This is a genomic window from Acetatifactor aquisgranensis (genome assembly GCF_943193215.1).
Taxonomy (GTDB): domain Bacteria; phylum Bacillota; class Clostridia; order Lachnospirales; family Lachnospiraceae; genus Acetatifactor; species Acetatifactor aquisgranensis.
The window spans coordinates 1-57,671 of the sequence record NZ_CALPDH010000026.1 but is presented as its reverse complement, the minus strand read 5'-3'; the positions used below and the strand labels follow the sequence as shown (position 1 = coordinate 57,671).

Genomic DNA, 57,671 nt, shown 5'->3' with positions numbered 1-57,671 from the left:
CCGCCTCCTCTTCCTCGCCTTTCTGTACGCGCGCGGATTCTGTCTCCTTGTCACTCTCTGTCCTGTTCCAGGAAGCATGCGCCCTTCCATCCTCCGGCATGCCGGAAGAATCATCTGCTGCCTCCTGCCCTTTCCCATTTCCGCACGAAACGATCCGTATGTCCCCGCCCTCCGCTTCATCAGCCGCTTCAAGCCTGGGCGGCGCCTCCTGTACCGGAACATTCTGCCGCATCTGCTCCACCGTATCCCTGGCCCGGACCACCGCGCCCATCTCGCCGTCGATCAAGCCGGTGAACTCTCCCTCTATGACGCCGTTCACATAGCCCTTGATATGGCCGCTCATCCTGATTCTGCCCCCTGCCGGAAGCGGCTTGACCGTCTCACGCCTTAAGGTGAACGCAGTCTTTTCAATGATGATGTCGCCAATCAGGAGTGTCTGGGGCAGCGCCAGCAGCACCAGGCCGATGGACGTCAATGTGCCTCTGCCCAGAGCCAGGCCGATGGCGGCCACCACCGCGTTAGTGGACACATTGCTGATGATGAATCCTGCCGCCACCAGCATGGAACCGCTGGTCACAATGGTGGGGAACGCCTGGTTCAGGGTCTCCACGATGGCCTTTTTTATCGGCATATAGGTCTTCAGATCCATGTAGCGGCTTGTGATTACAATAGCATAGTCAATTGTCGCTCCCATCTGGATGGCCGATACCACCAGATATCCCAGGAAGTATACCACATCCCCGGTAAGGTACGGCATGGAGAAATTCAGCCAGGTGCTTCCCTGGATGGTCACTACCAGCAGCACCGGCAGGCCCGCCGACTGGAAAGTGAACAGCAGGATTACCATGACGAACAGCGCCGTCAGAATCGTGACGGTATTATTGTCCATGCTGAAAGAATCGCTCAAGTCCCTGTTGCTGGTGGAATTGCCCACCAGATAAATGTCATCATAATCGTAATACTTTGCCACCACGCCCCGTATCCTGTCCAGCGCGGCGTAGGTCTCATCCCCCTCCAGAGGCACGGACAGCTCCAGGACGAATCGGCTGCAGTCCTCCCCCAGCAGCTGATCTTTGGCGATGCTGATCTGGGAGTAGGCGTCCGCCATGGTCTCCTCCAGATCCTCCTCCAGCGTAATGTTCCCCCGCTCTTTCTGGTCATAGATGAACAGGAACATATCAATCAGCGGCACCTTGTATTCGTTCAAGCCTCCCAGAAGCGCCCCATAATTGCTGTCATCCACCGCGTAGGCGGAATAAAGGAGATCCGCCACCTCGATGTCCATGTCAATCAGCTCCGCGAACTCCCTGGGGGAGAGCAGCCGGGTCAGGACATAGCCGTCCATGGCCTCGATATTGGCCAGGCCCATGCAGGAATTCACCTCCGGCAGGCACTCCAGCTCCCGCAGCACCTGCCCCTCTTTCTCGTAATCCCCATCAGGCACGATGACCGCCAGCTGATTCACGGTTCCGAAATTCTGGTTCACCATTTCCACCGAAAATTTATTTTCACTCATGGTCTTGGACTTCAGGGTGTTGACATCGTACACATATTGGGCCCTGCCGGAAAGGATGGCCCCGGTAATCACCGCCGCCACCAGCAGGGGAGGCACGATGAATCTGGTATGTACGCAGAATTGTCCCACCGCCGTAATCTTCGGCACGAAGCTCTTGTGGTGGGAGCGGTCAATGGCACCCGCAAAGGTCAGGAGCAATCCCGGCATCAGGAAGAACACGGAAAACAGGCTCAGCAGGATGGCCTTTGCCAGCACGATGCCCATATCGTAGCCAATCCGAAACTGCATGAACATCATGGCCACCATGCCGGACACAGTGGTCAGGGAGCTGGAGGAAATCTCCGGGATGGCCTTGCTCAGGGCCACGATCACAGCCTCCCTGGCATCCTTGTCCTCGTGCTCCTCCATGAAACGGTGGCAGAGGATGATGGCATAGTCCACTGCCAGCGCCAGCTGCAGCACCACCGCGATGGAGTCCGTGACGAAGCTGATGGTGCCGAACCAGTAGTTGGTGCCCTTGTTCAGGATCGCCGCCACAATGAAAGTCATCAGGAATACGGGAATCTCCGCGTAGGTGGTGGAGGTGAACAGAAGCACCGCCACGATGACCACGCCCGCCAGCAGCAAAATGACAACCATGTCATGATTCAAATCTGCCGCGTCCCGCTCTTCCTGTCCGATATCGGAGGAGTAATAGACATCATACCCGTCCAGAGCCTCCAGGACGCCATTCAGATACTCCTGCGCGGCCTGATCCCCCGCCTCCCCGTCAAAGGTGACTTTGAACAGCGCATCCATGTCGTGGTAATACGCCTCGCTGTCCTCGAAATCCAGCATGCTGACCCCGTCCATCTCCCGGATGTCCTCCGCCAGCCGCTCCGCCTCCTCAAAGGTGATATTGCACACCATGATGCGGGCGGTGCCGTAAGTGATGAACTGCTCCCCCATCAGATCCAGTCCCTGGCGCGTCTCCGTGCTGTCCGGCAGATAGGAGGTAAGGTCATTATTGACTTTCACCTTATTCATGGAGAGGACGCTGTACACAATCAGCAGAATAAAAACCAGATAGAATCCTTTCCGCTTATCCACGATCAAAGTGGCCAGCTTCATCATAAAGGAATCGTCTTTTTTCTCTTTTTCCATAAAAGCCCCCACACTTTCCCTGCTGTCAGGCATCCGTGCATATGGACGACTTCTGTCCATAAACCATATTTTTGTCTTTTACTGAACAACAGTTGATTTTTCTTTCAAAAGTAATTATAATGAAAATATGGCAGATGGCAATAAACAGTTTTTTTCATAATGTGCGTTTTTAGACATTTCGCGCTTCATGTGCCGTTTATTTATAAAATGTTTAGAAATGGACACAAAAAGACACCCGCAGAAAATCCGGGGCGTCAGGAAAGGCAGAGGAACCATATGGCAGACAAAAAAACAGACCGCAGGGTCCGGAGGACAAAGGCCCTGCTGCTCCAGGGACTGATGGAATTGATGGAGACAAAGGATATTAAGGACATCTCCGTGAAGGAGCTGTCCGATTTAGCGGACATCAACAGGGGGACTTTCTATCTGCATTACGGCGATGTCTATGACATGCTGGCACAGACAGAGGATGAGCTGTTCGTGGAATTCTACGAAATCATCGACAGGACCCTGACCCCCGACGGGGCTGTCCATTCCCCGCGCACCACCCTGTTCGAGGTCTTCTCGTTCCTGGAACGGCACAGGGTGGTGGCGCGGGCCATGATGGGCCCCCATGGGGATCTGGCTTTCGTGAACCGCCTGAAAGACCTGGTGAAGGGACGCCTGAACAGCATCCTGGAGGCCAGGCGGGCCGGGCCGGACAGCCGTTACATGGAATCCTTCGCGGTCTCCGGCTGCATCGGGGTCATCGAATCCTGGCTGACCCAGCCGGAGCCGCCTGACCCAAAGACAATGGCGGACATCTGCGGCGGCATCCTGGAGAGCGGGTTCGGGCCCTACTGACAGACCCAAGGCAATCGCCTCCCCGGGAAAAACCGCCGCTCCGCCCTCCGGCAGGCTTCTTCCGGATATCCGGACAACCGGCATCCTTACTCAAAAAAGCCCTCTGCCATCAGCCTGTCCAGCAGCTCCGCGAACAGGGTGTTGGCCCAGGCGAACCAGGACCTGGTGAACTCCTCCGGCGCGGAGGGGTTGAAAGACTCGTGCATGTAGTTGGTTCCCGCATGGGTCTTCGCCAGCATGTCCAGACACTCCAATATCTCCTCTCTGCTGTCGGAAGTCAGGGCCTGCATGACGATGCCGATATGCCACACATAGCCAGCGGGAGTGTGGGGGCTTCCCATTCCTTTCGCCAGTTTTCCCTCATAATAGTAGGGATTGTCCGCGGACAGGAGGAACTTTCTGGTATTCCGGTATAGCGCATCTTCTTTATCGCAATATCCCAGATAGGGCATGGCCAGCAGGCTGGGGGAATTGGCATCGTCCATGAGGATATGGTTGCCGTAGCCGTCCGTCTCATAGGCGTATATCCTGCCGTACCCGGGATGCTCCACCACCGCGTAGGTCTCGATGCCGTCCCGAATCTCCTCCGCAAGCTCCCTGCACTGCCCGGCCAGCGCCTCATCCCCAAGGCAATCTCTGCAGATCTCTTCCGCATAGCCCAGGGCTTTCACCGCCATCATGTTCGAGGGAACCAGGTAGCCAAAGCAACAGCTGTCATCGGAGGGGCGGAAGCCCGACCAGGTCATGCCGGTAACGTTCACAGGACGGCCCTTTCCCTTGCAGGGCAATGTGTCCGTCTTCACGCAATGGTAGCGCCGGAACGTATAAGGAGAATTCCTGTGGTCCTGCTCCGTGGTGAAGACATGGACGATTTTCCGAATCATCTCGTGATATTCTGCCGTAAATATCTTGTCGATTCCTGTCTCTTTCCAGTAGCAGTATCCCAGATAGAGCGGCGCGCACAGGGAATCCACCTCGTATTTGCGCTCCCATACATGGTCATTTTGCCGGGTCTCGTCCTCATATCCCGCCCCCGCGCCGTTGGCGCTCTCGTTGAACGCGTTGGCGTAAGGATCCACGCAGACAAGCTGCGCCTGCTTGACGATGATGCTCTCCAGAATCTTCTGCAGGTCGGCGTCGTCTTTGGCGTACTTCACATAGGGCCTGACCTGAGCCGCGGAATCCCTAAGCCACATGGCCGGGATGTCCCCCGTTATGACGAAATGGGTGCCGTCCGCCAGCTCTTTCACTGTGGTCTCCATGGTGTTCAGGAAGCACCGGGCGGCCAGCGGCGCCAGGGCCTCGTAGTGGCTCTGATAGTACGCCTCCAACTTCGCAGCCCTTTCTTTCAATACTTTCGGTACGTTCATCTCTTTCTCCTTTCATCCGCTGCCTGTCTGCACAGGCGAATTCTTTCCCGGGAAACCTGTCCGGATTGTCCGGCAGCGCTGTCTTTCCCCATTATACCGGGCCGAAAATTATCTGTCAACATGCCGGATTGGGGAACCGGATGAAATCTGCCTGGCGGACGAAGCCAAAATCCCCGGCAGTCATATCCGTCCTCTGTCATAAAAACGGTCCCTCCGGGAAAAAATATTGGCAGCTTCTGATTTCATATGCGCCAGGACGCAAGGAATTGTGGTATAATCTTCATATCATGGTATAATGTTGACAGAAGATGCTGAAATATCCGGAAAGAGAGGAAATCAAAATGAAAATCCTGTTCTACGACACCAAAAGCTATGACAAAGAATCCTTTGAGGACACCCTGAAAGCCAAAGGCTTCACCGACATCACCATCGAGTACACGAAATCCGACCTGGATCCCCGCACAGCCGCCCTGGCGGAGGGCTTCGACGCCGTCTGCGCCTTTGTCAGCTCTGACATCGGCACCCAGACCCTGGATATCCTCCACGAAAAGGGAATCTCCCTGCTCCTGATGCGCTGCGCCGGGTTCAACAATATCGACCTGGACACTGCCGCAAAATACGGCATCCGCATCATGCGCGTCCCCGGCTACTCCCCGGAGGCCGTGGCAGAGCACGCCATGGCGCTGGCGCTGGCCAGCAACCGCCGTCTCTACAAGGCCTACAACAAGGTGCGGGAGAATGATTTCAGCTTAAGCGGCCTCATGGGCTTCAATTTCTATGAGAAGACCGCCGGCATCATCGGCACCGGGAAAATCGGCGCCGCCATGTGCCGCATCTGCCGGGGCTTCGGCATGAAAGTCATCGCCTATGATGTCTATCAGAACGAATCCCTGAAAGATTTCGTGGAGTATGTCCCGCTGGAAAAGCTGCTTTCCGACAGTGATGTCATTTCCCTCCACTGCCCGCTGATGGACTCCACCTACCATATCATCAATATCGACACCATCCGGCAGATGAAAGACGGCGTCATCCTGGTGAACACCTCAAGGGGCGCTCTGGTGAAGACCGACGACCTGATTGAGGGCATCCGCATGCACAAGTTCGCGGGGGTGGGCCTGGATGTGTACGAGGAGGAGACCAACAATGTCTTCGAGGACCGCTCCGACGAGATCCTGGAGCACTCCACCACGGCGAGATTGCTGTCTTTCCCCAATGTGATGATCACTTCCCACCAGGGGTTCTTCACCCGGGAGGCTCTGGGCGCCATCGCCGAGACTACGCTGCAGAATGCCCTGGATTATATGGCGGGGAAAGAAAGCCCTAATGATGTGAAAAACGGGTAGGGAAGACTTTCCTCCCTACCCGGCGCGCCGGGCATCTTTCTTTCGGATGCCCGGGCACAGCGCCGCCTTTGCGGCGCGCTTTCCTGCCATAATCGCTGCCGCGCAAGCAGCCCCGAAAGCTGCTTCACAGCCCGCAAAATGCCACCTTTCCAGAGCATGGGAGCATCCGATTATGAAACCGTAATAGAAAATCCCTCATAAATCCCCGCCGGGACGCTTTCCCCAAAGGCGTACTCCGTCATCCGGTCCTGCTCGAACTGGTATACCGTCACCGTCTTCCTGTGCGGATCCACCACCCAGTATTCCCGGATGCCTGCCGTCCGGTACTTGAACAGCTTGGTGAAATAGTCCATGGACCTGCTGCCCGGCGACACGATCTCTATGACCCAGTCCGGCGCCCCGTGGCAGCCTTTTTCGTCCAGCCTGGAGGTATCGCATATGACCGAGATGTCCGGCTCTACATAGTTGATGTCGTCGTCATTCAGGAATACCGCAAAGGGCGCTGGATAGACCTCGCAGCCTCCTTGCTTTCCCTGAATATAGTTTCCTATCGTCCGATCCAAAAAATGCACCAGCCTCTGATGCGTCCGGCCCGGAGGAGCCATATAATAAATCCGCCCGTCAATCAGCTCAGCCCGCTCCCCATCCGGCAAAGCGTAGATGTCTTCTGTCGTATAAATTTCTTCTTTCCTTAACGCTTCCATCCCGATTCCTCCTCTCTCCTTTTTACCATCTGTCCATCCGCCTCGGCACAGCCCTTACTTCTCCGCCACGATGGAAAAAGCAAAATGAACCTTTCCGTCATTCATTCTGTATCTGTCCATCAGCTGCGGCCCGCAGCTGGCCGATCCGATTCCGCTGACCTTATAGTCGATCCGCACATTCGTGAACTCGTCCTTTACCAGCTCATAGTCATGGGCTTTGGAGGCCAGTTCCTCTGTGGCATACTCCGAAACATTGGCGCTAAATCCCTGCCCGGACACGAAAGAGTACGCTCCCAGGCGCAGATACTTCGTATTATAATGGCTGCCGTGCTCCTGAGGCTTCTTATAAGGCACATACTCCTTTTCGGCGCTGCTTTCGAACATCCCCATCCAGGAGCCATGGCGCATGTCCGCATAGGCCTCACAGGGGCCATGGCCAAAATAGGTGAAGTCTTTCTGCGCCGTCCTGAACTCGAATCCAAGCCTGGGCAGGAAAGTCCTCTTCTGGTCGAAGTTTCCGTCAATCTCCACATCCACGCGGCCGTCCTCAAAGAACGTATAGGAGGCTTCATAGCGGAAGAACGGGCTTCTGGACACAGGCGCCAGGGAGGCTTTCAGGGTAATCTTGTTCCCCTCTATTTTATATTCGTACACTTTCGTGTGCACCTTATTATAATTCTCGTCGTACCACTGATTTTTCACATTTCTCTCATTGTCCGTGGGCGCTTTCCATACGGTCAGGCGCACAGGACTCTTCAGGTAATCGTTCATAGTCTCCAGCTGCCCATAGTGGAGGTTGAAACGGTAGGTGAAATCTTTCCCCTCAATCAGGGCATATTCCCCCTGCTCCGTGATCTTCGCGCTGCCCCGTCCCGCCTCCGGCGCTTTTGCCCCGGACAGTTCAATCTGTGAAAAAGCCGCTTCCCTGCCGTCTTTTTCCCGCATGGAAATCCGCAGATAGCTGCCGTAGCTGCTCTCAGGAACCGCAAGGGCCAGCGGCACAGTCACTTTTCCATGTCCCGGAGCTTCCAGGTTCAGGCTTCCGCTTGCGCTCACCTCTCCGTCTGCGGTCACTTCCCAGAAGAAATCGTACTCGTCCAGGTTCCTGAAATCATTTTTATTCTCCACAGTCAGCAGACCCTCTTCCCAGAAAGCCGCCATGGGCTGGTAGACCGCTTTGGCCTCCAGGGAACCCGCCTTAAGGCTCCTGTCGCTGAACACCAGACCGTCACAGCAGAAGTTGCCGTCGTGGGTCTCCTCCCCGAAATCTCCTCCGTAGCCCAGATTCCCGTTCTCGTCCGGGGCCACATGGTCCGCCCACTCCCAGATGCATCCGCCGATCATATAAGAATTCCGCTCCATGACCTCCCAGTAGTCCGCCAGGTCTCCGGGGCCGTTGCCCATGGCATGGCTGTACTCGCACAGGAACATGGGCCTCTTATCGCCGGTCTGGGCATGGTACTGCGCCATCTTGTCAGGCGTCCAGTACATCCTGCTGACCACATCCACGAAATCCGGGTCTTTCTCGCCGGCACGGTTGCAATAGGCATTCTCATAGTGCACCAGACGGCCCATGCCCTCTCTCTGTCCTTCCCTGTCCTTGATGTACCGGCTCATGGCCGCGAAATTGTCGCCGCAGTTGCTCTCATTTCCCAGGCTGAACATGACCACGCAGGTATTGTTCTTGTCCCGCTCGTAAAGCCGCGCCGCCCTGTCCACAAAGGCCTCCTCCCACTCTGCGTTCCGCGTGGGCCAGATGGTATCCGCGTCGTAGCCCCACTCCGGTGTCCTGTTCCCGAATCCATGGGTCTCGATATCCGCCTCGTCCACCACATAGAAGCCCAGCTCGTCGCACAGGGCGATGAATGCGGGCTGAGGGGGATAATGGGAGGTGCGGATGGCATTGATGTTCAGCTCTTTCATCACCAGAAGCTCTTTGCGCATCTCCTCCAAAGTCAGCACATAGCCGTTGCGCTCATGGGTGTCATGATGGTTGACGCCTTTCAGCTTCACGCTGACCCCGTTGATCAGCAGCTCTCCCTTTTCACTGACGCTCTGGTCCCGCAGGCCTACCCTGACGGGAATGAATTCCCCTGCCTGCTCCACCACCACCGTGTACAGGTAGGGCTGCTCCGCGTTCCACAGCACAGGGTTCTTCAGGTCAGTCTCCTTCCCCTGAGCATCGAACACCTGATAAGTCCCGTCATAATACACCCCTTTCGCGTCAAATCCGATATTCAAATCGAACACATGCCCCTTGGGTCTGCTCAGGAGATACACGTCCCGGAAGATGCCATTGTTCCTGAAAAAGTCCTGATCCTCCAGGTAACTTGACACGCACCATTTATAGACCTTTACCAGAATCTCATTCTCACCGGCTTTCAAGTCCACCCTGAACTCCGACGTGGAATGGGAGACCGTGGAATATCCCACATAGGCGCCGTTCACGAAAAGCTCCAGGCAGGGAGCGACGCCCTCAAAGACAAGATAGTTCTCCCGCCCGGCCTCGCCGTCCGTCACGGCAATCCGCTTTCTGTATACCCCCAGGGGATTGTCGTCCGGCACATAGGGCGGATCCACCGGGTAGGGATAATTCACATTTGTGTAATAAGGCCTTTCATATCCTGTGGTCTGCCAGCAGGAGGGCACCTGCACTTTCTCCCAGTCCGTGATCTCCGCCGGGCAATCAAGATCCCTGGCAAAATACCGGAAATCCCACTCCCCGTTCAGGAGCCTGTAGTACGCGGAATCCTCCCTCTCTCCCCGCAGCGCTTTCTCCAGCGTATCATAGGGGATATAATGCGCCCGCGGAGGCATAACGTTTTCATGAATCCGTTTCAGATCTTCATACTTTCTCATATCAGCCGACCTTTTGCCATTGCCAGCCGTCAGACCCGCGGAGCGGTCCGGGCTGCTCTGGCTCCTTTCTTTGAAGTTTGTCTATTGAGTCGCTATCGCAATGCCCATGCAGCGGCCGGATTACAGCTGCCGCGCTTATCCGGCACGGAATCCTTTGAGCATCTTCTTTAGTTATTCTCACCAATATTATCGAAAATGTCAATAGGCTATTCCACAAAAAATCATTCCGGATACACAAGCTTTATTTTCAAAAAAACTCTTGCAATGTCAGAATCAATATGATATCATTTTAATATCAATTTTAAACATCAACCGACAGAAGTGAAGAAAGCGAGGAATTTACTATGAATGAAAAGATTCTGCATGGGAAGAAAAATGGCATGGCCGTGCTGCTGGCCATATTTCTGGCCTATATCCTTGGGATTGCCGCTGTGGTTTTATGCGGCATCAGCCTGGATCAGGCCGCAACGCCCCTGAACGTGACGGGAATGGTCATCGGTATCGCAGTCCTCAGCCTTGGATGGATTTTCCTGCTGGGGCTTAAGGTGCTCAAGCCCCAGGAAGCCCTGGTGCTGACTCTGTTCGGCCAGTATATCGGCACTCTGAAAGAGCATGGCTTTTATTACGTGAACCCTTTCTGCGTAGGCGTAAATCCCGCGTCCAGGACGAAACTGAGCCAGAGCGGAGATGTGTCGGAGCCCGGCAGCGGCCTGCTGACCCTTGCGAGCAATGCCCAGAGCGTGAACGTGTCCGGCGACTATGGCAGCAAGAAGCTGTCCCTGAAAATCATGACCCTGAACAACAGCCGCCAGAAGATCAACGACTGCCTGGGCAATCCCGTGGAAATCGGCATCGCCGTGACCTGGCGGATTGTGGACACCGCCAAGGCCGTGTTCAATGTGGACAACTACAAGGAATTCCTCTCCCTCCAGTGCGACAGCGCCCTGCGCCAGGTAGTCCGCCTCTACCCTTACGACGTGGCCCCCAATGTGGACACCACCGGTGACGGCATCGCGGACGAGGGAAGCCTGCGGGGCTCCAGCGATGTGGTAGCCGCCAGAATACGGGATGAAATCCAGACCCGGGTGAAAGAGGCCGGCATCGAAATCGTTGAGGCGAGAATCACCTATCTGGCCTATGCCCCGGAAATCGCGGCAGTGATGCTGCAGCGCCAGCAGGCCTCCGCCATCATAGACGCCCGCAAGATGATCGTGGACGGCGCGGTAGGAATGGTGGAGATGGCATTGGACCGTCTGAATCAGAACGATGTGGTACAGCTGGACGAGGAGCGCAAGGCGGCGATGGTCTCCAATCTTCTGGTGGTACTGTGCGGGAACCGTGACGCGCAGCCCGTCGTGAACTCAGGGAGCCTGTACTGATATGGCCGACGCCAAGAAACAGGTGCCCCTGCGGCTGTCCCCCAAGCTCTACGACGCCATCGCCGCCTGGGCGGAAGACGACTTCCGCTCGGTCAACGGCCAGATAGAGTACCTGCTGACAGAATGCGTCCGCCAGCGGAAGAAGAACGGGAAATACGCCCCTGAGGAACTGGACGTGCCGCCGGAACTGGATATCTCATAGTCCGAAAACAGACACAGCCCTGGGGGAACCGGCCTTTACCATACCGGTTTCCTGCAGGGCTGTACCAAAAAAGGAGCGAAAATATGTCCCGGGAACTGTATGGACTCAATCCAGATGGAACACATTCTGCAGATCCACGCTCACCGGGCTGTTGTCCGGGTTGGTCTCCATAATGTCCGCCATGAAGTCCCACCATTTCCGGTTGATGGCAGTGTCCGCCCCTTTGGCCCAAAGCGCCTCGTCCTCGATCTCTATGCAGCCGAAGAGGGTCAAAGTCTCCCTGTCCAGGAAGATAGTGTAGTTCTTTCCGCCGTGCTCGTGAATCATGTCCTGCATCTCGGGCCAGAGCTCATTGTGCCGCTTCTCGTACTCCGCCTCCTGGCCGGGGTACAGCTTCATTTTGAATCCTTTGATCATTGGTTTGCGCCTCCTTTTGGATGTCATGGCCGTTTGGCCGTCTCCTGTCAATAAAGATATATTATCATATTCCAATCTCATAAGTAAAGCTGTTTTGTATGGTCATCAGATAACTCATATCCGCGTTCCGCAAGGGTGACGTCAATCTGCCGTCGGATGAAAACACGCTCAGACCGGATATCATGCTGCGTACATTTCTTTGCCCTGCCCATCCTTTTATACACAGGGCAGCGGAAAAGAAATTTCCGGCCCTCACAGGTAAAGCCGCACCGGCCCCAACAGCCCGGAAGGTTCCTGGGGCATGGCCCTGTCGAACACATTGCCCATCTTCTCTTTCGCGAAGGTATTGGTCACGATGATGCGCAGCTCATTCCTGCCGGGCCTGCATTCCAGCCTGTAGACATGGGGCGGACAGATTTTGTTCCCCACAGGTCTGCCGTTCAGCTCCACATCGCTGATTTCGCAGACCCGGCCCAAGTCCAGCACGGCCTCCCTGCCAGCCTCCTCCGGCCCCGCGCCCGGCTCCAGCTCAAAGGAAGTCTCGTAGCAGATTCTCCCCGAGTACTCCGGCAGGATGTCCGCTGCAGAGATGTTGGTGAGTTCTGTAAGCCCATTCAGGGCTTCGTACTCTCCGGTTTCCCGCAGGACGGATATCCTCCAGGCCCCCTCCAGGCGCTTTTCCCTCCGCGCGGCCACAAATGCCTCGTCCACAAGGGGAATCGGCCTCTCTCCCGACTTTCCGGACAGTTCTGCCCTGTTCAAGGCTCCCGTTTCCCCGGTGGCTCCCATCTCCGCAAAGCCTCCCGCTTCCCCGGCGGCTTCCGGCATCACGAAAACGGACTGGTATGGCTCCAATACCAGCCGAAATGTCACCGTGCCGTCCGCGCCGTCAATCCCAATCTCCTCCAGAAGAGGATACCGGACATCCTCCATGGCATCATAGAATACCAGCCCGCCGGACTCCCTTACCGTGACCACCGTGTCCACCGTATTCCACAGACTTTCATTCGTGAAGAAGTAAACGTTTCCCCATTCCCTCTCATAGTGCAGGAAACGGAGGTCAGGGCAGGCATCCCGCACCCGGATATCCGTAAAGCCACGGCCTTTCATCCAATCCGCCATCTGGTCCAGCCCGCATACTTCCACCAGAGGGTTATCATCTAAAGCTCCCTGCACGGCATGGAGCCCCGCCGCGTAGTACACATGCTCCGGATAGCCGTCCAGGAAGACCACGGGCACGCCTCCCTGTGCCGCCTGGTCCAAAGCCTCCAGCAGCTTCTCCGGCAGGCACTGGGCATAGGGGATGAGGATGACCCGATATGCCTCCTGGTTCACCCACAGTTGTCCGTCCCGGACTTTCACCTGACCGGTTCCGGCCTTCTCCCCCGCCGCCTCCGGATCCACAATCCGGTCTGACGCTTTCGCCGTTTCCGCGCCCACAATGCGCTCCAGACAGTCCACCGGCAGCACGTCGCAGTCAATCTGAGCCTCCGCCAGCGCCCTCACCACTTTCTCAAAAGGCTGGTAGCCGCCGCCCCACTCTGCTTCGGCGTGGTATAGCACCGCGGCCGTGGCGCGGTGAGTTCCGTCCCGGAGCAAAGTGCAGACCCTGTTGGCGTAGTCCGCCCATTTCCGAAAATAGTTCCACTGGGGATTCTTTCCCTTTGCATAGAAATGAGGCGGACAGTCAGAATCCGGATATTTCGGGGAAAAGGCATGGGGCACCAGCATATTGATGCCCCGGACGCAGACATGGTCCGTGAGCCATTTCATCAGCTTCAGCCCCTCCTGCCATCCGTAGGCCCCGAAAATCTCGCACATGGTGATGCCTTTCTTGGCAGGATCGATATGGGCGGCGGAAGAGGCCATCTTGGAAATCCCCCAGTAGAAGAACTCCGCGTCCAGATAGCCGAAAGGCGTGGTGAAGAAGCCGTCCTTATGCTCCGGCCAGACCTGGTACACCACGTCCAGACCGGCGGCGTCGAAGCCCTCCATGCTGCGGAAATAGTGGCCCGGCCCATAACCTATCCTGGCATGGACGCCATTGTCCTCCACCACATGGCCTATGACCTTCACCCCATGCTTCCCGCACCACTCCCTGATCTGCCCGGTGAAATCCCGGGCGAACAGCCTTGATACTACATTCATGTAGGTGAACTGTACGTCCCTGCACAGGGGATTCTCCCTGCTCCACAGAAGCGGGAGGAAGCAGGCCCACCTTTCTCCCAGCTCTTCCTCCAAAAGTTCCGGCACCTCCCCGCTCCAGGGATAGACATGGCCGTTTATCCCCAGCGTCCTCTCATAGGTGGCCGTGCTCCCGAACCGGGGCTCGTCCACGAAGAAGCCTTTGATGGTCTTCCCGAACTGATCCCCAAAGCGCCTGTAGTGCTCCCCATAGACAATATCGATGAAATGCCCCACCGCTTCATAGCTGATCGGGTTGACATAATCCCTTGTGTGCTCCTCGCCGCCGTCCCTGGTGATGACTAACAGGAAGACCCGCCACTGCCCGGCGGGCACGTCCCAGTACAGTCTCCCATCCCTGACATCTTCCGTCAGGTCTGCAAAGCTGTCTTCATCCAGTTCTTCCCTGCCGTTCGCCCTCCTGGCGGCAATCACCTTGTACAGTATCTCCTCTTCCTTAAGCCAGGGCGCTATCTGGAAAGAAGCCCCCGGCATGGGCCCTATGGCATCTATCTGCCGATTTGCGATATAGCGCTTGCAGGCCTCCGGGTACAGCTCCTTCACTTTGCCTCCCCCAAGCCCGCTGGGGTACGCGCCGTCATCGAAAATCCAGACTTCCATCTGCCTTTTCGACGCCTCCGACAGAATCACATCCAGATCCCGCCACCAGCCGTAGCTCAAAAAATCCGGGTGGGGACGAGATTCCACGATGAATCCCCCGATGCCTCCCTCCTGCATTTTGCCAATCTCCTCCCTGAGATCCTCTTCTTTCTCCCCATGCTGCCAGAACAGCGGGTACAGCGCGTTCTTTGCCTGCCTCATACTCTCTCCTTTTCCATCCACAGGAATCGTGAACCATTTCCCGGCCTTGACGTTTCAGAAATTAGCTATTATAGTATTTTTATAATAGAATCTCAGGAGAAAGTCAACTCTTTTTTCTAAATTGACTGTATTAAAAGCTTACCCGGAAAGGAGAGGGAAAACATGGCCACTGTCATGAGCATTCAGGAAAAATATATGAAAGAAGCCCTGAAGCAGGCTAAGAAAGCCCTGGCTCTGGGGGAGGTGCCCATCGGCTGCGTCATCGTCCATGAAGGAAAAATCATCGGGCGGGGCTATAACCGGCGCAACACGGACAAAAATACGCTCTCCCACGCAGAAATCACCGCCATCAAAAAGGCCAGCAAATATATCGGGGACTGGCGGCTGGAGGAGTGCGCCATCTACATCACCCTGGAGCCCTGTCAGATGTGCGCCGGGGCCATCATCCAGGCCCGGATTCCCGAGGTGGTCATGGGCTGCATGAACCCAAAGGCCGGCTGCGGGGGCTCTGTCCTGAATATCCTGGAGATGCCCCGGTTCAACCATCAGGCCGCTGTCACCAGGGGCGTGCTGGAGCAGGAGTGCAGCGCAATGCTGAAGACCTTTTTCGCGAATCTGCGGGCCCGGAATAAACTGGAAAAGGAAAAGCGCCGCGAGCTTCCGGAAAATGTCCAAAAGCCCTAGGCGCTCTCCGATGAAGCCCTGCCTCTCCTTTGCAGAGCACACTTCTTCCTCCGATAATGCTTTCCTGTCAATCCTTTCTTCTGGCCTGCTTTCCCATCTTGTAGAGTTCTTCCGCGGCCAGCCTGGTCTTGGCCACCACATCGCCGCCTTCTGTGGGGAAGCAGTAATACAGCACATCCCCATTGCCGATGCAGATCACATCCCCCACCTCGTACCAGTAATAGTCCGAATACAGACTATAAGAAGCCCCTGGCTTCTGCGCATAGTCCAGTTTCCCATCGCAGCCAATCAGGCGAAAGCCCTCCGCCGTGTGGCGCAGCCGCCCCTTCCCCACCCGATAGATGCTTTTCGTATCCACCATCATACAGATATCCACAGGCACGTCCAGCAGATAGGTGCCTTCCTCCAGCTCTTTCCGCACGCTATCCCGCTCCCAGCGGTACCAGTCGGGAATATGCGGAAACTCCGTCTCTCCCTCCACGGCCTGCAGGAAGCCATATTCCGTCAGCTCATAGGCTTTCCCACAGTTCCCGCAGCGGATTCTGCTCCCCTGGCCCAGCATCTGCCCCTCCGTGCCGCAGTGAGGGCATTTGTACAGGACCCGGTTCAGGCAGTCGGCCCGGAAAGCTTCCCCGATGCGGATTCCATTCTCCTGCTGCCAGCGGAAATTATCAAAGGAGAATTTCTCCTGTATCAGTGCATTCAGTTCTTTCGCGGATTTGCTCCGGATTTCCTCCGGGGACAGAAGATATTCCATGTCCGCGGACACGTCCACTTTCCGCAGCTTCAGGTTATTGTACAGGGGATCTCTGGCAAAAGCGCCGTAGGTGCGAATCATCACCACCGGGCCCCCCAGTATCTTCAGGCATTTCCCCAGGCTGTCCGGCAGGGGCGTGGCCATGCCGTCAAAGCTGTAGCTGGCCTCCGGGAACATCAGCACGCTGCTTTTCAGTTTTTTCAGCGCGAACAGCATATCCCGCACCAGTCCCATGTCCGTGACAAATTTCTTCGTGGGGATACAGCCGATGGCCCGCATGAGCCAGTTCTTCCCCACAAAGCCGTCGGAGGTGCACACAATATTGAACGGCCTGGGATAAAGGATGGCGGCCGCGATCTTCGGGTCGATGAAGCTGGAGTGGTTCATCAGGATCAGGCAGGGCTCCCCCTTTCCCAGCCGCTCCATGCCGATTTCCCTGTGGGTGAAATGTGTGGCCCGCAAATCCGGCAGGGACAGCAGCTTCAACAGCAGCCGGAAAATCCGCGCAGGCCTCACAGGGCTCCGGTGGAGCCCCACAGGGCGCGCCAGAACCTCCTCAATCGCCATATCCTTTATCTTTATCTTCATGTAACCCCCTCATCACATCCCGTACCTTTATGGGACGCCCCTTTTCATCCAGGAGAAGTTCAATTCAGCGCACGGCTGTCTCGGTTCCGCCGCCTACTCGGCTATATAAGTAGGCGCGTTCTTCGGGCTCTTCCCCTTGATTACATTATGATAGTACGAATAGGTCATAGGCGTGTCTTTCTTCAGGATGTCCGCATCCAGCACTTTTCCCAAAAATACGGTATGGGTGGAGGTCTCCATCTTGTCGATGACCTCGCAGGTAATATAGGCGCAGGCATCGGTCACTACCGGCAGAAACCCCTTTACGGCATAGTCCACTTCGTCAAATTTGTCGTTGTCCCTGCCGCTCTTGAAGCCGAAAGTGCCTATGATGCCGGGCTTTGAATTCTCGCCAAGGATGGAGATGGCGAACTTCCCGGTGTCCTGGATGCACTGGTTGGTGTAGTTGTCATGGTTGATGCTCACCGCGATCGTGGCGGGCTCGGAAGTAATCTGCATGGCGCTGTTGGCCGTGCAGCCGGTGGCCCTGCCCTTGTCCCAGGTGCTGACTACATAGACTCCGTAAGATAATTGATAAAATGCGCTTTTGTTCATGATTTCCTGTCTCCTCTCTTTTCCGCGTTCCTTACGATATTTTCTGTCTCTCCTCTGCTGCCTGTTCTCCCCGGATGAAATTCCCCTATCCCCACAGCCGGGATTTCAGTGAACCTCTCCGTTTCCATGATTATAGTCAAATTCGCATTTTTCCAGAAATGCCCTGGCCATCAGCGTGGCCCCTACCCGGTTGGGATGCACTCTGTCCCAGGCGATAAAAGTGGAATGGCGTATCTTGCAGTAGTCCTCATACATCTGCTGGAAATCTACGAATATACAGCCATGTTTCTGGGCAAGCCGGGCACAGACAGCCACATACTCGTCCATTCTGCTGCGCATGGCGTCTTCCCGGTTGGGCTCCATGTAATAGGGAGAGAGCAGAAAGATACCTTTCACCTTTCCCTTTACCTGCAGAATCATCTGCTCCACATTCTGCTCATACTCCTCCGGCATGACCTGTTCATCCGGTATGGCCGGGGAGTCGAACTGCCTCCACACGTCATTGATGCCGATGCAGATGGAGACCCAGTCAGGCTTCAGATCCACCACATCCCTCTGAAACCTTGCCAGCAGATCCCGGCTGGTGTTACCGGAGATTCCGGAATTCGTCACCCGGATTTTCCGCTCCGGATAGCAGGCCGCCAGTAAATTATCGATAATCCGCACATATCCCGTGCCCAGGTTTTCAAACAGCCCCTCTCCCACCGGCTGGGCGCTGCCCATATCCGTCACTGAATCGCCGGCGAACACGATTCTGTCCATATCCTCAAAAATCATTTCCGACTCCTCTTTTCTCATTTGGTAAATATTGTTTTCCAAATGCTATACTAACAGCTTACTTTATCGAACCCGAAAAGTCAACAGAAACCGGATGGAAAGATGAGCCGGGAGCAGGCTGGAAAACTTTCTGAAACAGCCCTGGCTGAAAAATTTTATCCTTGACAACCCTCTCAGCTTCGGCTATACTGAAAATGCCGTACCTCTTCAAGGTTCGGTACAGTGATGAAATTCGGTCTTGCGCAATGGGAATCCGTGAATCGTGTCAGGTTGGGAACAAAGCAGCACTAAACGGAACCTCTCATGTGCCGCAAGGCAGCCGGGTGGAGCTGTACCGGCCTTGAAGGGGTGCGGTTTTTGCGTACATGGCAGATTGGGAAAGTTATTCCCGGCAGAAAATAAGATATGACCCATAGACCTTTAGAGAAGATGAAGGAGATGCGCTTATGGAAATGGCCCTTAAGACAGTCAATCGGATAATGCAGGACTGCGCCCTCTGCCCCAGACGCTGCCATGCAGACCGGTTTTCGGGAAAAACAGGCTTCTGCGGCCAGGGTGCCGAAATCGCCGCGGCCAGGGCCGCCCTGCATTTCTGGGAGGAGCCCTGCATCTGCGGCAGCCGCGGATCCGGCGCGGTGTTCTTCTCCGGCTGCAGCCTGCAGTGTGTCTTCTGCCAGAATCATGATATCGCCCTGGGGAAAAGCGGACGCCCCCTGTCCCTGGAACGGCTGGCCCGGATTTTTCTGGAGCTTCAGGGCAAAGGGGCCGTCAATATCAATCTGGTCACAGCCGGCCATTTCCTGCCCCAAATCTCTCTGGCCCTTTCCATGGCCAAGAAAGAGGGGCTCTCCCTTCCTGTGGTATACAATAGTTCCGGCTATGAGGAAGTCTCTTCCCTGCGCATGCTGGAGGGGCTTGTGGACATCTATCTGCCGGATTTAAAGTACCATTCCCCCCGGATTTCCGCCCTTTATTCCCATGCCCCGGACTATTTTGAAAAGGCTGCGGCGGCGATTGCGGAGATGTTCCGGCAGGTGGGCAGACCTGTCCTGTCCCCGGACAGCGGGCTGATGAAAAAAGGCGTCATTGTACGCCATCTGCTGCTCCCCGGCTGCGCGGGGGATTCCAAGAGGGTGCTGCGCCATCTCCATGACACATACGGAAATGACATCTATGTCAGTATCATGAACCAGTATACCCCTCTGGAACATCTGAAGCAGATTCCGGAACTTGCCCACTCTCCGCTGCTTCGTCCGGTGACAGAGGAGGAGTATGCCCGGGTGCTGGATTTCGCGGACAGAATCGGCATCGAGACGGGCTACATGCAGGAGGGCGGCACGGCTGCGGAAAGCTTTATTCCGGCTTTCAACGGCGAGGGGCTTTAGTTTTTATGTCAGATTTCCGTCCGCATCATATAATATCCGAAATCCCCGGGCTGCGCAGGTTCCTCGGCGCATTCAAAGCTCTCGAAGCCGAACATGATGGCTACCTGCTTTTCCTTTTCGTAGAAATTTCCCGGCACCCCTATGTAATAGGCGTACTCTCCTTTTTGCTCTACTCTGGCCAGAAGAAGATGCTGATAATTGTAATAGCCGTGGAGCAGGAAGCTGTTGTTCACAGACTTATAGGAAGCCTCCGGGAACAGCACGAAATCAGAAGGGCCTAAGGAAATATACTCCCGCGCGTCCTGAAAGGGGCGGATGTGCGGATAGATTGCCCAGAGCTGTGACCACTTGTCCTCCATAAGCTTCACCGGCTTTTTCCGGGACTCTGCGGAATTTGCGCTTTGCCTCCTCTCGCGGTCTTCCCGTTCCGCAGCCCTTTTTCCGGAATTGTTGACACGGTCCACTATTTCCCTGGCTTCTCTCCCGGCGCTGCGACTTTTCCAGTCCGCGGATATTCCTCCGAGTTTGTCGTCCGCCCTCTTCTTGTCAGTCTCCTGACGGCCAGACAAAGTCGGCTCTCTGTAGCCGTTCCTTTTTGTACGTCGCATACCCTCTGCCATACCCTCGCTCTTCTCCCAGCCTCTTTCCATGCGGCCTGCTGCATTTCTCGTGCCGTATGCCGTATTTCCTATACTGCCTGCTGCATTTCCCATGCTGTATGCCGTATTTCCTATGCTGCCTGCTGCATTTCCCATGCTGTATGCCGTATTCCTGCCTGCCGTATCCTCCAAGCTGCTGCCCTGCAGTTCGGTTCCGTTTCGTCTTTGTGTGCCGTCTCTTGCAGAATTCTTCATCGGGCTCTTTTCCGCTCTGCGCAGGTCAGCCTTTGTTCTCTCCACGTCTGCCGGCACAGTATCCTCCTCAATCGCCTCCCCTATAGCCCGGCTTTTCCTGACTGCTGCATTTTCGACAAATTTTTCATGATTCGCCTCTTCCGCAAGGCTATCTTCCGCAGCTCTTCCATTTCCGATTACATCTCCAGAAAAAGCCGCCTCATCTCTTCCTGTCTCTGCTATCCCCCCAGTCACGCTGCCTCCGCCCATGTCCTCTGAAAATATAGCTTTCTCAGCATCATCTGCTGTTTGGCTAAGGCCGTCCTTTTCCAATCCGACGGCCTCCCGTTTCTGCCCGCTGCTTTCTTTTCTCTCCTGCTGCCCGGCCTCTCTCTCCTCCTGCCGCCTAATCTCCCTCTTCTCTTGCGGTCTCCCCTGCCATTTGCCGGAAATCTCTCTCCCTCCCCCCAGCGGAACGCGAATCCCGCTAAGTTCCTCATAGCCTATCCCCGTGCCGCCGATATCCTCCAGATTCCTCCACAAATGCCCAAACTTCCCTCTTCCTGCCGCAATCTCTATCTTTCCGGCAGCTTCCTCCCGCCCTGTGCCGCAGAGCACCACATCCCGGGCGAAAGTATCCGTATGGTGCAGCCCGGTCACCAACAGTTCCATCCGCAGCGTCCCGTCCCTCACTTCCAGCTTTGCAAAGCCGCCTCCTCTGACACGCATTCCCCCCTCATAGTAATCCAGATACTTCACTTTCTTCTCATACAACATAAAAAATCCCCCGAATCTATTGATGGTCTCTTCCATCCAAAGATGGCTTCTCCATTCAATATATTCGGAGGGTTGTCTCACTTATTCCTAATCGGGCAAATCTCGTCCCAAGATGTCATGGAATCCTGCGGATCCCAAAGAATCCTGCGGATCCCAAAGAATCCTACGGATTCTTAATAATCAATGCTGTCCAGATATTTCATGTAATTCACTACCATCAGCGCGATCTTGAACGTCAATGCATCATCGAAATTGCGTAAATCCAGCCCCATGCTCTTCTGAAGCTTCTCGATACGGTACACCAGCGTATTCCTGTGCACGAACAGCTGCCTGGAGGTCTCGGACACATTCAGGTTGTTCTCAAAAAACTTATTGATTGTGGTAAGGGTCTCATCGTCCAGATCATAGGGCACATTGTCGCCAAAGATCTCGTCGATGAAAATCCTGCACAGGTTCACCGGCAGCTGATATATCAACCGTCCGATGCCCAGCGTATTATACGCCACCACATTCTTCTCCGCGTAGAATATCTTGCCCACATCCAATGCCATCTTTGCCTCTTTGTAGGATTTGGACACATCTTTCAGCTCCTGAACCACCGTGCCGATAGCCACTTTCACGTTCAGCATAGCCTCAGCGTTCATCATATCCACGATGACATCCGCCACCTCAAGCAGTGTGTCATTGGTATAATCCGGCTCCAGCGCCTTAATCAGGATGACGCTGCTCTCGTCCACCGCCGTGATATAATCTCCGGCATGGCTGGAGAACATCCCCTTAAGAAGCTCCATCACCACGCCGTCCTTCTCCAGCTTGGTCTCCACCAGGAAGACCGCCCTGGGCACTGCCACTTCTATGTGAAGCTTCTTGGCCCTGTTGTAGATATCCACCAGAAGCAGGTTGTCCAGCAGGAGATTCTGAAAGAAATTGTTCCTGTCGAATCTCTCCTTATATGCGATGATAAGATTCTGCAGCTGGCACACTGCAATCTTCCCTACCATGTATACATCCTCGCCGGACCCTTTTGCAACCAAAATGTACAGAAGCTCTCCCTCGTCCATAATCTTCAGCAGATGATGGGCGCCAATCACCTGGCTGTCTGCAGGGGAATATGCAAATCCACTGACCAAATCCGCGGTAATGTCAAGCTGTGTCGTCGTGGATGCCACCGGCGTGCCCGAAAGGTCATAGACACATAAATCCACTTTCGTGATAGCTTTCAGTTCATCTATACTGGTCTGAATCGTCTGACTTGAAATCATGTTATCTCCCATCTGCCCCTTAGCGGTCACACCAATCAGGCTGGTATTTTCTGTCTTTTTTAAGAAAAAAGGGGTGCCGTTGCCGACACCCCCTTATGTTGCTCATACTAGTTCGTGATAACCTGCTCGGTCTCTTTATCGAATACATGAATCTTATCGATGTCGAATGCGAATCTAATCTTGTCGCCAGGTCTCGATGTGGTGCGGGGATCCACTCTAGCAGTGATGGGGAACTCCTCCAAATCAAAGTACAGGTAAACTTCTGCACCAAGCAGCTCGTAAACTCTGACGGATGATTCGAATATGGTCTTAGGATCGCATTTTGCAAGGAACTCCTCGCTGTCATAGATATCCTCAGGACGGATACCGAATGTAACAGTCTTTCCATCATAGCCGCCGGCGATAACTTTCTTGGACTTCGCCTCAGGAAGAGGAATGCTCTTGCCAGCGATTTCAAGGCTTGCAGTATTGCCGGAAACCTTAACCTTGGCATCCAGGAAGTTCATCTGAGGAGATCCCATGAATCCTGCAACGAACAGGTTCTGGGGCTTCTGATACAGATTCTGAGGGGTATCAACCTGCTGGATGACACCGTCCTTCATAACGACGATTCTGGTACCAAGCGTCATAGCCTCGGTCTGGTCATGTGTAACGTAGATGATGGTGGTGCCCAGTCTCTGATGCAGCTTGGAAATCTCAACACGCATCTGTACGCGCAGCTTAGCATCCAGGTTGGACAGAGGCTCATCCATCAGGAACACCTTAGGATTACGTACGATAGCACGGCCCATGGCAACACGCTGTCTCTGACCGCCGGACAGAGCCTTCGGCTTACGGTCAAGGAGAGGAGTCAGGTCAAGAATCTTGGCAGCTTCTTTAACCATCTTGTCGATCTGATCCTTGGGAACTTTCCTCAGCTTCAGACCGAATGCCATATTGTCGTACACGGACATATGAGGATACAGAGCGTAGTTCTGGAATACCATTGCGATATCACGGTCCTTAGGCTCTACATCATTTACAACCCTGTCACCAATCTTCAGCTCACCGGAGGAAATGTCTTCCAGACCAGCGATCATACGGAGGGTAGTAGACTTACCACATCCGGAAGGTCCTACGAAGATGATGAATTCCTTATCTGCGATTTCCAGATTGAAATCCTTAACCGCTTCGAAGCCGTTAGGATACACCTTACAGACATTCTTCAAAGATAAACTTGCCATAATAGAAAACTCCTTTCACGTTTGCATGGTTTCTTTATTCTAGTTTTAACGATGCCCCCGCATCGCTTCACCCTGTACTTAGTATAGCGAAAAATAGGTTTTTACGCCATACCACTATTCCACAAAGTTTTTTGGGCAAAACATCTAAAATGCTTATAAACATGCGGATTTTTTGTCACTTTTGTTATTTTGTACACTTTATTGCCATTGTCTTAGTCAAAATGCACAGCTTCAATCCTGTCCTTCTCCAATGCGCAGCGGCTCTTCCTGGATGCTCTCGTCCAGCTCGTCCTTGAATATCCTTTCGTCCTCCTCCGGATTCTCCAGGTTCTCCGCGCCCTCTTCCCCCTCGGCTTCATCCACTCCGTTCATCTTGTCCTCCAGCTTCTGGAAGAATTTGTTGTACAGCTTCGCGGAGGCCCAGGCAGGGGCCGAGAAGCCGAACAGGAACACCACCGGTATGATCTGGGGGGCCAGAATGAAAAGCGCCGCCGGTACCACGGACAGAATCATCATCAGAATCGTCTTGGGGAACTGCAGGATTCCGATGAAGAACGCATTCTTGATTGTGCGCATGACTGTGTTGTCGAACTTGGACAGCACGGGATAGACGAAAGTGAACGTGAACAGCACTATCACTGCCACCACTGCCAGGATAATCTTCATGGGCTGTCCGAAATCTATGGTGGAATTGCGGATGATGAAGAAATCTCCCACCAGGAGCATGACCACCACCAGCTCAATCAGCCAGATTATAATTCCCTGGCGGAGATTCAGTTTAAAGGATTTAAAATAGTCCTTCGTGATGTAGCACTCCTCGTCTCTCGCTATCTTCAGCGCCATATAGTGCAGGGCGGTCAGGGCCGGGCCCACGGTGATAATCGGGATACAGAAGAACAAAGTCAGGATATTCAGCCACATCAGATCGGCCACCTTATTCAGGAACTGCATCAACGGGCTATCCAGATTAAAGAGTTTCATAAACATTTTCCTCCTGTCTTAAAAGACTTTTTCCATGGGCGTCAACCGTATGCCTGAGATCTCCATCTCGGGCCGCACAGCGCGGAACCCCTGTTTTCTGTAGAAATTTACGGCTGCGGACGCCGCTTCCAATGACATGTACCGTTCCCCCGCCTCGTTTTTCAGATAATCACATAGCTTCTTAAGAATCGAGCTTCCGACGCCTCTGTAGTGATAGGCCGCGTCCACGAACAGCAGCGACAAGTGATTTTTGTCCCTGACAGTGCCCGCGCCGATTATCCTGTCGTCGTCCACTGCCACCATCAGCCGATACTTCCCCTCCAGGAAAGACTCATACAGTCCAAAACCCGTGATGAAGTCAAAAAAATGCTCTACGCCCTCCCGGGGATATTCTTTTCCTTCATATTGCAGAAACGTGCGCCAGATCATCTCCACGGCGGGCACCCATTCCTCTTTTTTCGCCCACCTGACCTGATACTGTCTCTGCAGACTCCTCATATCCATCGATTTCGCTGCTCCATAGATGCCTCGTCACGGCGCGGTCTGATTCGCGGCAACAGCCCGCCTTAAGCCGTGGATTCTATTGCTTCAGAACCTTACTTTGCACCCATTCCAGAATATCCTCCATGACTTCTGCCCGGTTGGTCTCATTCAGCAGTTCATGCCTCCCGCCCTCATACAGCTTCAGGCTGATATCCTCAAGCCCGGCCGCCGCCAGAGAGTCGCAGGCCTTGCGCACGCCCTTTCCATAGTCGCCCACCGGATCAGCATCCCCTGACACCATGAATACCGGCAGATTCTTTGGAACCGCTTTCAGATTCTCCTGGCTGTGGAGCCTGCTCACCAATGTGAACAGCGCGTCAAAGCCGTTCACCGTGAACGTAAAGCCGCACATGGGGTCAGCGATATATTGATCCACCCGCTTCTCGTCCCGGCTCAGCCAGTCCCATGGCGTCCGCGGATTCCCGATTTTCCTGCCGTAACCGCCGAAAGCCATCTTATCTATCAATTTGCTCACATGGCGGGAGCCGCAGAAGAGTTTCTGTATCCCCGCCAAAAGCCTTGCCGCCAGCAGCACTGCCATGGGCTGCATTCCTGTGCCCATGATGACCGCGGCATCTATCCCGGTTCCGTACCGGCAGATGTAATTGCGGGCGATGAAAGAGCCCATACTGTGTCCCATAATCACATAGGGCACGTGGGGATAAAGCTCCTGCGTCAGCTTCTTCAGCCGGTGCTCATCCCTCACCAGGACAGTGGCGGGATCCTGCTCGCAGAAATACCCCTGTTTCCCTTTCTCCCCCACTGATTTTCCATGGCCCAGGTGATCGTCCCCGGTCACCACGAAGCCCCGGGCTGTCAGATATTCCGCAAATTCCTCATACCGCTCCGCATACTCCGCCATGCCGTGCACTACCTGGAGGACGCAGCAGATTTTTTCCGTGTCCTCCGGCCGGTAGCGGACCGCGTGAATCCTGCTCTCCCCGTCCCGGGAGTCAAAATAGAATTCTTCTTTTACCATACTGACAGTATACCTCATTTTACAGGAAATGTTAACAGATTTCTGCGCCTGCGGGCATCTCTTTCTCAGGCGTCATCAGCGCCAGTTTCCCTGACGCGTCCTCCGCGCACAGAAGCATCCCCTCGGAAAGCACGCCGGCCAGCTTTGCAGGTTTTAAGTTCACCAGCACCATCACTTTCTTGCCCACCATCTCCTCGGGAGAATAATGCGCCTTGATGCCGGACACGATCTGCTTCACCTGGCTGCCGATTTTCACCTGGCTGCAGAGCAGTTTCTTGGACTTGGGCACTGCCTCGCAGGCGATGATCTCCCCTACCTGGAACTGCAATTTCTCAAAATCCTCAAAACCGATTTCCGCCTTGGGTTCTATGTCGATTACGTCAGCGGCCGTCTCGGGGCCGTCAGCCGCTCCGGTTCCGGCGGTTTCCGCGCTCTCCTGCGCCGCCATGGCTGCCGCCATCTCCTCGTCTTTCTTCTCCACTTCTTTCATATCCAGCCTTGCGAACAGAATCTCCGGCTTGTCCGTGACCTTGCTGCCGCTCTCATACAAACCGAAAGTCTCCAGCTGGTCGAATCCCCGCAGATTCGTGTTCAATTGAGCGGCAATTTTCCCAGCGGTCTCCGGCATATAGGGCTCCAGCAGGGAAGCGCCGATGCAGATTCCCTCCACCAGGTTGTAGAGCACCGTGGAAAGCCTGTCCGCTTTGGCCTCGTCCTTTGCCAGGATCCAGGGCTCCGTCTCGTCGATATATTTGTTGCAGCGCTTGAAGATGCCGAAGATCTCCGTCAGGGAGTCCGCCACCCGCAGCTGCGCCATTTTTTCCTTCACTTTCCCGTAGGTTGCGGTGACCACGGCCTTCAGGTCCCCATCCAGGGCCTGGTCCACGGCGCCCTTGTCCGCCACCACGCCGCCGAAATATTTATTGCTCATGGAGATGGTGCGGTTCACCAAGTTCCCCAAAGTATTGGCCAGGTCGGAATTGGTGCGCTCCGCAATCAGCTCCCAGGTAGCATTGCCGTCATTCTCAAAGGGCATCTCATGGAGCACATAGTAGCGCACCGCGTCCACGCCGAAAAAGTCCACCAGGTCGTCCGCGTAGAGCACATTCCCCCTGGACTTGCTCATCTTGCTGCTGTTCATCAGAAGCCATGGATGGCCGAAAATCTGCTTCGGCAGCGGCTCGTCCAGGGCCATCAGGAAAATGGGCCAGTAAATGGTATGGAAGCGGATGATATCCTTTCCGATCAGGTGCAGATCCGCAGGCCAGAGCTTTTTGTACTGCTCTGTGCTGTTCCCCTCCGCGTCATAACCGATGCCGGTGATATAGTTGGTCAGCGCGTCCAGCCACACATACACCACATGCCCCGGGTCGAAGTCCACGGGAATCCCCCATTTGAAAGAAGTCCTGGACACGCACAAATCCTGGAGCCCCGGCAGCAGGAAATTGTTCATCATCTCATTCTTGCGGGATACGGGCTGGATGAACTCAGGATGCTCGTTGATATGCTTTATCAGCCTGTCCGCGTATTTGCTCATACGGAAGAAGTAGGCCTCCTCCCTGGCGGGCTTCACCTCCCTGCCGCAGTCCGGGCACTTGCCGTCCACCAGCTGGGATTCCGTCCAGAAGGACTCGCAGGGGGTACAGTACATCCCCTCGTAGGCCCCCTTGTAGATGTCGCCCTGATTGTACATCCGCTTGAAGATCTTCTGCACCTGTCTCTCATGGTAATCGTCCGTGGTGCGGATGAATTTGTCATAGGAAATATTCAGCATATCGCACATGCCCTGGATGATGCCCGCCGCATTGTCCACGAATTCCTTGGGAGTCACGCCGGCCTCCTGGGCTTTCAGCTCGATTTTCTGTCCATGCTCGTCCGTGCCGGTCTGGAAAAAGACATCGCAGCCTTCCTTTCTCTTGAAACGCGCGATGCTGTCCGCCAGCACAATCTCATAGTTGTTGCCGATGTGCGGCTTGCCTGAAGTATAGGCGATGGCCGTCGTAAGATAGTATTTTTCCCTGTCTTCCATTTCCAATCTCCTCTCATTGATTCCCGAGGGCATCCTGCGCAATCCCGCCGCAGACAGCCTGTACGCCGAATCTGCCTGTTTTGGCAGGTCTGCTTTCCGCCGCGCCATTTATCCGGCCATTACCCGCAGAAGCCTGTCCGCGCTGCAGATTCAAAAAAGCCCGCCCCCCAGCCTTTCATGCACCAGAAGACGAGCTCATATGCCCGTGATGATACTTTCTCCGCCTGCCCCGCGCAGGAGACGGCGGAAAATCCCTGTCACCTCGTTTTTCTTCCTAATACATAACGGTAACACATAACAAGGATGACTGTCAATAACTATTTTTTTGTGGAAATCTTGCTGTATCCTCCCTTTCTGTCATAGGAATCCAGCAGGTAGCTCTCCTCCACATGGTAGGTGCTGATCTGCACTGCGTCCCTTCTGGATTTCACCTCCCTGCGGGGCTCCTCCCTGACATTTTTCTGCTTTGCCTGAAAAGGACGTCTTGCCTCATATTTGGAGGCATTCCCCCTTAGATGCCCGGCAAGCTGTCCTGTGATATCCTTGAAGCGGACACGCATCCTGCTCCACAGATTCCCTTTCTGGCCATCGTCTTCCTGCACTGCCGCCACATCGGCAGCCTCCTGTGTCCGGGGCTGTGCCGCCGGGGCAGCCGCCTGTGCGGCCCGGGATACATGCACTGCCTGGGAAGCTTCCATCTGCCGCCCGTCCGTCACTGCCGTGTCCACGCTCTGGCTGGCAGTATCGGAAGCCTCTTTGCTGTCGCTTATCTGTGCCAGCACCTGCTCCTGGCCCGTCCTGCCGCCTGCCTCCCCTGCCGCGCCGGTCTCGCTGCCGCTCCAGAAACGCCGCAGCATTCCCCTGCCCTTGCCCAGCTGATTGTCCAGCCAGGCCGACAGGGACAGCTGTCCCTCGCCCTGCTGCTCAGCCACCTGCTGATTCTGGGCTTTCGCCGCGGAGGCAGCTGCCTTTGACACGTCCGCCTCCATCTTGTAATGGGAGTGGTCATGCATACATTTGGTTATATGATGAGCCTGTGCGCTGTGCTCTCCCCCGCTGATTCCATGAAAATCCATCGCTGCCCCCCTAACACATTTTCTCCAGGAAACGAGTCACATTTTCCGTAATATTATTCTGAAACACTGCGGATCCCGACACTATCACATTGGCTCCCGCCTCCAGGGCCAGCCCCACATTGTCCGCCCGGATGCCGCCGTCCACTTCGATATCTGTCCTCAGTCCTCTCTCATCCACCATAGCGCGCACTTCCCGCACCTTGTCCAGGCATTCCGGCATCAGCTTCTGGCCGCCGAAACCCGGCTTCACTGTCATGACCAGCACCATGTCCACCAGCTTCAGATAAGGCTCCACCGCCTTTGCCGGGGTCTCGGGGCTGATTGTGATGCCTGCCTTTTTGCCCAGGAAACGAATCTTCTGTATGGTTCCCACCACGTCTTCCGTGGCCTCTATATGGAAATTAATCAGATTGGCCCCGCAGTCGGCGAATTCCTTGATATACCGCTCCGGCCTGTCAATCATCAGATGTACGTCAAAAAAAATGTCAGAGCACTTTCGGATGGACAATATGACCGGCATTCCGAAAGAAATGTCCGGCACAAAGACTCCATCCATCACATCAATGTGCAGATACCGTGCTCCCGCGTGCTCCACTTCCCGAATCTGCTCTCCAAGTCTGCTGAAATCCGCTGCTAAAATAGACGGCGATAGAATGTTCATCTTCTTTCTCCCCAACTCCTGCCCGAACAGGGCTCCGCATGCTTTTGCACGGTCTATTTTAGCAGAGATTCTACAGCTTGTCCACGTCCTTTTTCAATTGTTCCCAGGCATCCTCATGTTCCGTGTAATAAAGAGGACATTTTTTCCCGCCGCAGTCATAATGGCGCAGGATATCCTCGGAATCCAGGCCATAGATGTCCGTGAGCCAGGCCAGCAGGGAAATCAGGGAATCGTAGGTCTCCTGGGTGAACGATCCGTCCTCCGCCAGATAGCAGCACTCGATGGAGACGGAGTCATAGTTGCGGGTCATCACGGCATAGGCGATTTCGTCTAAGGGCACGCACTGAATGATCTCTCCCTCGTAGCCGATGACGAAGTGGGCGCTGACGCTGGCTTCATGGGTATCCTTCTGCCACTCGAAATAGCTGCGGTTCTGGGCGGCGCTGGTGCCGGGATTGGCTGTGTAGTGGACAAAGACGTTCTCCACGGACTCCAGGGGCTCGCCGGGGCGGGAATATTCGTTGGGCGTCAGGAAATCCTCTGTCCACTCGGGATGCTTCGCGAAATCATCCGCCGGGATTCCCTGCACAAAGGTTCCCGCAGGCTGCTCGGCCTGTCCGTCGGCCTCCGCACCGCCGGATACGGGCAGGGCATTTCTTTCCTCGGCATTTGCCAGATGATTTTTCAGGGCGAAGAATCCCGCGAATAAAAAGATGCAGAGCACCCATGCTCCCAAGAGGAGGCGCTGCATGAGGACGCGCTGCCTTCTGCTCTGCCTGGGGGCGGCGTGCAGGGCGGCGGCATTGCGCCGGCGCGGCATGCTCCTCCCACGCTCCCGGTCGGGCTGTCTTGTCATGGTTTTCCGGCACTCTTCCCTGTACTGCCGCGATATGTCCCCCTTCTGCCCTGCTGTCCCGCGTCCGGCTTCCCGGCGCATGCCGCGGTCTATGGGCACGAAAGCGCGGGAATCCGCCGTGCCCTTGGGCTTTTGGCTCAGGCGGGATTCCGGACGGCGATGCTCCTCCTGAGGCAAAAAGCCCCTGTCCCTCTCAGAAAATTCCCTCAGCCGGGCAGAGGTTTCCTGCTGCCGCTGTCTGGTGCGCCCCTCCGGCGGCCTGCGTTTCCGATCCCTGCTGTCAGGAATCGGCACCTGCACTATCTTCCCCTTTCTGACAGGCTCCCGGCCTCCATAGCCGCCAAACATGTCCGCCGTCACCTCACGCCCGGAGCCGCTCCCGGCCCTTCCCGCCGTACCAGCCGTCCTGACAGGCCGACTTGGCAGATATTCCTCTTCCGGCATCCATCCCTCATCGGGCATCTGCCTGTCAGGGGGCACGCGGACGTCCAAGGCAGATCCGCTGCCTGCGGCCACAGTGCCTTCATCGGAGACAGGCCTGCGCCCCTCCGCCATCCGGCTGCCATAGGCAATAGGCCTGCGGGCCTCATCCGCCCTGCCGCCATAGCCAGCCTCCCCGGGAGCCCTGCCATCCGCCCCCCGCACGGCCCTGCTCTGCCGTCTCTCATAATCCACCAGATAGGGGTTGCGCCTGGCCCCGGTCTCTTCATAATCCGCTCTCTTCTGTGCACTACCGCCCTGCCTTACCATCTCTCCACCTCGCCAAATCTGTTTCACTATGTCTTATGTGAAACCAATGATAAACCGGAGATGTATCATTTTTGTTTCGGTATCCTATCAATTCTACAAAATTTCCTCTCTTCCATCCTTGCTATATAAACGGCATCTAATTTCTGCCAGCCATCATACACAGCAAGTCATGCCGTTTATCCGGTTTGTGTGCAAGCTTTAATCACCGAATATATAGGCTCCGGCCTGCAGCTCCCACATCCGGCTGTATTCGCCGCCAAGGGCAAGGAGCTGCTCATGTGTCCCTTTCTCCACAATCCTCCCTTCCTTCATCATATATATGCAGTCAGCGTCCCGGGCAGTTGCAAGGCGGTGGGAGATAAATATCACAGTCTTGTCTTCAGAAATCCTGTGCAGCTCCTGGTTCAGACGATATTCGGAGGCTGGATCCAGGGCGCTGGATGGCTCGTCCATGATGATCAGCTCATGCCCTCTGTAAAGGGTCCTGGCAATAGCCACCTTTTGGCTCTCGCCGCCGGACAGGTTCACGCCGTCCTTTTCAAACTCCGTGGTAAGGGGCGTCTCAATCTGATATTTCAGTTTCCTTTCCGAAATGTCGAACTTCGCCCGGTCCAGCGCACGCTCCACTTCATAGGTCTCCCGTTTTTCTCCGGTGCACAAGTCCATCACCACATTCTCCCTGAGCGTCGCGGCATAAATCTTATAATCCTGGAAAACCGCGCCGATCCCCTTTCGGTAATCGGACAGCCTTAAATCCCGGATATCCTGTCCGTTGCGCAGAATCGCTCCGCTGTCGGGATCATAGAGCCGCATGAGGAGCTTCACCAGCGTAGTCTTCCCGGCGCCGTTATACCCTACCAGCGCGACCTTCTGCCCTTTCCGAATCTCCAAATCGATGTCGCGAAGCGTATCCCGTCCCCCGCCGTAGGAAAAGCTCACATGGGAAAGGGCCAGACTCCGAAAGCCTCCCTCCACCTCTTTCTCCCCGCTTACAATCTTCGGCTCAAAGAAAAGGAACCGCCGTATCTTTTCAATGAAAGCACCGTTGTAGGCAAAGCCGGGAATACATTTCACCAGGTCTCCCGAGCGTCCGATCATCCTGCGGACCGCGGCCAGCAGGATGACCACCAGGCTCAGCGAAATGCTCTGCCGGATCATGGCCCGATAGAGCAGGAAAGGCAGGTACACGGCGTAAAGCATGAAGTATTTGGGCAGGTATGCCTGTACAAATCCCAAAAAACACAGCCTGGGGCCATACTTCCTGTTCACGGCGTTCATCCTTGCATTGCATCGGTCGAAGTCCCCCAGGGCCAGCCGGCTCATCTCCGGATGGAGGCGCAGCTCCTTGGCATAGTCGTGGAGATAGAACAGCCGATGCTGGTAATCCCGTTCCCGCTCCAGGGGAAGCTTTTCCAGCCTGGCCTTCTCCTGGAGCCTGAAATAGGCCTTACCTGCCCAAAGTCTGAGCAGGCTGCAGGCGAGGGCCAGAATCAACCCTGCCGTATCCATGGACAGCAGATAGGAGAAATACAGAATGCAGACCGTGAGGGTGGAGACAAAATCCCTTCCGTCATTCATGAACCGCTCGATGCACTGGTCCGCCTGGGTGGTGGAAAGCACAAAGTCATTGTAGAATTCCGGATCGTCATAGCAGGACAGATCCATGGACTTGGCTTTTTCGTAAATCTGCCTGCGGAGCTGAAAGGTCAAAATGGGCTTCAGGCGCTCAAAGGCCCACTGATAATATACGCTGTCCACAAGCTGATGAACCAGATAGGCCAGGAAGACCCCCAGCGTGAGAAGCGCCACCTGGGAAAAAGGCGCGCCGTTTTCCACCGCATTTAAATTGTATCCGATCCAAATCGTGTATTCAAAGAAAACAAAGACGCTCTGTTCTACAGGTATGAACAGATTGAACACCATCAGCTTTGGCGATGTCTTCATGCAGAACGCAAGCAGCCAGAGCTGGTTGGAAAGCTGCTTTTTCATCGTGATGTCCCTCCTTCCATGGCCGAGGCGCTCTCTATCTTATACTGCCTCGCCTGCATCCGGTAAAGCGCCGCGTATTCCCCCTCTGCCGCCATCAGCTGCCCGTGGGTTCCCTGCTCCGAAATCCGCCCGTCCTTCAGGACGATAATCTTTTCCATGTCCTGCACACAGGACAACCTGTGGGAAATCAAAAGGAGCATTCTCCCGGCGCTGTCCCTCTTAATGTTTTCCATAAGCTCATGCTCCGCAATGGGATCCAAGGCGCTGGAGGGCTCATCGAAGATCCGGACAGGGGTGTCCTGGCAAAAAGCCCTGGCCGCCACCAGCTTTTGGGTCTGGCCGCCGGAAAAGACGGCTCCCTTTGCATCGAATTCCCTGGTCAGGACGGTATCCATGCCCTCAGGGCATTTCTCCACCACAGGCCATATCCCCGCCCTCAGGAGGGCGTCCTGCAGGCTGCTGCTCTCCTCCCGCCCCATGGTCAGGTTGTCCCGGATGCTGCGGGCAAAGATTTTCCCGTCCTGGAACGCCGCGGCGAACAGGCTCCGATAGGCTTTCAGGTTGTACTCTTTGATATTGATGCCATTGACCCGGATCTCCCCCGACGTGGGGTCGTAAAAGCGCAGGAGCAGCTTTATCAGGGTGGACTTGCCCGCCCCATTGTACCCCACCAGCGCGCAGGCCTCGTTTTCCTTTAAAGTGAAGCTGATGTTCTTCAGCGCCACCCTGCCGGACTTATAGGCAAAGCTCACATTGTCGAATTCCAGGCTGTGAACCTCCCTGTCCGGCATGATGCCCTGGGCGTCTTCCGGAATCGCGGGCTCATACGCCAGGAAATCCCGGAGATTCTGAATGAAAAGGCTGTTTTTCATGCTTTCCAGAAAAGCTTTCGTATAGCCGATCAGAATCCAGGAGACGGAAGTCATCAGTGTAGTAAGTATCGCAAATTCCGAAAAAGGCATGGTTTTCGACACCATCGTGCGGTATGCCCCATAGAAGATCACGCCCTCGAAAATAATCACAAAGGTAAAATAGAGATAACCCCACCCAAGCAGGACATTTTTCACCAGATATCTGTCCAGGGTCTTTGTGATGCCTTCCCGGGCATCCTCATGCTTTTTCTCCATCACCCGGAAGATGTCCGTCATGCGCAGCTCCTTGGCATAATCGGCCAAGTGGATGACGCGGTTCACATAGTCGGCAATCCGGCGGAAGACTACGGATTCCTCGTAAATCCGATAGGCAAGCTTATTTAAGGCATTGGCGAACACAAAGTTGCCGATGATGGGGGCCAGCACGAAAAATACCACAAAGCGGTCAATCCGGAACATCATCACCCAGGAAACCGCCACTGCCACCGTCCCCATCAGAATCTGCCACACATTGTCGATTGTCTGGATCAGCCGTTTATCGCTGTCGGCCATGGCCAGCATGTAGCGATTATAGAAGTCGCTGTCCTCAAAGCAGGAGAGATCGGCGTTGCCCGCCTTTTGGTACAGAGCATGATAAAGCCCCCGGTAAATCCTCACATCTGTCACCGGGACCAGATAGTTGTCATACCAGCTGTTGAACAGGAATATGACGCCGAACAGCCCTGCCGTGGCCAGCGCGAAAAAGAGCACCTCCAAAAAGCCGGCGCTGCCTTCTATAAGGGACAGCACCTTCTTCATGAAATATCCGGAAAAGAAGAGATATTCAAACCTGTCCAGCCCATGGTAAATCCCTGTGAAAAGCACCCGGCCGGGGCAGATGCGCCATGCGAATCCCATAATATAGCCATTGTTCTTCAGCGTCTGAGCCGCCGTCCCCTTAATTTCTTTTTTCATAGATGCACACCCCTTTCCAAGCTGTCTATCATTATAGCGCCCGGAGAGGGAAAAATCCAACTTGTCCTCCAATTCCCCGTTTTTGTCTCCGAAAAAAGATTGTAGCCACCGGGAATATTGTTTATAATAAGGACATAGAACACAGGCCGGAACGGGCGTAAAGCGCGGCGGGTGCACAGGCAGGGTAGATATGATCAGAGTGGGGCTATGCGACGATGAGCCGGTTTTGCTTGAAAAACTGAATCAATTTGTTTCGGATTGCTATGGAAAGCATCAGATTTTCGCCCAGGTACGGGGATTTGAAAAAGGCCGGTCCCTGCTTTACGAAGTGGAGGACGGCGCGCAGTTTGACCTGCTCCTTCTGGATATCGAAATGCCCGGGATGAACGGAATGGAGCTGGCGGCCCGGGTGCGGGAATTTCTGCCAAAGGTGCTGATCATTTTCATCACCTCCCATATGGAATATGTGCTGGATGCCTACGAGCTGTCGATATTTCGCTATATCCCCAAGGCGGATCCCGGCCCCAGGCTCACCCACGCCCTTCTGGACGCGGCGTCCATGGTGGGCGTCCAGCAAGGAGAAAGCTATGTGATCCACAACCAGAGCCTTTTGGAGCGGATTCCGCTGCAGAATCTTCTCTACATTACCCATGAGGGGAAAAATGCCGTGCTGGTCACTGACCTGCCTGCCGTTTCGGGGGAGCGGGATGTCTGCCGCCGGGTGCGCCGTTCCCTCCAGCAGGTATATGACGAGCTGGACGGGACACAATTCCTCTTTATCGACAGAGGGTGCATCGTGAACCTTTCCAAGGTCATGAGCATCCAGGGAGGCTGCGCAGTCCTCAGGGACGGCACCCGCCTGCCGGTGAGCCAGGCCAGGCTCCCTGTCCTCAAGGAAAAGCTCCTGAAATTCTGGAAACAGCATATATAAAGTGTCAGAGGATTGGTATGGGAACTCGCAGAAACCTGAAAAGAGAATCGGAAAAAGCCCAAATGCTCCGCAGCCAGTATGAGCTGCTGTTACAGGCATGGTCGGAGAACGCCATGCTGTTCCACGATATGGAAAACCATCTGCAGACCATTTACCAGCTGGCCCGGGAGGGCAGGCCGGAAGACATCATGCAGTATATCTCCCGGGTCAGCAGACCCATGGAGCATCTTTCGGGCATCCTGTGGACCGGCGTAGGGGTGGTGGATGCCGTGCTGAACGCGAAAGAAAGGCTTGCCACGGAAAAAGGCTATCGGATGGACATCAACGCCCAGCTCCCGGCAAACACCGGGATTTCGGAGGATGATTTCTGCACGGTGCTGACGAACCTTTTGGACAACGCCATCGAGTCCCTGGACAGGGAAAGGAGATCCGCAGGCAGGAAGAGGAACCGGGCGGATTCCGAAAGCGGCCGCACATGCCAGCCCGAAACGCCCCCGCCCGTCATTCAGGTCTCCCTGAGGAGCATCCATCACTTTTTGATTGTCCGCGTATCCAACCCCTGCGCCGGACAGCCAGGGCCGCGCCTTTTCCCCACCTCCAAGAGGGACGGGCTGCGGCATGGCTGGGGGCTGAAAAGCGTCCGGAGAACCGTGGAGAAATACAATGGCTCTCTGTCCCTGGAGATAGCGGAGGGGAGATTTATCGCGACGGCGCTGCTGTTTTTTGTTCCTCCGGGGTAAAACCGGGAACCGGCCGTCCCCTAAATATCCCGGAAGGCCCGGTAAGTCCTCTCCATCCCCTCTGCGATATCCACATAGCTCAGCCCCAGCTGCTCCTTGCCTTTTTCATTGGAATACAGCTCCGTCTCCGCCTCCGTCACCGGAAAGGGCAGGGGCAGCCCTTTGTCTTCGGCCTCCCTGGCGGTCAGGGAGATTTCCTGCGCCTCAGCGTCCGAAGCGCGCCCCAGCTCCCGGAAGAAAGCATCATATGTCAGGATTTCCTCCCCGCAGAGATTGTAGGCCTGTCCACAGGCCCTGGGATTTCGCAGGCATTTCAGCACGGCCCGGGCGGCATCCTTCACATAGACGAACTGGAAAGAGCCTGTGGCATCCGTGATGCGGGGCAGCACATGGTTCCGGGCCAGCAGCCGGATATAGACGGATTCCCTGGGGGCATAGTTCAGAGGGCCGTAGAGGATGGCCGGGCGCAGCACCGTTACGTCTATGCCCCTTCTGCCGCATTCCTCCCGCACCTCCCGCTCCAGGGCCACCTTTCCGGCGATGTACGCCCCGGCCTCCCCGGGCAGAATCCTGGTCTCCAGCGGGGTGTCCTCCCCTTTCAGGCCGCCCCTGCCCCGCTCATAGACATCCACGGTGCTGATGAAAATGTACTGTCCAATCTTTCCCGGCATATTCTCCAGCACCCTGGCGATGTCCCCCTTCTCATAGGCGCAGAAGTCCACTACGCAGTCGTAGTCATCTGTCACTGTCCTCCATACTGCCGCGTCCTTTCTGTCGCCGGTTATCTGCTTTGCACCCAGCTGCGCAACGGAATAGGTTCCCCGGTTCAGCACCGTGACATCGTGCTCCTTTGCCGCCAGCATCACGAAGACCCTGCCGAAAAAGTAGCTGCCTCCTATGACCAATATCTTCATTTCGCTCCTTTCCCATCCCCCTGGATGGCCTGTCCCTTATGTGTCCGTCTCCGGTTCCACTCCCGCCCCGGGCTGCTGCCGTTCTGCCGGCCTTGTTCGCCCCCTGAACTCGGGCGCAGGCTTGCAAGCCTATAGGCATCCTGGCCTGGCCGGTCTACATGAATCCCTTCACGGACTTGTACACGCCCTCCGCATCCAGTCCGTACTTCTGCACCAGCGCCGCGGCGGAGCCGGACTCGCCGAACACATCCTGCATGCCCAGCTTCTTCACTTTGGTGGGAAGATTCGCGCTCAGACAATCGCAGACCGCGCTGCCAAGTCCGCCGATGACGGAATGTTCTTCCACGGTGACTACTTTTCCCGTCTTCTTCGCGCTGTTTATGACAATCTCCTCGTCCAGAGGCTTGATGGTGCAGATGCTGACAACCTCCGCGCTGATGCCGTCTGCCTCCAGGAGCTTTGCCGCTCCCAGCGCGGAATCCACGCAGATGCCTGTCGCCACGATGGTCACATCCGTGCCCTCTCTGACCACAGAGCCCTTTCCAATCTCAAAATGGTAATCAGGCCTGTCGTTGATCACAGGCACAGCCGCGCGGCCGAAACGGATGTAGACAGGCCCCTCGTATTCCAGGGCCGCGCGGACAGCGGCTTTCGCCTCCACGTCGTCCGCGGGGCACATGACCACCATGCCGGGGATGGTCCGCATCAGAGCGATATCCTCGTTGCACTGATGGGTGGCTCCGTCCTCGCCCACGGTTATCCCTGCGTGGGTGGCGCCGATCTTCACGTTCAGATGGGGATAGCCGATGGAGTTGCGCACCTGTTCAAAGGCCCTTCCCGCGGCGAACATGGCGAATGAACTCACGAAAGGAATCTTGCCCACCAGAGAGAGGCCTGCCGCCACGCCCATCATGTTGGACTCGGCGATGCCGCAGTCGATATGCCTGTCGGGACAGGCTTTCCTGAAGATACTGGTCTTGGTGGCTGCCGCCAGATCCGCGTCCAGCACCACCAGATTGGGGAATTCCTCCGCCAGCTCTTTCAGCGCGTTGCCGTAGCTTTCACGGGTCGCGACTTTCCTGATTGTATTCTCTGCCATTACGCCTCACCTGCTTTCTCTAATTCTGCGCCGATTTTGTCCAGGTCGGCCATTGCTACTTCATATTCCGCATCATTGGGAGCCTTGCCGTGCCAGTCCACATTGCCCTCCATAAAAGAGACGCCCTTGCCTTTCAGGCTGTGCATGACGATACAGGCTGGCATGCCCTTTGTCTCCCTGGCCTCCTTGAAAGCGGCCCGGAGCGCGTCGAAGTCATGGGCATCCACATTGATTACATGGAAATTGAACGCCTCGAACTTCTTATCGATGGGGTAGGGGGAGCAGACCTTGTCCACGGGGCCGTCGATCTGCAGGCCGTTGTTGTCCACGATGACGCAGAGATTGTCCAGCTTGCGGAAACCGGCCAGCATAGCGGCCTCCCACACCTGTCCCTCCTGGATCTCGCCGTCGCCCAGCAGCGTGTAGACGCGGAAATCCTTTCCGTCCATCTTCCCGCCCAGAGCCATGCCCACAGCGGCGGAGATTCCCTGTCCGAGGGATCCGGAGGACATGTCCACGCCCGGGATGTGGATGCAGGGATGCCCTTGCAGATAGGAGCCCAGCTTGCGCAGAGTGGTCAGATCCTCCACCGGGAAGAATCCCCTGTTGGCCAGGGCCGAATACAGGCCCGGGGCGTTGTGCCCCTTTGACAGCACGAAGCGGTCCCTGTCCTCCTTGTCCGGATTTTTCGGGTCAATGTTCATTTCCTCAAAATAAAGATAGGTGAACACGTCCGCGGAAGAAAGAGAGCCCCCGGGATGTCCTGCTTTCGCGCTGTGGACTGCCGTGATGATGCCTTTCCGCACATCGTTGGCGCGCCTGCGCAGTTCTAAGTTATCCATTTTATCCTCCATTCCGCCGCATGCCCGCCAGACGGCACAGACTTGTGCTTACCTGCGGGCATGCGGACCGTATCTTTGTTTTTCCGTTTATTTATAGACGTCTTATCTATTCATGTTGTCCATAATAGGCATTCGCGCCATGCTTTCTATAATAATGCTTATCCATCAGCTCCTGGGGCGCGGACTGGACATGGTGATTGATGGATTCGGTGCGGTAAGCCATCTTCGCCACTTCCTCCAGGACCACCGCGTTGTGCACGGCTTCCTTTGCGTCTTTCCCCCATGTGAAAGGCCCATGGTTCTTGCACAGCACTGCAGGCACGGACAATGGATCCTTGCACATACGCAGGAACTCTCCCACGATCAGGCGACCCGTATTCTTCTCGTAATCCTCCGCGATCTCCTCCGCGTTCAGACATCTGACACAGGGTACCTCGCCGTAGATGTAATCCGCGTGGGTGGTGCCGTAGCAGGGAATGCTCCTCCCGGCCTGGGCCCAGCTGGTGGCGTAGGAGGAATGGGTATGGACGATGCCCCCTATCTCCGGGAACGCTTTGTAAAGCTCCGCGTGGGTGGCGGTGTCGGAGGACGGGTTGTAGCGTCCCTCTGCCTTTTTACAGTCCAAATCCACTACGACCATATCTTCCGGCGACAGTCTGTCGTATTCCACCCCGCTGGGCTTGATGACAAACAGACCGCTCTCTCTGTCAATGGCGCTGACATTGCCCCAGGTAAAGGTCACAAGGCCGTATCTGGGTAAATCCAGGTTGGCTTCACAGACTAATTTTTTCAATTCTTCCAACATAATAAGGCTCCTTTCCGCTTGTTTTATGCCAGTCCCTCCACTGCCGCTTTCTCAGCAGGCAGGGTGCTCTTGTATTTTTCAATGAACGCGTCAAATCCGGCCACATCTTCGGGCTTCGGCTCAATCGTGGTGCCGGTCTGTCCCGCGAAGATTTTACTGCTCAGATAATCCGGCAGGGTCTCCCCCGCCTCTTTTTCATACATATAGGCCGCCAGCACTGCCATGCCCCAGGCGCCGCCCTCGCTGGCGGTATCCATCACGGTCACGGGAGCGTTCATGGCCGCCGCCATCAGCTGCTGCCCTACCACAGGAGTCTTGAAGAGGCCGCCGTGGCCGGTGAGGGAGTCCACTTTCACCTGTTCCTCTTTCAAAAGGATGTCGTTCCCGATTTTCAGTGCGGCCATGGCGCTGTAGAGGTGGCTGCGCATGAAATTGGCCAGAGTGAACTTCGCGTCCGGCGTGCGTACGAACATAGGCCTGCCGGCGCTTAAGCCTGTCACAGGCTCCCCGGAGAAGTAATTGTATGCCATCAGGCCGCCGCAGTCGGCATCCGACTCCAGAGCCTCCCTGTACAGAAGACCGTAAAGCTCATTCTTGTCCAGCTTGCCTGCCAGGGGCAGCTTGCCCATGAATTCCTCGAACAGGTTCACCCACGCGTTCAGGTCCGAAGTACAGTTGTTGCAGTGCACCATGGCCACAGGGCTGCCGTCGGGCGTGGTGACCATGTCGATTTCCTCATGGACTTTGGCAAGGGGCTTTTCCGTCACCACCATGGAGAAGATGGAGGTTCCCGCGGAAATATTGCCGGTGCGCTTCCTGACGCTGTTGGTGGCCGTCATGCCGGTGCCCGCGTCCCCCTCGGGAGGGCACATGGGCGCGCCGGGCTGCAGGGTGCCCGTAGGATCCAGGAGCTTCGCGCCCTCGGCTGTCAGGGTGCCCGCGCCCTGTCCCGCGCACAGCACTCCCGGCAGGATATCCTTTAACTTCCAGCCCAACTTTTTGTCCGCCACCAGCTCGTCGAACCGGGCTATCATCCTTTCGTCAAAATCACATGTCTCGGAATCGATGGGGAACATGCCGGAGGCCTCGCCTACGCCCAGCACTTTTTCCCCTGACAGCTGCCAGTGTATGTATCCGGCCAGAGTGGTGAAGAACGCCACATCCTTCACATGCTCCTCCCCGTTCAGGATGGCCTGATAGAGGTGGGCGATGCTCCATCTCTGGGGAATGTTGAAACGGAACACGGGCAGCAGCTTTTTGCACGCCTCCTCGGTCATGGTGTTGCGCCATGTGCGGAACGGCACCAGCAGATTGCCTGCCGCGTCAAAGGGCATGTAGCCGTGCATCATGCCGGAGAAACCAAGAGCGGCCAGCTTCGTGAGGGGTACGCTGTATTTCGCCTGCACATCCTCTGCCAGGTTCCGATAGCAGCCCTGCAGCCCTTTCCAGATATCCTCCAGACTATATGTCCAGATATTGTCCTCCAGACGGTTCTCCCAGTCCCAGTTCCCCTGGGCGACGGGCTGATGGCTTTTATCCACCAGCACCGCCTTGATGCGGGTGGACCCGAATTCCAGACCCAGCACCGTCTGTCCCTCCTGAATCGCTTTCCTGATTTCCTCGCTCATAATTTACCTCTTTCCTGTCTCTATGCATGATTTTTTACTGAAATTGCCAAGTTCAACATCTCTACTTATCAGTATAAAAAAATTATGCAATAAAGTCAATAATGTCCCATATAATGTAGCAACATCTTTTCTCATCAGGTGATTTTTTGAAAAAGAATTCACGTCTTTCCAACAAACAGCTGCTTTTCGGTCTGGTCTTTTTGCTGGCTTTCATCGGCCTGACTGTCTTCCTTTTTACATATCAGAGAGACGAAAAGCGCTTTGAGAGCCTTACCACGAAACTTTTCGCGAACGAACTGGCGGGCAACACGCTGAACCTCCATTATACCCTGGCAAATCCGGCGGACTTTGGGCTGGGCGACTACAGGCCCTCCCTCTCCTGCTATGATTCCGGGAGCGTGTCCGGCAGCCGGGCCGCAGCCGAAAATATGCTGGCGGCGCTTAAAAGTCTGGATGCGGCAAAGCTCTCCGAGGAGGACGCCTGGTTCTGGCGGCTTCTGACCCGCACTCTGGAGAATTCCCTGGCTTTGAGCGGATTCGCCTATTACGACGAGCCTCTGTCGCCCTCCTCGGGCACCCAGACCCAGCTGCCTATCCTGCTGGCGGAATATGCTTTCCGCTCCAAAAGGGACGTGGAGGACTATCTCGCGCTCCTGGACCAGACCGACGAATATTTCGCCTCTCTGCTGGTCTATGAACAGGAAAAGGCCGCCGCAGGCTTCCCCATGCCCGCCTCCTCCCTGCAGTCTGTCCGGGAGCAATGTGACACTATTGTCACAAAAGAGGATCTGGAGGCCGGCACGCATTTCCTGCAGACCACCTTTCAGGAGCGCCTGGAGACTCTCTTTCAGGAAGGCCTTGTCACCGCCGATGAGGCCGGCCATTACATCGCCCAGAACGAAAGACTGTTAAAGACTGTGCTGCTGCCCGCTTACGCCGAGCTGGGGGACGGCCTCACGCTGCTGGAGGATTCTGACGCCCTGCCCGCGGGGCTGGCGGCGCTGCCCGAGGGGAAAGCCTATTACGAACAGCTGCTGATCTCCCAGACCGGCTCCTACCGTTCCATCGAGGAAATCCAGCGGATGCTGGCGGAAAAGTTCTCCCAGGAATACGAGGCCATCAAGAAAATGGCGGCGGATCATCCCGAAATCGCCCGGTACTATGTCCAGGAGGAGGCGCCGGAGTTCCCCTATCGCGAGGCCTCCCAGATGCTGCTGGATTTAAAAGAACGAATGGGGGCAGACTTTCCCCCTGTGCCGGGCGGGGCCGTGGATGTCCACGTGAAAGCCGTTTCCGACAATCTGACGGATTACTGCGCGCCGGCCTTTTATCTGACAGCCCCTCTGGACGACACGGATTCCAACGCTATCTATATCAATCGCCAGAAGACCCCTGACGGTCTGGACCTGTATACCACCCTGGCCCACGAGGGGTATCCGGGGCATCTCTACCAGACTGTGTACCACAACCGCTCCCTGTTGGCCGCAGGCGGGCGCCCGGCCAGGGAAATCCTCTGGTACGGGGGATATCAGGAGGGCTGGGCATTGTACGTGGAATTCCTCTCTTTCGGCTATGCGGCAGACCTTTTGCGGGAACATGGCCAGGAGACCGCGGCCCTGGCCACTGAGCTGGAGGCCCGCAACCGCTCCTTACAGCTGTGCCTCTATTCTGCCCTGGACGTGCTGATCCATTATGAGAACGCCTCCTACAGCCAGATAGCAAAGGTGCTGTCAGGTTTTGGAATCACCGACAGCACCTCCATGAAAGCAATCTATAATTACATCATACAGTCGCCCTGCAACTACCCGAAATATTATCTGGGCTATCTGGAAATCCTCTCCCTGCAGGAAGAGGCGAAACGGCTCTGGGGAAATGAATATACGGATTACCGTTTCCACAGTTTCTGTCTGGACTGGGGGCCTGCGGATTTTCTGTCCCTGGGCGAAAAGCTAAGGCAGACGCAATGACCCTGTCGCCCGCAGCCTGCCCTTATGGCGCGGCGCCGGGACGCTTCAGGAGTCTTCGGCCTCCTCCACCATGTCCTCCAGATACCCTCTGTCCCACAGCAGTATCTTCAGCTTCCCGGCGGCCTCCACCGCAGGCTGGGTAAAATACTGGTTGGTGAGCACCGCGCCCACCATCCTGTCATAATAATCCCGCCCGGCGTAGGCCTCCTGGACGGCTTTCACGCCCACGGGGGCCGTGTAGCATTTGCACTGGATGGCGTATGTGACGCCGTCCTTCTGGGCCAGGATATCGATGCCGTAATCGCCGCTGCCTTTGGTGACCTCCACTTCCTGAAAGCCGTTCTTCCTCAGAATCTCCGCGCAGTAGTACTCAAAATCATGGCCCTCCATCAAATCGAAGTCTTCCGGCCTGGCGCGCCTGGCCCGATGGCGCAGATAGAGGACAGCGCTGCCTGCCATGGCTGCCGCGCACGCGATCATTATGATGATTATCGTATTTGTATCCATATTTTGTTATCTTACCGTTCCTTTTTCCATATCGAAATGTAGTTTGTAATACATTATACTGCCTGCAGCCATTTTAGGCAATAATTTTGCGGAAAAAAGAAACGCAGGAAGAGAGATTCGCTCAGGTCACATCGTCCCGCAGCGCCTCTATGATGTTCTCCCTTTTTATCCTGCCCGCCGCGTACAATTCCGTGACGAATATCACGATAAATACACCGAGTATGCTGATTCCCAACCCTTTCCAGGGAATCGGGAAAGCAGCCTGCACACCCTCCCTGCCTGTCAGCCACCAGTGAATCAGCCAGGAGACAAGCAATGCGGCGGGCAGGCCGAAGCACAGGGTCCGCCATCCGTAGATAAGGCATTCAAACCACATCATCCGGCCGAATTCCCTGTCGGACATGCCCACGGAGCGCAGCATGGCAAGTTCCCGCCTGCGCAGCCTGATATTGGTGGAAATCGTGTTGAACACATTGGCCACTGCTATCAGGGAAATCATGGCCAGGAACACCGCCGAGAACAGATTGACGATAAACCGTATATTTCTGTTCTCCTCCAGAACCTCATAAATGTTGCTCAAAGTGCAGGCATGGCCTGCCGCGATTCCCATGACCTCCAGCATGGCCTGCATCTGCTCCGTGGACCGGGCAGGGGACTCTGACCAGAAAACCAGCATCCCCTCCGGGCGGCATTCACTTTTGTATACGCCGTCGGCGGTCTTCAGGTTCCCATAGACTTCCTGCAGCCTGCCTTCCTCCATGTCTTTTGCCTGAAACAGGATATCCCCGTCCAAATCCACCATCGTCATTTCCGTCAGCTGCTCCAGAGCCGTCTCAAAGGAGCCTGCTGCCACGAACAGTACCACGCTTAAGGTAAGGGAGAGGATGACGCTGCGGTAACGCCTTTTGTTTCTCTTGAAATTCTTCAGCGCAAGGATTCCGGGCAGGCCGCAAAGTCTGCCGAAAGATTGGGATGTCCGCAGAGCTTTCGGCTCCAGCTTCAGTTCACCTGTCTGGCGGATGCATTCCATCACGGGCATGCGGGCCGCCTTTTTCGCCGGAATCCATGCCGAAATCAGTATGGTCACCATGCCAATCAGCGCGGCGGCAGACAGAGCCGGCAGCGATATGGTCAGGGTCAGGGGCACACCCTCGTACAGCACATTCCTGAAGTTCTCCTCCACCAGCGCCAGCACCAGCCTGATGACAGGAATGCCGATCAGCACGCCCAGAGGGATGCCTGCCAGGCCGATGCAGAATCCCTCGAAAATGGCCATGCCGCGCAGCTGCCTCTCCGTGGCCCCTACCGACAGGAGAATGCCGGATTGGTGCACCCTGTCGTTTAGGGAGATTGTGAAAGAATTATATATAAGGAAGACAGAGCCCAGCATGATCAGCAACACCAAAATGATTCCTATCGCGTACAGATATCCATTGATTGCCTCGCTGTCCGAAAGACCCAGGAACCGCATCACCTCCTGATTCAGGGCATAGGCCCCGTCTGCCGACGCCTCCTCCCCATAGGAGCGGGCCTGATAGGGATTTTGCAGCGTGACGAAAGCGCTGAAGCTGCCCGTCTGCAGCCCGTCCCTTTGCAGGCCATCCGCAGCCGTAATCAGGGTATACCCTGGCGCAGTCCGCTCTTCAAAGGAAGGCCTTTTATATATGCCTACGACTTTGTAGACTTTTTTATCCGTGACGAGCAGGTTCTCCTTTTCCGTCCCCGGCTCCCGGCCGGAACGGTAGGGCACATGCTGGTTCAGCGTCTCATCCGTGCACATGCGCTCCCCCACAGATAGGAAGAGCACATCTCCCACCGAAATCTGCACGCCGCCATTGGAGGCCACATGGGCCGGCACCAGAACCTCGTCGTCCCGCTCCGGCAGCCTGCCCAGAATCAGATTCACCGGCAGGGCCTCGAAAGTCTCCTGAGAAAAGCCTGCCAGGAACAGATAGGGCTTATCGGGATTCTGCCCTCCCTCCAGCCGGGCGTATCCGATGTTGGCAAAGGTAACGATATCCGTCACCCGCGAATCCTCTGCCTGCTCCTGCACAAAGGAGGCGTCTGCCGCGGGGAAATTCACATGCCAGCCGCCATGCCTGACAATGGCGCCGTTCACCAGATAGGACTGAAGGGACACCGCGAAAGTGGTGACCGCCGTGAACATGGCGGCGGACAGCGCCACCCCTATGACTGTGACCAGGCTGCGGACGCGGCTGTTCTTTAAGCTCTGCCAGGCAGTCTTTCTGAAAATATTCATGCCGTCACACCTGCCTTTCGTCCCGGACCACCTGTCCGTCCGAGATGCAGATGATGCGGTCCGCCTGCAGGGCGATGTTCTCATCATGGGTGACAATGATCAGTGTCTGCCCATACTGCCTGTGGCTCTCCTTGAGCAGGCGGATGATCTCGTGGCCATTGCGGCTGTCCAGGCTGCCTGTGGGCTCATCGGCCAGCATCACCTGGGGCGCGTTCATCAGGGCCCTGCCGATGGCTACCCGCTGCTGCTGGCCGCCGGAAAGCTGATTGGGCAGATGGTTCCTGCGCTCCGTGAGCCCCAGCAGCTCCAGCAGCTCCTCCAGGCGTTGGCGGTTCACACGCTGTCTGTCCATGAGAACGGGCAGCGTTATATTCTCCACCACGGTCAGCGTGGGGATCAGATTGTGGAACTGGTAGATCAGCCCCACCTGCCGCCTGCGGAAAATGGCGAGTTTTTCATTGTTCTGGGCATAGACGTCCTGCCCGATCAGCCACACCTTACCGCTGGTAGGAGCGTCCACGCCGGCAATGGCATGCAGCAGAGTGGACTTTCCGGAGCCGGAAGAGCCGATGATCGCGATGAACTCTCCTTTCCGGATGGTCAGGGACACATGGTCCAGCGCCATGACCTGGTTCTCACCCTTGCCGTAGACCTTGCACAGATTCTCAATCCTCAGAAAATCCATGGCAGGCACCTCCTTTCCTTTTTCCGGACAGCCGCGCAAACAGCCAGCACAGACTCAATATTCCTGCCGCAATGAGACACTTTTTGAAAAAAGTCATGATGTAATCCTCCTTTTGATTCCGTTTCCGTGTCAGCCTTTCCGGCTCAGGCCCCATCGGGAATCCCGGCCCCCCAGGCTTACCCCTATCTTATCGCCCGGGGCTTACATCTTCGTGACTTTTAGATGACTGATCCGTCACTTACATTTGTCACTTTCACTCCGGCCATTTGGCTCACTTGGGGAAACGAATCAGGAACATGGCGCCTCCTTTGGGATGGTTCTTCGCGGTAATCGTGCCGCCCTGTCTGGCGATGACTGTCCTGCACAGCGCCAGACCGATGCCGTACCCGGAAGTCTCCCCGCCTTTTCCGCGGTAGAAGCGGTCAAAGAGATGGGGCAGATCCTCCTTTGCAAAGCCGGGCCCATTGTCGCGGATGGTAATCCGGGCATAGAGCGGCGTGTCCTCGCAGATTATCCGGATTGTCCCCCCATCTCCCGCACTCTCCATACAGTTTTTGACGATATTCCGTATTGCCTCCGGCAGCCATTCCGAGTCTCCCCAGATTTTTATCCCCTCCGCCCCTTCTGTCTCCAGGGTGACGTCGTGGAGTTCCATGGGAATCAGCAGAGGTTTCACCGCTGCCTCTATCAGGCCGCTCACCTCCAGCTGCTGCCGTTTCAAGACTACGATGCCGGCGTCCAGGCGTGACAGCTTGAGCAGCGCGGTAATCAGCCAGTCCATCTGGAGGAACAGCGCTTTCATCTCCCGCAGCAGGGCACGCCGCTCTGCCTCCGCCGGCTTGTCTTTCAGCAGGGAGCAGATCAATGTGGCGGAGGTCAGGGGCGTGCGCAGCTGGTGGGCGATGTCCGCCAGTGAATCGGCCAGAAGCTTTTTCTCCGATTTCAGGGCATCATTCTGTTCTCTGATGCGCAGGGTCATCTTGGTTATCTCAGTCTGCAGGATGGACAGCTCGCCCTCATCCGCCTCGCTGATGTAGAGGACATCCGCATCGTGGAGCACCAGGTCAATCTGCTCTGAAATTTTCGCAATGCTCCTGTACCGGGCCCTGGTGAACAGAAAAAAAGCCGCTCCATAGGCAGCGGCAGCGCATAATATCAATATTCCGGCCTGCCGCTGGAGGGCAAAGCCCGCAAGGGCGGCCAGAAGCGTTATCCCGGCGAAGCTAAAGCCAAACCGTCGGATTTCCTTATTCCGAAACATCATTTCCTCCCAATCGGTATCCTGTCCCGCGGACCGTGAGGATGATCCGGGGCGCGGCAGGATCCTCCTCAATCTTCTCCCGCAGACGCTTGATATACACTGTCAGCGTGTTGTTGTTCACGAATTCTCCCGCGGCGTCCCACAGTTCGTCCAGGAGCCTGTCCCGGGTCAGGATGCCGCCCCTGCTGCCCAGGAACACCAGAAGCAGGCGGTACTCCAGCGCGGAGAGGAAGACTTCCCTGTCGCCCTTTTTCACGATGCCAGCCGCCGTGTCCACGCGCAGATTCCCGATTTCAAATATGGATGGGGCATGGGCGTTTTTGCGCAGGGCTGCCTGAATCCGCGCAATCAGCTCCCGGGGGCGGAAAGGCTTGGTGACATAATCGTCCGCTCCCATGTTCAGGCCGGTCACCACGCTGGCCTCGTCGCCGGAGGCAGTCAGAAAGATTACGGGCATGTCCTGGGTCTGCCGGATTTCCGTGCAGATTGCAAAGCCGCTGCCATCGGGCAGGGAAATGTCCACCAGCGCCAGCTCGAAGCGGTTCTCTGAGAGCAGTTCCACCGCTTCCTGCCGGGTGCGGGCGCAGGTGACGGAGAAACCCTCGCCATGCAGAAGCAGCGCCAGATTCCTGGCGATTTCTTTGTCGTCTTCCACTAAAAAGATTCGTTTCATAGTCTTTCCTTACTACAGGCAGTGTCATACAGGCAATGCCGTGTTTTTTATTTCATTTAATTTGACTTGCTCTAACGTTTCCTCTCTGCTGTTGCAGTGTCTCTCTGTCTTCCTGAGCAGACAGTCCAGCAGCCCTATGACCAGACTGATGATTCCGTACAGAATGCCCAGCAGCACCAGCAGAATCCCTAAAAGCAGGCCGCCCGCAGCGAACACGATGCCTCCTGCCATTCTTCTTATGAATTGAATATATTTTTTATCTCTCATCGTCATGTCCCTCGCTCCAGACTTAATCTTGCATGTCTGAGTCTATCATAGGATATGCGGGTTACATTTTCGTGACTTTTTTGTGAGAGATTCGTCACTTTTCTCCTGCCATTTATCATGCCGGACAGATAGCCTTTGTAAATCAACTGGTTCCTGTCCTGCAGTTCCACCCGGTAGGCTGTCTTCGCGCCCCATTCCTGCCGGTTTCCTGTTTCCGCGGAATATATATGTTTGTTCCGTCAACGTACTGTTGAATCAGCGCGATAATCTCCTCCGGCAGAATTTCTTCTGCTCTTATATAGCCCATGTCTGCCTCCCATACTCGCAATCGTCAGTATAAATCGATGATTTCGGGATAGCATTGGCTATAACATTCCATTCACATACGGATAGCCCGCACAAAGCGGCATCCGTTGTTTTTTCTGCAATAGCCAGTGCTATGCAGACTTAACATATCTCCTCATATGGAACTCTACTTTCTGATTTTTCTCATCATAGCATGATTTTGCCGGAAAATCAACTTTCCTTATCCTCTAATCCCCCATTCTCATTATCAATAGTACTTTTCAAGCCTGTTCAGTATCCCATCAAAGTCCATTTCCCGAACCTCAAGGAATTTGTCGGTTCTCAATCCGGTGTTCAAGACTGTCTGATACTCTAAAACCCTGTTGACTTCCGGAGAAATATATTGAATTCCTGTCAAAGAATGATTATACTTATTGTCATTAAGAGGAATTTATGAGAGGATGCTATGTCAATCTTAAGATTATTCAGGAAAAAGCCTGATTCCATTATCATAAACGATGAGATGGGTACTTTTATTTTAAAGAATCCGCTCAAGGACAGAGTGTATGACGGCGAAATAAAATGGCTCGGCAGGGAGGTATCCGTCAGTCTGTACTGTGACAGCGGCGACTCTCCTGCGGCAGATATCGCGCTGGAAAACCTTCGCAGAATCGTCGCGGAATCCGCCGGCTGGGACAAAAAGCTCAGGCAATGCGCTGTGGAATATGCGGCCGGTGAAGACGGATTTGTCGAAATATGGGGAGAGAACGCCGATTTTCCCCCCATTACGACAGAGGAATTTCTCAGCCGCATTTCGCTTGGCTTCCTGTATGTATATCCAAACGGTGAACTCTACTTTGATTACGATTTGGACGAGATGTTTGCCGATCACGGTCTGGGGATATATGCCAATATTTCAGGCGAAATCTTATCTGTGGGCTTGATGGGGTGAGCTGCCGCAGCCGAACCGGAATGCAGCCCATGCCCCATCCCTACTCTTTCATAAAGCGTCTGTCCGCCTCCGGTATCCCGCCCTCGTCAGCCGCGTACCGCTCCACCCTCATATGCAAATCATATTTCTCCCGAAGCTCCGCAATCTTCGCCATCATCGGGGAGGCATGGTGCCGGTCAATGGCCTCCTGGTCTTTCCAGCAGTCGATTAGCAGCACCGTCTCCCGGTCTGCCATGGGAATGAAGTATTCATATCGCAGATTCCCCTCTTCCTTACGGATTTTTGACGCAGTCCCACTGCTCTCCATTTCCTCCGCAAACTTCCGCGCGTTCCCGCCCGTCCCGGTATAATAAATATTCACAACTATGCTCATGTCCGGCATCCCCTCCATATCTTCATTCTCCGTTCCACTTTGCCGTCATCTCTTCTGTTTCTCCGCTTCCTGCTGTCCCCGGCTTACAATCTTGCGTTCCTAAAACAGTTTTAGAACCGGAACTTCAAGTGTCTGCTTTCCTCTCGCAATCAGACGGCAGGCAAAAGCTCTTTTCTCTTCCAACGCCCTTTCCTCTGTTATCATATCATGCGTGTATTTCTTTTTCAATCCCATCTTCCTTTCCATTGTTGTACTACATAACGCCAGAATTTACCATACTGCACTGGTTAAGCAGTATAAATTCCAGCATATGAGCAAGAATCGCCACGTTGGGCTGATTCCCTTGTCTTATGTTGATGTGCCCACAGAACTGTTTTTACTTGACATGCAAATCTTTCATGTGTAATATTTGTAGAGTGTATTGAATTCTTCCCGTAAATCTTACGTCAGTGATATTTAGGCTATCTATTTATTATAAAGAGCTGCAGGCTGGAGGACAGATTATGAAGAAAAAGAATAGAAAGCATCTTTTATTTGCAATGATTAGCATGATAATGATGATATTGACGGGGTGCGGTGATGAAACGCCGGAGGTATCGGACATCGAGATAATACAGACAGACAATGAAGCATATCTTTCCGCTGAAAATGATTCTGCCGATGCAGAACGCATAGAGGAGATCCTCAGCGACATTTATGAGGAAGCGGCAGATGCTAATACATTGGGAAGTCTGGATATCACGCGGCGCATGGTGATCAGGCTTGGGGAAAATGGTTATGTGGCTGTTGATAGCGGAAATCAGGTTGACATGACGCAGGCAGAACAGGCGCTTGGTTTTTGCAGAGCAGTAGATGAAAAAGAGACTGCTGAGCTGACAATTATAGTGATTATGGGGATGGGAATCCGTAAATTTGATTTGAAGACAGAGGACGGCAATGTAAATATCGTCAGAGAATATTACCAGTATGACCAGAACGGATGCCTGAAAAACAGAAGCGCGGTAAGTTACCCGGCGGATTTCTGGCAGTATTCAGAGGAGGGGTATTTAATCTTTGAGGGAAGCTGCTTTTCCGTTGAGGGGTATATCCTGACATTAAGCGCTACGCGGGAACATACGATGCTCCGGATTTTACCTTTAGATGAAAAGTGCAGGGAATATAACAGAAAGTATATCCTGCCAGTCGGTTATGAGCAGAACAACCTGTTTCTGTGTAATTGGAGTGAGGACGATTTTGGAGATTTGGATTTTTACGATTTATTTGACAGGTTCTATCCAATGGTGCACGGCCAGCCAGTGCCTTATTTGCCGGACGAAGACTTAGAAGTGGGAGCAGTTTATCATGTGCCGGATGAACTATTTGAAAATGTAATCGGGGCATATTTCAATATGGACAGCCAAACGCTCCATTCCAAAACAAAATATATTCCGGAGCTTGCCGCCTATGAGTACAGACCACGAGGCTTTTACGAGGTGGAATATCCGGATATTGCGTATCCGGAAGTAGTGGGCTATACAGAGAATGAGGATGGGACGGTCATGCTTATTATCAATGCAGTATATCCCAATGGAAATATGTCTAAGGAGTTTTCGCACACAACCGTAATCCGTCCATTAAGTGAGGAAAGTTTTCAGTATGTATCGAATGAGATAATCTTACCAGAAGAAGATTATAATATTTGGTGGCATTCCAATCGACTGACAGAGGAGGAATGGAACGAGGTTTATGGAGGAACAGAATAGTGAATTCACCCTAATATGGGGTGCTAGCACCATGTCTTTTATATCATTAAGAGAACTTGGACTTTAAAAATGCTTCTCTATCAATCGAAAAAATATAATCCCCATTTTCATAAAAGGAATTTTGAACCATTCCTACCTTCTGCATTACTCTATATGATTCTACATTGCTCTTTGCGCATCCTCCATAGATTATGTCATATTCCATCTCCTCAAACGCATAATTTATCAATTCCATAGCGCATTGCGTAGCATAACCTTGATTTCGGTATTTTTCATCAATCATATAAAAAAGAACTGTTTTTCCTATTTCGGCTTCTCCGTCTAATCCGCACCAGCCTATTATCACATTTGGTTCTTTCTTTTGAAAAACGCCTAAACATAAATGGCAAATTGATTTCTGCCGATTCTTACTATGAGTATCTTCCATGTATTTTAACGCTTCGTATGCCTTATCTATCGTTGTTTCATGTGGGTATTCCCACATTCTTGCAATCTCCTTAATGTCGTTTTCAGTCACAGTCCGCAGTATCAAATCATTTGTTTTAAATTGCACTATTCATTTCCCTCACTATCTATAATAACTTTCATTTCATCAACTATTTGCTGAACACTTTTATTATCTGTATTGATAACATAATCGCCTTCATATGGTTTTAAATGCAGCCAGAAAAAAGAACATTCATTTGCATCTCCACGCTTTTTATGACGTTCACGCAAAGTTTCCTCTGAACAGGTCAGGGTAATGCCAATAACAGAATAATCTTTTGCCGTTATATCTTTTAGTATCGCTTCACGAATTGTTTTAAGTTCTCTTTGCTCTATTTGGTAAGTACATTTATACATTTCACAATTCTTTACTTTACATACCATTTTTAAATTGCCCTGAATTTTGGCATCGAGATTTTTATTTTGTAAATCTGCGATTTTTTTAACATTGTCTGATATATTTATTTCTCTTACAACAAATCCAAGCATGATATTTTTTCCATAATATGCTGAATACTTTTGAGTTATAAATCGTGCAACTCCTTCTTCTATGTATTTTCTATTTAAATCTTCTGTTCCATCAATTCTTTTGCATTCAATTATGTAATATGCGCTATGTTTATCAAAGTCTGTTTTTAATTTAATCCTTATATCTGCGCGTCCAATGTAGTTTCCTTTCCCATCATAGTTTTCTTGTGTTTCAGGAGTAAAACTATAATCCAACATATCATGATTCTTTCTTATGATATCATTATCCAAGTATTCTTCTAACATTATGCTTCTAATTCTATTTTCATTATTGGGAAGCTTTCTATTTTTTCTTGTAAAGTCTTCTACGAGCAATTCACAAATTTCCATTATATAACTGGTAATCTGCTCCAAATCATCTAGACGCAATGCATCACTTATTTTATGATTTATTTTTCCTCTCATTCACAGTCCTCCTCTCCAAGAAGTACTGCATTTAATACCCTATAACTATCTTTTATCGCCATTGCAGCGTGCCAATTTCTAGACTCTATGGGCTTGACAATAACAAATGCGTCATCATCAAACTCCCCTATGTTCTTAGTCTGATAAAAACAGTCATTCAATTTATAAATCATAAAATTAGTCAATAATGTTAAATTGTCATCCACTTCTTCCATTATGTTTATCGTATTATCCCTTTTATCAAAAGAGAGACACATATAAAAGGCTGCAAATCTTCCTTTTATATTTGGATATAAATTTATTGAATAACTTATATTACTTCTTTCTAATCTTTTATCCCAAACATTACTAAATACCTCCGCATATTGAATAAGCATCGCCGAATTACACTTCGATTCAGTATAGTTTCCACAAAGCATTGGTATTTGCACCTTTAAAGCATAGTTGATAAAATAGTTGTTTTGTACTCCATACATTTCAAAAACACAATTATCAATTTTTTTCTTAATCTCTTCTGTTGGCGAGTTGTTTTGAATTGCCAAATGCATTTTTTTTACTAATTCAACTAGATTTTCACTGTAAGCATACGGAAACCTCTCCAATTCATCTAAAAACACCTGCTCCCTTTCTATTCCAACAGAGGAACCAAGCATAAAATTCAAATAAGTAAACTAAGAAGAATTTAATAGCCCTTCGAAATTAAGAAGTATATTTTTATCCTCTTTATTCCCTTTTATGCATGATATTGTACACTTATATAATAATCTTTCTTCTGTATAAGCAGCTCTAATTGAATAATCTTCACAGTTCAATCCTTTTTTAAACAAAACATATGGAGGTTCAAATATCTCTTTTGCTCTCACACGATGTATTTTGCTTTTATTGAAAAAATACGCATTATCTAAAGATATACAGAAAGGTTCTATACAACCGTCCGAATCAATAATACGTCTCCCAACCAAATGTGACGCATCCTGCCCGACCCCCACATGGTCTTCTATACCTTTCTTCAATATAAGACCATATTCTTTTGCTACATCTTCAATTATCGGCATTTCTTTTCGTAAAGAATCAATCAACTCATAATCCCAATAGCTGCCATATACCAGCACTTGCCATAGCCAGTCATTCTTCAAAAGCAGCTCTTGTAAAACATACTTAACGTCATCCGGTTCTATCATTATGATGCCATATAACCTTAAAAACTTATTGGGTTTTAGGCTGATATATTCCAACTTATGATTATGCGGAGCTTTATGGCATACAAAAGAAAGCACCGCCGCTGGTGCTGTTGCCCCTTTGAATATCTGCTTTCTCACTGATGAAATTTCTAATATTTGCCGCATACAAACATTACTTAAAAACTTTTTTCTAAATTCGCAAGAAGGCTTTTTCCCTTTATATAAAATTTTAGAGGGAATGACTAAGCTACATTCCGTATTTTCATTCCCAACTTCCTGTACTTTTAACAAAAAAGCGACACTAATTTCCCCATCTTGAGGAGTAACGTTTTTACTTGCGCAATATTTTTTATAACCTTCTTGTTGCATCTTTCCCCAAGGCGGGTTACCAACTACATATTCAAACTTGATTCCATCAATTAATTTCAATATATTCTCATCAAAAAAATCTCCGAAAAATATATTTTCCCCCTTCAGTAATGGTAATTGAAACTCTTTCAAATTTTTCGGATCCTGAAAATCAAAAAGAGTAATATATAAAGAGAAAATTGTAACATCTATTGCTTCTTCATTATAATCCACACCATATATATTACTTTTAACCAATCTATTAATTTTTTCTTTGTCATAAATATAACCATTTACCGAATTTTTCTCTAAAATTTTTCTAAGAGCTTTTACCAAAAAAATTCCTGATCCGCATGATGGATCAAAAACTGCACATTCATTACTTTTCATAAGACGTTTTCCGACTGTATGTTGGATAATATAATCCGCAAGATACTCAGGTGTATAAAAAGCCTTGTCTTTATCTTGTTTATCTTTTCCTAACAAAATTTCATATATATTGCTAATCAACTCAATTGGAATAATATTAAAATCATAAAATGGAAAAAGGCAATATTGTCCTGTCTTCATTTCAATTTTTGCTGTCAAAAAGTCATACAACATAATAAGTGCAGAATCACTTACCTCACGCCATTCACTCTGTTCATCCATTTCAAATAAATTTCCATTAAACTCCTGCTTTAAAAATTTAAAAAGCAAAAAAATTTCCTTCTTGTCTCGTACTATTTCAAGAAATTTGTTCTGTGTTTCTTTAATATTACTATCTAATCCTTTGTATCCAATACACACCCCTCTATCTATTAGATATCTAATAAATAAAATTCTAAGAACTAATTTATTAGCAAAAGATATATGATATTTTTCCTTCAATTCTGATGTAAGAAATTTCAAATTTCCAATCAAAAAATCATTAAGATTTTTTTTCGCTGAATCTTTCTCATATAGGCTAAGTGTCCTGTTACTGGTAATGTTCCAATACGAAAAATTATTAGTTTCATCGCATTGATCGACATTATAGTTTGCAATATCAGTAAGCCGTATTTTCTCCCCATTATCTATCTGCATGCTTTTACCGTTATAAATTTTAACCCAGTTTCCCTCATCAGAAATTATTATCGGAATCTGTGCATTCCAAATTTTGCATTGGATATCCTCATCTACTCTTTCACACAAATTGTCAAAAAAAGCAACTAAGGCACTATCATCTACAACATACACCGCATATGGGGATAGCTCATTTATTACCCTTTTGTCATGCCAAGATATTGTTTCACAAGTATTTATCTCTGATAAATATAATAAATTATCTGACTTGTCATATCCCAATCTTTTTATAGTAGACTGAATGCTCCCCATCAGGCTACCTCCCTATAATGTCAAGTGATTTTCCTTAAAAAATCAAGGAATTTTAAGTTTCATATCTCAGATGAATGAGCCAAG

General features: G+C 53.3%; 49 protein-coding genes, 1 other RNA gene and 1 pseudogene (1 of these 51 running past the window's edge). 12 read left to right on the top strand and 39 right to left on the bottom strand.

Annotated features, from left to right (window positions below):
* A protein-coding gene (locus tag NFS35_RS20380; RefSeq protein ID WP_251208918.1) for an efflux RND transporter permease subunit crosses the window boundary here: on the bottom strand, positions 1-2,659 show its 5' portion. 20 nt of this gene lie to the left of the window's left edge; the window shows 2,659 of its 2,679 coding nt (coding positions 1-2,659); the start codon lies at positions 2,657-2,659; the stop codon falls past the left edge of the window.
* 276 nt (positions 2,660-2,935) lie between these two features.
* Between NFS35_RS20380 and NFS35_RS20375 the strand changes: the two genes are divergently transcribed.
* Entirely contained in the window at positions 2,936-3,502 is a 567-nt protein-coding gene (locus tag NFS35_RS20375; RefSeq protein ID WP_251208917.1) for a TetR/AcrR family transcriptional regulator, read from the top strand.
* An 86-nt stretch (positions 3,503-3,588) separates the two neighbouring features.
* On the opposite strand, the gene NFS35_RS20370 is transcribed toward NFS35_RS20375, so the two are convergent.
* Positions 3,589-4,872, bottom strand: a complete 1,284-nt coding sequence (locus NFS35_RS20370; protein ID WP_251208916.1) for a glycoside hydrolase family 125 protein — start codon at positions 4,870-4,872, stop codon at positions 3,589-3,591.
* Between the two features lie 341 nt (positions 4,873-5,213).
* On the opposite strand from NFS35_RS20370, the gene NFS35_RS20365 reads away from it, so the two are divergent.
* Positions 5,214-6,215, top strand: a complete 1,002-nt coding sequence (locus tag NFS35_RS20365; protein ID WP_251208915.1) for a 2-hydroxyacid dehydrogenase — start codon at positions 5,214-5,216, stop codon at positions 6,213-6,215.
* A gap of 170 nt (positions 6,216-6,385) precedes the next feature.
* On the opposite strand, the gene NFS35_RS20360 is transcribed toward NFS35_RS20365, so the two are convergent.
* Both NFS35_RS20360 and NFS35_RS20355 read right to left on the bottom strand, forming a co-directional pair.
* Positions 6,386-6,919, bottom strand: coding sequence for a Uma2 family endonuclease (locus NFS35_RS20360; RefSeq protein WP_251208914.1), 534 nt, complete (start codon positions 6,917-6,919; stop codon positions 6,386-6,388).
* Positions 6,920-6,973: 54 nt separating this feature from the next.
* On the bottom strand, positions 6,974-9,778 hold the full coding sequence (locus NFS35_RS20355; protein WP_251208913.1) for a glycoside hydrolase family 2 TIM barrel-domain containing protein: 2,805 nt from the start codon (positions 9,776-9,778) through the stop codon (positions 6,974-6,976).
* 344 nt (positions 9,779-10,122) lie between these two features.
* Between NFS35_RS20355 and NFS35_RS20350 the strand changes: the two genes are divergently transcribed.
* Together NFS35_RS20350 and NFS35_RS20345 are read left to right on the top strand one after the other, a co-directional pair.
* Positions 10,123-11,157 carry an SPFH domain-containing protein gene (locus NFS35_RS20350; protein WP_251208912.1) on the top strand — a complete coding sequence of 345 codons (1,035 nt, stop codon included), beginning with the start codon at positions 10,123-10,125 and terminating at the stop codon, positions 11,155-11,157.
* A gap of 1 nt (position 11,158) precedes the next feature.
* The gene (locus tag NFS35_RS20345) at positions 11,159-11,359 is read left to right on the top strand and encodes a PTS ascorbate transporter subunit IIC (protein WP_251208911.1); all 201 of its coding nucleotides are present in this window, start codon (positions 11,159-11,161) and stop codon (positions 11,357-11,359) included.
* Between the two features lie 105 nt (positions 11,360-11,464).
* Here the strand turns inward: NFS35_RS20345 and rhaM are convergent, their stop codons facing one another.
* Together rhaM and NFS35_RS29110 are read right to left on the bottom strand one after the other, a co-directional pair.
* On the bottom strand, positions 11,465-11,776 hold the full coding sequence (gene rhaM / locus NFS35_RS20340; RefSeq protein WP_251208910.1) for an L-rhamnose mutarotase: 312 nt from the start codon (positions 11,774-11,776) through the stop codon (positions 11,465-11,467).
* Between the two features lie 252 nt (positions 11,777-12,028).
* Entirely contained in the window at positions 12,029-14,782 is a 2,754-nt protein-coding gene (locus NFS35_RS29110; protein WP_275564719.1) for a glycosyl hydrolase, read from the bottom strand.
* A 162-nt stretch (positions 14,783-14,944) separates the two neighbouring features.
* Here NFS35_RS29110 and tadA point away from each other — a divergent pair, with 162 nt between their 5' ends.
* Entirely contained in the window at positions 14,945-15,466 is a 522-nt protein-coding gene (gene tadA, locus NFS35_RS20330) for a tRNA adenosine(34) deaminase TadA (protein ID WP_251208909.1), read from the top strand.
* Between the two features lie 67 nt (positions 15,467-15,533).
* Here the strand turns inward: tadA and NFS35_RS20325 are convergent, their stop codons facing one another.
* The 3 genes and pseudogenes from NFS35_RS20325 to NFS35_RS20315 all read right to left on the bottom strand — a co-directional run bounded on the left by NFS35_RS20325 (position 15,534) and on the right by NFS35_RS20315 (position 18,182).
* The gene (locus tag NFS35_RS20325; protein ID WP_251208908.1) at positions 15,534-16,811 is read right to left on the bottom strand and encodes a lysophospholipid acyltransferase family protein; all 1,278 of its coding nucleotides are present in this window, start codon (positions 16,809-16,811) and stop codon (positions 15,534-15,536) included.
* Between the two features lie 96 nt (positions 16,812-16,907).
* Positions 16,908-17,405 (bottom strand): annotated as a pseudogene (locus NFS35_RS20320) (flavin reductase family protein); the annotation flags it as partial.
* Positions 17,406-17,510: 105 nt separating this feature from the next.
* Positions 17,511-18,182, bottom strand: a complete 672-nt coding sequence (locus NFS35_RS20315; protein ID WP_251208907.1) for an SGNH/GDSL hydrolase family protein — start codon at positions 18,180-18,182, stop codon at positions 17,511-17,513.
* Between the two features lie 159 nt (positions 18,183-18,341).
* On the opposite strand from NFS35_RS20315, the gene ffs reads away from it, so the two are divergent.
* Both ffs and NFS35_RS20305 read left to right on the top strand, forming a co-directional pair.
* An RNA gene (ffs, locus tag NFS35_RS20310) (signal recognition particle sRNA large type) lies at positions 18,342-18,551 on the top strand.
* Between the two features lie 83 nt (positions 18,552-18,634).
* Complete coding sequence (locus tag NFS35_RS20305) at positions 18,635-19,567, top strand: radical SAM protein (RefSeq protein WP_408629647.1); 933 nt, start codon at positions 18,635-18,637, stop codon at positions 19,565-19,567.
* An 8-nt stretch (positions 19,568-19,575) separates the two neighbouring features.
* Here the strand turns inward: NFS35_RS20305 and NFS35_RS29400 are convergent, their stop codons facing one another.
* From NFS35_RS29400 to NFS35_RS20245, 12 genes are all read right to left on the bottom strand, one after another.
* Positions 19,576-21,177, bottom strand: coding sequence for a DUF6128 domain-containing protein (locus tag NFS35_RS29400; protein WP_330640381.1), 1,602 nt, complete (start codon positions 21,175-21,177; stop codon positions 19,576-19,578).
* A gap of 173 nt (positions 21,178-21,350) precedes the next feature.
* Positions 21,351-22,439 (bottom strand): PucR family transcriptional regulator, encoded by a 1,089-nt coding sequence (locus NFS35_RS20295; protein WP_251208905.1) that lies wholly within the window; start codon positions 22,437-22,439, stop codon positions 21,351-21,353.
* 107 nt (positions 22,440-22,546) lie between these two features.
* Positions 22,547-23,662 carry an ABC transporter ATP-binding protein gene (locus tag NFS35_RS20290; protein WP_251208904.1) on the bottom strand — a complete coding sequence of 372 codons (1,116 nt, stop codon included), beginning with the start codon at positions 23,660-23,662 and terminating at the stop codon, positions 22,547-22,549.
* A 231-nt stretch (positions 23,663-23,893) separates the two neighbouring features.
* Complete coding sequence (locus tag NFS35_RS20285) at positions 23,894-24,643, bottom strand: YesL family protein (RefSeq protein WP_251208903.1); 750 nt, start codon at positions 24,641-24,643, stop codon at positions 23,894-23,896.
* An 18-nt stretch (positions 24,644-24,661) separates the two neighbouring features.
* On the bottom strand, positions 24,662-25,147 hold the full coding sequence (locus tag NFS35_RS20280; RefSeq protein WP_251208902.1) for a GNAT family N-acetyltransferase: 486 nt from the start codon (positions 25,145-25,147) through the stop codon (positions 24,662-24,664).
* Between the two features lie 76 nt (positions 25,148-25,223).
* Entirely contained in the window at positions 25,224-26,165 is a 942-nt protein-coding gene (locus tag NFS35_RS20275; RefSeq protein WP_251208901.1) for an alpha/beta fold hydrolase, read from the bottom strand.
* A 31-nt stretch (positions 26,166-26,196) separates the two neighbouring features.
* Complete coding sequence (metG, locus tag NFS35_RS20270; protein ID WP_251208900.1) at positions 26,197-28,194, bottom strand: methionine--tRNA ligase; 1,998 nt, start codon at positions 28,192-28,194, stop codon at positions 26,197-26,199.
* A 317-nt stretch (positions 28,195-28,511) separates the two neighbouring features.
* Positions 28,512-29,270: a hypothetical protein gene (locus NFS35_RS20265; RefSeq protein WP_251208899.1), complete on the bottom strand. Its 759-nt coding sequence runs from the start codon at positions 29,268-29,270 to the stop codon at positions 28,512-28,514.
* A gap of 10 nt (positions 29,271-29,280) precedes the next feature.
* A complete protein-coding gene (gene rpe / locus NFS35_RS20260; protein ID WP_251208898.1) occupies positions 29,281-29,931 on the bottom strand; it encodes a ribulose-phosphate 3-epimerase in 651 nt (216 codons plus the stop codon).
* 70 nt (positions 29,932-30,001) lie between these two features.
* Complete coding sequence (locus tag NFS35_RS20255; protein WP_251208897.1) at positions 30,002-31,537, bottom strand: peptidoglycan recognition family protein; 1,536 nt, start codon at positions 31,535-31,537, stop codon at positions 30,002-30,004.
* Positions 31,538-31,735: 198 nt separating this feature from the next.
* Positions 31,736-33,526, bottom strand: a complete 1,791-nt coding sequence (locus NFS35_RS20250) for an ABC transporter ATP-binding protein (protein WP_251208896.1) — start codon at positions 33,524-33,526, stop codon at positions 31,736-31,738.
* Positions 33,523-35,352 (bottom strand): ABC transporter ATP-binding protein, encoded by a 1,830-nt coding sequence (locus NFS35_RS20245; RefSeq protein WP_251208895.1) that lies wholly within the window; start codon positions 35,350-35,352, stop codon positions 33,523-33,525. Before NFS35_RS20245 ends, NFS35_RS20250 begins: the two co-directional genes overlap by 4 nt.
* Positions 35,353-35,542: 190 nt before the next feature.
* Here NFS35_RS20245 and NFS35_RS20240 point away from each other — a divergent pair, with 190 nt between their 5' ends.
* Both NFS35_RS20240 and NFS35_RS20235 read left to right on the top strand, forming a co-directional pair.
* A complete protein-coding gene (locus tag NFS35_RS20240) occupies positions 35,543-36,283 on the top strand; it encodes a LytR/AlgR family response regulator transcription factor (protein ID WP_251208894.1) in 741 nt (246 codons plus the stop codon).
* 17 nt (positions 36,284-36,300) lie between these two features.
* The gene (locus tag NFS35_RS20235) at positions 36,301-37,023 is read left to right on the top strand and encodes a sensor histidine kinase (protein ID WP_251208893.1); all 723 of its coding nucleotides are present in this window, start codon (positions 36,301-36,303) and stop codon (positions 37,021-37,023) included.
* A 20-nt stretch (positions 37,024-37,043) separates the two neighbouring features.
* Here the strand turns inward: NFS35_RS20235 and NFS35_RS20230 are convergent, their stop codons facing one another.
* The 5 genes from NFS35_RS20230 to NFS35_RS20210 form a co-directional block, all read right to left on the bottom strand.
* On the bottom strand, positions 37,044-37,937 hold the full coding sequence (locus tag NFS35_RS20230; RefSeq protein WP_251208892.1) for an NAD-dependent epimerase/dehydratase family protein: 894 nt from the start codon (positions 37,935-37,937) through the stop codon (positions 37,044-37,046).
* A 154-nt stretch (positions 37,938-38,091) separates the two neighbouring features.
* On the bottom strand, positions 38,092-39,036 hold the full coding sequence (locus NFS35_RS20225; RefSeq protein WP_251208891.1) for a transketolase family protein: 945 nt from the start codon (positions 39,034-39,036) through the stop codon (positions 38,092-38,094).
* On the bottom strand, positions 39,036-39,878 hold the full coding sequence (locus NFS35_RS20220; RefSeq protein WP_251208890.1) for a transketolase: 843 nt from the start codon (positions 39,876-39,878) through the stop codon (positions 39,036-39,038). The genes NFS35_RS20225 and NFS35_RS20220 overlap by 1 nt, the downstream gene beginning before the upstream one ends.
* Positions 39,879-39,984: 106 nt before the next feature.
* Positions 39,985-40,683 carry an L-ribulose-5-phosphate 4-epimerase gene (locus tag NFS35_RS20215; RefSeq protein ID WP_275564718.1) on the bottom strand — a complete coding sequence of 233 codons (699 nt, stop codon included), beginning with the start codon at positions 40,681-40,683 and terminating at the stop codon, positions 39,985-39,987.
* 23 nt (positions 40,684-40,706) lie between these two features.
* On the bottom strand, positions 40,707-42,311 hold the full coding sequence (locus NFS35_RS20210) for a xylulokinase (protein WP_251208889.1): 1,605 nt from the start codon (positions 42,309-42,311) through the stop codon (positions 40,707-40,709).
* A gap of 146 nt (positions 42,312-42,457) precedes the next feature.
* Between NFS35_RS20210 and NFS35_RS20205 the strand changes: the two genes are divergently transcribed.
* A complete protein-coding gene (locus tag NFS35_RS20205) occupies positions 42,458-44,278 on the top strand; it encodes a DUF885 domain-containing protein (protein WP_251208888.1) in 1,821 nt (606 codons plus the stop codon).
* Positions 44,279-44,323: 45 nt separating this feature from the next.
* On the opposite strand, the gene NFS35_RS20200 is transcribed toward NFS35_RS20205, so the two are convergent.
* The 7 genes from NFS35_RS20200 to NFS35_RS20170 form a co-directional block, all read right to left on the bottom strand.
* Positions 44,324-44,785 carry a restriction endonuclease gene (locus NFS35_RS20200; RefSeq protein ID WP_251208887.1) on the bottom strand — a complete coding sequence of 154 codons (462 nt, stop codon included), beginning with the start codon at positions 44,783-44,785 and terminating at the stop codon, positions 44,324-44,326.
* A gap of 121 nt (positions 44,786-44,906) precedes the next feature.
* Positions 44,907-47,045 (bottom strand): ABC transporter permease, encoded by a 2,139-nt coding sequence (locus NFS35_RS20195; RefSeq protein WP_251208886.1) that lies wholly within the window; start codon positions 47,043-47,045, stop codon positions 44,907-44,909.
* Positions 47,046-47,049: 4 nt separating this feature from the next.
* On the bottom strand, positions 47,050-47,730 hold the full coding sequence (locus NFS35_RS20190; RefSeq protein WP_251208885.1) for an ABC transporter ATP-binding protein: 681 nt from the start codon (positions 47,728-47,730) through the stop codon (positions 47,050-47,052).
* A 271-nt stretch (positions 47,731-48,001) separates the two neighbouring features.
* Positions 48,002-48,991 carry a sensor histidine kinase gene (locus NFS35_RS20185; RefSeq protein WP_251208884.1) on the bottom strand — a complete coding sequence of 330 codons (990 nt, stop codon included), beginning with the start codon at positions 48,989-48,991 and terminating at the stop codon, positions 48,002-48,004.
* Positions 48,978-49,664 carry a response regulator transcription factor gene (locus tag NFS35_RS20180; protein WP_251208883.1) on the bottom strand — a complete coding sequence of 229 codons (687 nt, stop codon included), beginning with the start codon at positions 49,662-49,664 and terminating at the stop codon, positions 48,978-48,980. Before NFS35_RS20180 ends, NFS35_RS20185 begins: the two co-directional genes overlap by 14 nt.
* A 24-nt stretch (positions 49,665-49,688) precedes the next feature.
* Positions 49,689-49,937, bottom strand: coding sequence for a hypothetical protein (locus tag NFS35_RS20175; RefSeq protein WP_251208882.1), 249 nt, complete (start codon positions 49,935-49,937; stop codon positions 49,689-49,691).
* A 136-nt stretch (positions 49,938-50,073) separates the two neighbouring features.
* A complete protein-coding gene (locus NFS35_RS20170) occupies positions 50,074-50,238 on the bottom strand; it encodes a hypothetical protein (protein ID WP_251208881.1) in 165 nt (54 codons plus the stop codon).
* A 444-nt stretch (positions 50,239-50,682) separates the two neighbouring features.
* On the opposite strand from NFS35_RS20170, the gene NFS35_RS20165 reads away from it, so the two are divergent.
* Positions 50,683-51,168, top strand: a complete 486-nt coding sequence (locus NFS35_RS20165) for a DUF2262 domain-containing protein (RefSeq protein ID WP_251208880.1) — start codon at positions 50,683-50,685, stop codon at positions 51,166-51,168.
* Positions 51,169-51,208: 40 nt separating this feature from the next.
* Here NFS35_RS20165 and NFS35_RS20160 read toward each other — a convergent pair whose 3' ends face one another.
* Both NFS35_RS20160 and NFS35_RS29100 read right to left on the bottom strand, forming a co-directional pair.
* The gene (locus tag NFS35_RS20160) at positions 51,209-51,541 is read right to left on the bottom strand and encodes an antibiotic biosynthesis monooxygenase family protein (RefSeq protein WP_251208879.1); all 333 of its coding nucleotides are present in this window, start codon (positions 51,539-51,541) and stop codon (positions 51,209-51,211) included.
* 99 nt (positions 51,542-51,640) lie between these two features.
* Positions 51,641-51,769, bottom strand: a complete 129-nt coding sequence (locus NFS35_RS29100) for a hypothetical protein (protein WP_275564717.1) — start codon at positions 51,767-51,769, stop codon at positions 51,641-51,643.
* 275 nt (positions 51,770-52,044) lie between these two features.
* On the opposite strand from NFS35_RS29100, the gene NFS35_RS20155 reads away from it, so the two are divergent.
* The gene (locus NFS35_RS20155; RefSeq protein ID WP_251208878.1) at positions 52,045-53,283 is read left to right on the top strand and encodes a DUF6070 family protein; all 1,239 of its coding nucleotides are present in this window, start codon (positions 52,045-52,047) and stop codon (positions 53,281-53,283) included.
* Between the two features lie 46 nt (positions 53,284-53,329).
* Here NFS35_RS20155 and NFS35_RS20150 read toward each other — a convergent pair whose 3' ends face one another.
* The 4 genes from NFS35_RS20150 to NFS35_RS20135 are packed head-to-tail and all read right to left on the bottom strand — an operon-like array spanning position 53,330 to position 57,587.
* On the bottom strand, positions 53,330-53,836 hold the full coding sequence (locus NFS35_RS20150) for a GNAT family N-acetyltransferase (RefSeq protein ID WP_275564716.1): 507 nt from the start codon (positions 53,834-53,836) through the stop codon (positions 53,330-53,332).
* Positions 53,836-54,702, bottom strand: a complete 867-nt coding sequence (locus NFS35_RS20145) for a hypothetical protein (protein WP_251208876.1) — start codon at positions 54,700-54,702, stop codon at positions 53,836-53,838. The genes NFS35_RS20150 and NFS35_RS20145 overlap by 1 nt, the downstream gene beginning before the upstream one ends.
* A complete protein-coding gene (locus tag NFS35_RS20140) occupies positions 54,699-55,319 on the bottom strand; it encodes a hypothetical protein (protein ID WP_251208875.1) in 621 nt (206 codons plus the stop codon). Before NFS35_RS20140 ends, NFS35_RS20145 begins: the two co-directional genes overlap by 4 nt.
* Before the next feature lie 54 nt (positions 55,320-55,373).
* Entirely contained in the window at positions 55,374-57,587 is a 2,214-nt protein-coding gene (locus NFS35_RS20135) for an HsdM family class I SAM-dependent methyltransferase (RefSeq protein ID WP_251208874.1), read from the bottom strand.
* Between the last annotated feature and the right edge of the window lie 84 nt (positions 57,588-57,671).

Coding starts and splice junctions, on each gene's coding strand:
- NFS35_RS20375 (WP_251208917.1), top strand. CDS start 2,936: ATGGCAGACAAAAAAACAGACCGCAGGGTCCGGAGGACAAAGGCCCTG.
- NFS35_RS20370 (WP_251208916.1), bottom strand. CDS start 4,872: ATGAACGTACCGAAAGTATTGAAAGAAAGGGCTGCGAAGTTGGAGGCG.
- NFS35_RS20365 (WP_251208915.1), top strand. CDS start 5,214: ATGAAAATCCTGTTCTACGACACCAAAAGCTATGACAAAGAATCCTTT.
- NFS35_RS20360 (WP_251208914.1), bottom strand. CDS start 6,919: ATGGAAGCGTTAAGGAAAGAAGAAATTTATACGACAGAAGACATCTAC.
- NFS35_RS20355 (WP_251208913.1), bottom strand. CDS start 9,778: ATGAGAAAGTATGAAGATCTGAAACGGATTCATGAAAACGTTATGCCT.
- NFS35_RS20350 (WP_251208912.1), top strand. CDS start 10,123: ATGAATGAAAAGATTCTGCATGGGAAGAAAAATGGCATGGCCGTGCTG.
- NFS35_RS20345 (WP_251208911.1), top strand. CDS start 11,159: ATGGCCGACGCCAAGAAACAGGTGCCCCTGCGGCTGTCCCCCAAGCTC.
- rhaM (WP_251208910.1), bottom strand. CDS start 11,776: ATGATCAAAGGATTCAAAATGAAGCTGTACCCCGGCCAGGAGGCGGAG.
- NFS35_RS29110 (WP_275564719.1), bottom strand. CDS start 14,782: ATGAGGCAGGCAAAGAACGCGCTGTACCCGCTGTTCTGGCAGCATGGG.
- tadA (WP_251208909.1), top strand. CDS start 14,945: ATGGCCACTGTCATGAGCATTCAGGAAAAATATATGAAAGAAGCCCTG.
- NFS35_RS20325 (WP_251208908.1), bottom strand. CDS start 16,811: ATGAAGATAAAGATAAAGGATATGGCGATTGAGGAGGTTCTGGCGCGC.
- NFS35_RS20315 (WP_251208907.1), bottom strand. CDS start 18,182: ATGATTTTTGAGGATATGGACAGAATCGTGTTCGCCGGCGATTCAGTG.
- NFS35_RS20305 (WP_408629647.1), top strand. CDS start 18,635: ATGGCCCTTAAGACAGTCAATCGGATAATGCAGGACTGCGCCCTCTGC.
- NFS35_RS29400 (WP_330640381.1), bottom strand. CDS start 21,177: ATGTTGTATGAGAAGAAAGTGAAGTATCTGGATTACTATGAGGGGGGA.
- NFS35_RS20295 (WP_251208905.1), bottom strand. CDS start 22,439: ATGATTTCAAGTCAGACGATTCAGACCAGTATAGATGAACTGAAAGCT.
- NFS35_RS20290 (WP_251208904.1), bottom strand. CDS start 23,662: ATGGCAAGTTTATCTTTGAAGAATGTCTGTAAGGTGTATCCTAACGGC.
- NFS35_RS20285 (WP_251208903.1), bottom strand. CDS start 24,643: ATGAAACTCTTTAATCTGGATAGCCCGTTGATGCAGTTCCTGAATAAG.
- NFS35_RS20280 (WP_251208902.1), bottom strand. CDS start 25,147: ATGGATATGAGGAGTCTGCAGAGACAGTATCAGGTCAGGTGGGCGAAA.
- NFS35_RS20275 (WP_251208901.1), bottom strand. CDS start 26,165: ATGGTAAAAGAAGAATTCTATTTTGACTCCCGGGACGGGGAGAGCAGG.
- metG (WP_251208900.1), bottom strand. CDS start 28,194: ATGGAAGACAGGGAAAAATACTATCTTACGACGGCCATCGCCTATACT.
- NFS35_RS20265 (WP_251208899.1), bottom strand. CDS start 29,270: ATGGATTTTCATGGAATCAGCGGGGGAGAGCACAGCGCACAGGCTCAT.
- rpe (WP_251208898.1), bottom strand. CDS start 29,931: ATGAACATTCTATCGCCGTCTATTTTAGCAGCGGATTTCAGCAGACTT.
- NFS35_RS20255 (WP_251208897.1), bottom strand. CDS start 31,537: ATGGTAAGGCAGGGCGGTAGTGCACAGAAGAGAGCGGATTATGAAGAG.
- NFS35_RS20250 (WP_251208896.1), bottom strand. CDS start 33,526: ATGAAAAAGCAGCTTTCCAACCAGCTCTGGCTGCTTGCGTTCTGCATG.
- NFS35_RS20245 (WP_251208895.1), bottom strand. CDS start 35,352: ATGAAAAAAGAAATTAAGGGGACGGCGGCTCAGACGCTGAAGAACAAT.
- NFS35_RS20240 (WP_251208894.1), top strand. CDS start 35,543: ATGATCAGAGTGGGGCTATGCGACGATGAGCCGGTTTTGCTTGAAAAA.
- NFS35_RS20235 (WP_251208893.1), top strand. CDS start 36,301: ATGGGAACTCGCAGAAACCTGAAAAGAGAATCGGAAAAAGCCCAAATG.
- NFS35_RS20230 (WP_251208892.1), bottom strand. CDS start 37,937: ATGAAGATATTGGTCATAGGAGGCAGCTACTTTTTCGGCAGGGTCTTC.
- NFS35_RS20225 (WP_251208891.1), bottom strand. CDS start 39,036: ATGGCAGAGAATACAATCAGGAAAGTCGCGACCCGTGAAAGCTACGGC.
- NFS35_RS20220 (WP_251208890.1), bottom strand. CDS start 39,878: ATGGATAACTTAGAACTGCGCAGGCGCGCCAACGATGTGCGGAAAGGC.
- NFS35_RS20215 (WP_275564718.1), bottom strand. CDS start 40,683: ATGTTGGAAGAATTGAAAAAATTAGTCTGTGAAGCCAACCTGGATTTA.
- NFS35_RS20210 (WP_251208889.1), bottom strand. CDS start 42,311: ATGAGCGAGGAAATCAGGAAAGCGATTCAGGAGGGACAGACGGTGCTG.
- NFS35_RS20200 (WP_251208887.1), bottom strand. CDS start 44,785: ATGGATACAAATACGATAATCATCATAATGATCGCGTGCGCGGCAGCC.
- NFS35_RS20195 (WP_251208886.1), bottom strand. CDS start 47,045: ATGAATATTTTCAGAAAGACTGCCTGGCAGAGCTTAAAGAACAGCCGC.
- NFS35_RS20190 (WP_251208885.1), bottom strand. CDS start 47,730: ATGGATTTTCTGAGGATTGAGAATCTGTGCAAGGTCTACGGCAAGGGT.
- NFS35_RS20185 (WP_251208884.1), bottom strand. CDS start 48,991: ATGTTTCGGAATAAGGAAATCCGACGGTTTGGCTTTAGCTTCGCCGGG.
- NFS35_RS20180 (WP_251208883.1), bottom strand. CDS start 49,664: ATGAAACGAATCTTTTTAGTGGAAGACGACAAAGAAATCGCCAGGAAT.
- NFS35_RS20175 (WP_251208882.1), bottom strand. CDS start 49,937: ATGACGATGAGAGATAAAAAATATATTCAATTCATAAGAAGAATGGCA.
- NFS35_RS20170 (WP_251208881.1), bottom strand. CDS start 50,238: ATGGGCTATATAAGAGCAGAAGAAATTCTGCCGGAGGAGATTATCGCG.
- NFS35_RS20165 (WP_251208880.1), top strand. CDS start 50,683: ATGTCAATCTTAAGATTATTCAGGAAAAAGCCTGATTCCATTATCATA.
- NFS35_RS20160 (WP_251208879.1), bottom strand. CDS start 51,541: ATGAGCATAGTTGTGAATATTTATTATACCGGGACGGGCGGGAACGCG.
- NFS35_RS20155 (WP_251208878.1), top strand. CDS start 52,045: ATGAAGAAAAAGAATAGAAAGCATCTTTTATTTGCAATGATTAGCATG.
- NFS35_RS20145 (WP_251208876.1), bottom strand. CDS start 54,702: ATGAGAGGAAAAATAAATCATAAAATAAGTGATGCATTGCGTCTAGAT.
- NFS35_RS20135 (WP_251208874.1), bottom strand. CDS start 57,587: ATGGGGAGCATTCAGTCTACTATAAAAAGATTGGGATATGACAAGTCA.